The 57,671-nt window shown below is 26.8% G+C and carries 55 protein-coding genes and 3 tRNA genes (1 of these 58 running past the window's edge); 36 read left to right on the top strand and 22 right to left on the bottom strand.

The annotated features are described in order from the left end of the window. From I1A51_RS00290 to I1A51_RS00245, 10 genes are all read left to right on the top strand, one after another. A protein-coding gene (locus tag I1A51_RS00290) for a DUF6712 family protein (RefSeq protein ID WP_196890377.1) crosses the window boundary here: on the top strand, positions 1-38 show its 3' end. It extends 916 nt beyond the left edge of the window; only the last 38 of its 954 coding nucleotides appear in the window; its start codon lies beyond the left edge, outside the window; its stop codon occupies positions 36-38. A 9-nt stretch (positions 39-47) separates the two neighbouring features. Beyond that, positions 48-344, top strand: coding sequence for a hypothetical protein (locus I1A51_RS00285; RefSeq protein WP_196890376.1), 297 nt, complete (start codon positions 48-50; stop codon positions 342-344). Beyond that, a complete protein-coding gene (locus I1A51_RS00280; RefSeq protein ID WP_196890375.1) occupies positions 341-1,234 on the top strand; it encodes a hypothetical protein in 894 nt (297 codons plus the stop codon). The genes I1A51_RS00285 and I1A51_RS00280 overlap by 4 nt, the downstream gene beginning before the upstream one ends. Further along, positions 1,218-1,661, top strand: a complete 444-nt coding sequence (locus I1A51_RS00275) for a hypothetical protein (protein ID WP_196890374.1) — start codon at positions 1,218-1,220, stop codon at positions 1,659-1,661. The genes I1A51_RS00280 and I1A51_RS00275 overlap by 17 nt, the downstream gene beginning before the upstream one ends. Positions 1,662-1,672: 11 nt before the next feature. After that, positions 1,673-2,140, top strand: a complete 468-nt coding sequence (locus I1A51_RS00270) for an N-acetylmuramoyl-L-alanine amidase (RefSeq protein WP_196890373.1) — start codon at positions 1,673-1,675, stop codon at positions 2,138-2,140. Next, positions 2,130-2,573, top strand: coding sequence for a hypothetical protein (locus tag I1A51_RS00265; protein WP_196890372.1), 444 nt, complete (start codon positions 2,130-2,132; stop codon positions 2,571-2,573). Before I1A51_RS00270 ends, I1A51_RS00265 begins: the two co-directional genes overlap by 11 nt. Positions 2,574-2,668: 95 nt before the next feature. Next, positions 2,669-3,307, top strand: coding sequence for a hypothetical protein (locus tag I1A51_RS00260; protein WP_196890371.1), 639 nt, complete (start codon positions 2,669-2,671; stop codon positions 3,305-3,307). Beyond that, a complete protein-coding gene (locus I1A51_RS00255; protein WP_196890370.1) occupies positions 3,304-5,433 on the top strand; it encodes a hypothetical protein in 2,130 nt (709 codons plus the stop codon). The genes I1A51_RS00260 and I1A51_RS00255 overlap by 4 nt, the downstream gene beginning before the upstream one ends. A gap of 2 nt (positions 5,434-5,435) precedes the next feature. Next, positions 5,436-6,497, top strand: coding sequence for a hypothetical protein (locus tag I1A51_RS00250; protein WP_196890369.1), 1,062 nt, complete (start codon positions 5,436-5,438; stop codon positions 6,495-6,497). 107 nt (positions 6,498-6,604) lie between these two features. Next, positions 6,605-7,195, top strand: a complete 591-nt coding sequence (locus tag I1A51_RS00245) for a hypothetical protein (RefSeq protein ID WP_196890368.1) — start codon at positions 6,605-6,607, stop codon at positions 7,193-7,195. 88 nt (positions 7,196-7,283) lie between these two features. On the opposite strand, the gene I1A51_RS00240 is transcribed toward I1A51_RS00245, so the two are convergent. Both I1A51_RS00240 and I1A51_RS00235 read right to left on the bottom strand, forming a co-directional pair. After that, complete coding sequence (locus tag I1A51_RS00240) at positions 7,284-7,859, bottom strand: hypothetical protein (protein WP_196890367.1); 576 nt, start codon at positions 7,857-7,859, stop codon at positions 7,284-7,286. Positions 7,860-8,027: 168 nt separating this feature from the next. Then, complete coding sequence (locus tag I1A51_RS00235; RefSeq protein ID WP_196890366.1) at positions 8,028-8,336, bottom strand: helix-turn-helix domain-containing protein; 309 nt, start codon at positions 8,334-8,336, stop codon at positions 8,028-8,030. A 154-nt stretch (positions 8,337-8,490) separates the two neighbouring features. On the opposite strand from I1A51_RS00235, the gene I1A51_RS00230 reads away from it, so the two are divergent. From I1A51_RS00230 to I1A51_RS00180, 11 genes are all read left to right on the top strand, one after another. After that, on the top strand, positions 8,491-8,697 hold the full coding sequence (locus I1A51_RS00230; protein WP_196890365.1) for a hypothetical protein: 207 nt from the start codon (positions 8,491-8,493) through the stop codon (positions 8,695-8,697). Between the two features lie 2 nt (positions 8,698-8,699). Next, positions 8,700-10,070, top strand: coding sequence for a hypothetical protein (locus I1A51_RS00225; protein WP_196890364.1), 1,371 nt, complete (start codon positions 8,700-8,702; stop codon positions 10,068-10,070). Positions 10,071-10,171: 101 nt separating this feature from the next. Continuing rightward, a complete protein-coding gene (locus I1A51_RS00220; protein ID WP_196890363.1) occupies positions 10,172-11,017 on the top strand; it encodes a hypothetical protein in 846 nt (281 codons plus the stop codon). 226 nt (positions 11,018-11,243) lie between these two features. Next, on the top strand, positions 11,244-11,570 hold the full coding sequence (locus tag I1A51_RS00215) for a hypothetical protein (RefSeq protein ID WP_196890362.1): 327 nt from the start codon (positions 11,244-11,246) through the stop codon (positions 11,568-11,570). A gap of 64 nt (positions 11,571-11,634) precedes the next feature. Next, positions 11,635-12,396, top strand: a complete 762-nt coding sequence (locus I1A51_RS00210; protein ID WP_196890361.1) for a hypothetical protein — start codon at positions 11,635-11,637, stop codon at positions 12,394-12,396. Positions 12,397-12,398: 2 nt separating this feature from the next. Next, positions 12,399-12,905: a hypothetical protein gene (locus tag I1A51_RS00205; protein ID WP_196890360.1), complete on the top strand. Its 507-nt coding sequence runs from the start codon at positions 12,399-12,401 to the stop codon at positions 12,903-12,905. 200 nt (positions 12,906-13,105) lie between these two features. Continuing rightward, positions 13,106-14,008 (top strand): hypothetical protein, encoded by a 903-nt coding sequence (locus I1A51_RS00200; RefSeq protein ID WP_196890359.1) that lies wholly within the window; start codon positions 13,106-13,108, stop codon positions 14,006-14,008. Positions 14,009-14,060: 52 nt separating this feature from the next. Beyond that, complete coding sequence (locus I1A51_RS00195) at positions 14,061-14,423, top strand: hypothetical protein (RefSeq protein ID WP_196890358.1); 363 nt, start codon at positions 14,061-14,063, stop codon at positions 14,421-14,423. A gap of 3 nt (positions 14,424-14,426) precedes the next feature. Beyond that, positions 14,427-17,771 carry a phage tail tape measure protein gene (locus I1A51_RS00190; protein WP_196890357.1) on the top strand — a complete coding sequence of 1,115 codons (3,345 nt, stop codon included), beginning with the start codon at positions 14,427-14,429 and terminating at the stop codon, positions 17,769-17,771. 2 nt (positions 17,772-17,773) lie between these two features. After that, a complete protein-coding gene (locus tag I1A51_RS00185) occupies positions 17,774-19,369 on the top strand; it encodes a hypothetical protein (protein ID WP_196890356.1) in 1,596 nt (531 codons plus the stop codon). A 5-nt stretch (positions 19,370-19,374) separates the two neighbouring features. After that, positions 19,375-21,135: a hypothetical protein gene (locus I1A51_RS00180; RefSeq protein WP_196890355.1), complete on the top strand. Its 1,761-nt coding sequence runs from the start codon at positions 19,375-19,377 to the stop codon at positions 21,133-21,135. Between the two features lie 147 nt (positions 21,136-21,282). Here the strand turns inward: I1A51_RS00180 and I1A51_RS00175 are convergent, their stop codons facing one another. From I1A51_RS00175 to I1A51_RS00155, 5 genes are all read right to left on the bottom strand, one after another. Next, positions 21,283-22,437, bottom strand: coding sequence for a site-specific integrase (locus I1A51_RS00175; RefSeq protein ID WP_196890354.1), 1,155 nt, complete (start codon positions 22,435-22,437; stop codon positions 21,283-21,285). Positions 22,438-22,636: 199 nt separating this feature from the next. Further along, positions 22,637-22,710, bottom strand: a tRNA-Arg gene (locus tag I1A51_RS00170). 9 nt (positions 22,711-22,719) lie between these two features. After that, a tRNA-Pro gene (locus I1A51_RS00165) sits at positions 22,720-22,794 on the bottom strand. An 8-nt stretch (positions 22,795-22,802) separates the two neighbouring features. Further along, positions 22,803-22,884 (bottom strand) — tRNA-Ser (locus tag I1A51_RS00160). A gap of 121 nt (positions 22,885-23,005) precedes the next feature. Beyond that, positions 23,006-25,069 (bottom strand): HD family phosphohydrolase, encoded by a 2,064-nt coding sequence (locus I1A51_RS00155; RefSeq protein WP_196890353.1) that lies wholly within the window; start codon positions 25,067-25,069, stop codon positions 23,006-23,008. Positions 25,070-25,182: 113 nt separating this feature from the next. Here I1A51_RS00155 and I1A51_RS00150 point away from each other — a divergent pair, with 113 nt between their 5' ends. After that, a complete protein-coding gene (locus I1A51_RS00150; protein WP_196890352.1) occupies positions 25,183-25,761 on the top strand; it encodes an RBBP9/YdeN family alpha/beta hydrolase in 579 nt (192 codons plus the stop codon). A 340-nt stretch (positions 25,762-26,101) separates the two neighbouring features. Here the strand turns inward: I1A51_RS00150 and I1A51_RS00145 are convergent, their stop codons facing one another. Beyond that, positions 26,102-26,776: a VOC family protein gene (locus I1A51_RS00145; protein ID WP_196890351.1), complete on the bottom strand. Its 675-nt coding sequence runs from the start codon at positions 26,774-26,776 to the stop codon at positions 26,102-26,104. Positions 26,777-26,782: 6 nt separating this feature from the next. Further along, complete coding sequence (locus tag I1A51_RS00140) at positions 26,783-29,692, bottom strand: FAD-binding and (Fe-S)-binding domain-containing protein (RefSeq protein WP_231373926.1); 2,910 nt, start codon at positions 29,690-29,692, stop codon at positions 26,783-26,785. Positions 29,693-29,891: 199 nt separating this feature from the next. Here I1A51_RS00140 and I1A51_RS00135 point away from each other — a divergent pair, with 199 nt between their 5' ends. From I1A51_RS00135 to I1A51_RS00120, 4 genes are all read left to right on the top strand, one after another. Beyond that, complete coding sequence (locus I1A51_RS00135) at positions 29,892-30,554, top strand: DUF4974 domain-containing protein (RefSeq protein WP_196890350.1); 663 nt, start codon at positions 29,892-29,894, stop codon at positions 30,552-30,554. 41 nt (positions 30,555-30,595) lie between these two features. Further along, positions 30,596-31,144 carry a mechanosensitive ion channel domain-containing protein gene (locus I1A51_RS00130; protein WP_196890349.1) on the top strand — a complete coding sequence of 183 codons (549 nt, stop codon included), beginning with the start codon at positions 30,596-30,598 and terminating at the stop codon, positions 31,142-31,144. 31 nt (positions 31,145-31,175) lie between these two features. Then, positions 31,176-31,865: a hypothetical protein gene (locus I1A51_RS00125; RefSeq protein ID WP_196890348.1), complete on the top strand. Its 690-nt coding sequence runs from the start codon at positions 31,176-31,178 to the stop codon at positions 31,863-31,865. A 377-nt stretch (positions 31,866-32,242) separates the two neighbouring features. Beyond that, positions 32,243-32,764: a hypothetical protein gene (locus I1A51_RS00120; protein WP_196890347.1), complete on the top strand. Its 522-nt coding sequence runs from the start codon at positions 32,243-32,245 to the stop codon at positions 32,762-32,764. A 40-nt stretch (positions 32,765-32,804) separates the two neighbouring features. Here the strand turns inward: I1A51_RS00120 and tsaD are convergent, their stop codons facing one another. Then, positions 32,805-33,833 (bottom strand): tRNA (adenosine(37)-N6)-threonylcarbamoyltransferase complex transferase subunit TsaD, encoded by a 1,029-nt coding sequence (gene tsaD / locus I1A51_RS00115; RefSeq protein WP_196890346.1) that lies wholly within the window; start codon positions 33,831-33,833, stop codon positions 32,805-32,807. 219 nt (positions 33,834-34,052) lie between these two features. On the opposite strand from tsaD, the gene I1A51_RS00110 reads away from it, so the two are divergent. Beyond that, on the top strand, positions 34,053-38,363 hold the full coding sequence (locus I1A51_RS00110; protein ID WP_196890345.1) for a translocation/assembly module TamB domain-containing protein: 4,311 nt from the start codon (positions 34,053-34,055) through the stop codon (positions 38,361-38,363). Positions 38,364-38,455: 92 nt separating this feature from the next. Further along, positions 38,456-38,830, top strand: a complete 375-nt coding sequence (locus I1A51_RS00105) for a methylglyoxal synthase (protein ID WP_196890344.1) — start codon at positions 38,456-38,458, stop codon at positions 38,828-38,830. Positions 38,831-38,887: 57 nt separating this feature from the next. Here the strand turns inward: I1A51_RS00105 and I1A51_RS00100 are convergent, their stop codons facing one another. Further along, entirely contained in the window at positions 38,888-39,274 is a 387-nt protein-coding gene (locus tag I1A51_RS00100; protein WP_196890343.1) for a RidA family protein, read from the bottom strand. A gap of 15 nt (positions 39,275-39,289) precedes the next feature. Continuing rightward, entirely contained in the window at positions 39,290-41,905 is a 2,616-nt protein-coding gene (locus I1A51_RS00095) for a putative LPS assembly protein LptD (RefSeq protein ID WP_196890342.1), read from the bottom strand. Between the two features lie 141 nt (positions 41,906-42,046). Between I1A51_RS00095 and I1A51_RS00090 the strand changes: the two genes are divergently transcribed. The 7 genes from I1A51_RS00090 to I1A51_RS00060 all read left to right on the top strand — a co-directional run bounded on the left by I1A51_RS00090 (position 42,047) and on the right by I1A51_RS00060 (position 48,530). Next, the gene (locus I1A51_RS00090; protein ID WP_231373925.1) at positions 42,047-43,222 is read left to right on the top strand and encodes an N-acetylmuramoyl-L-alanine amidase family protein; all 1,176 of its coding nucleotides are present in this window, start codon (positions 42,047-42,049) and stop codon (positions 43,220-43,222) included. Between the two features lie 50 nt (positions 43,223-43,272). Next, a complete protein-coding gene (locus I1A51_RS00085; protein ID WP_196890341.1) occupies positions 43,273-44,223 on the top strand; it encodes an MlaD family protein in 951 nt (316 codons plus the stop codon). 91 nt (positions 44,224-44,314) lie between these two features. Then, positions 44,315-45,622 (top strand): (Fe-S)-binding protein, encoded by a 1,308-nt coding sequence (locus I1A51_RS00080; RefSeq protein ID WP_196890340.1) that lies wholly within the window; start codon positions 44,315-44,317, stop codon positions 45,620-45,622. Between the two features lie 21 nt (positions 45,623-45,643). Next, positions 45,644-46,048 (top strand): LNS2 domain-containing protein, encoded by a 405-nt coding sequence (locus I1A51_RS00075; protein WP_196890339.1) that lies wholly within the window; start codon positions 45,644-45,646, stop codon positions 46,046-46,048. 39 nt (positions 46,049-46,087) lie between these two features. Further along, positions 46,088-46,867, top strand: a complete 780-nt coding sequence (locus I1A51_RS00070) for a (Fe-S)-binding protein (RefSeq protein ID WP_196890338.1) — start codon at positions 46,088-46,090, stop codon at positions 46,865-46,867. A gap of 121 nt (positions 46,868-46,988) precedes the next feature. After that, a complete protein-coding gene (locus I1A51_RS00065; RefSeq protein WP_196890337.1) occupies positions 46,989-47,624 on the top strand; it encodes an SPOR domain-containing protein in 636 nt (211 codons plus the stop codon). A 3-nt stretch (positions 47,625-47,627) separates the two neighbouring features. Beyond that, the gene (locus I1A51_RS00060; protein WP_196890336.1) at positions 47,628-48,530 is read left to right on the top strand and encodes a 1,4-dihydroxy-2-naphthoate polyprenyltransferase; all 903 of its coding nucleotides are present in this window, start codon (positions 47,628-47,630) and stop codon (positions 48,528-48,530) included. A gap of 39 nt (positions 48,531-48,569) precedes the next feature. Here the strand turns inward: I1A51_RS00060 and I1A51_RS00055 are convergent, their stop codons facing one another. The 10 genes from I1A51_RS00055 to I1A51_RS00010 all read right to left on the bottom strand — a co-directional run bounded on the left by I1A51_RS00055 (position 48,570) and on the right by I1A51_RS00010 (position 56,864). Next, entirely contained in the window at positions 48,570-49,790 is a 1,221-nt protein-coding gene (locus tag I1A51_RS00055; protein ID WP_196890335.1) for a tRNA modification GTPase, read from the bottom strand. 203 nt (positions 49,791-49,993) lie between these two features. Continuing rightward, positions 49,994-50,194: a 3'-5' exonuclease family protein gene (locus tag I1A51_RS00050; RefSeq protein WP_196890334.1), complete on the bottom strand. Its 201-nt coding sequence runs from the start codon at positions 50,192-50,194 to the stop codon at positions 49,994-49,996. A gap of 87 nt (positions 50,195-50,281) precedes the next feature. Then, a complete protein-coding gene (locus tag I1A51_RS00045) occupies positions 50,282-50,533 on the bottom strand; it encodes a 3'-5' exonuclease (RefSeq protein WP_196890333.1) in 252 nt (83 codons plus the stop codon). Positions 50,534-50,558: 25 nt separating this feature from the next. Beyond that, on the bottom strand, positions 50,559-51,719 hold the full coding sequence (locus tag I1A51_RS00040) for an ABC transporter substrate-binding protein (RefSeq protein WP_196890332.1): 1,161 nt from the start codon (positions 51,717-51,719) through the stop codon (positions 50,559-50,561). Then, complete coding sequence (gene cobC / locus I1A51_RS00035; RefSeq protein ID WP_196890331.1) at positions 51,712-52,278, bottom strand: alpha-ribazole phosphatase; 567 nt, start codon at positions 52,276-52,278, stop codon at positions 51,712-51,714. Before cobC ends, I1A51_RS00040 begins: the two co-directional genes overlap by 8 nt. After that, positions 52,268-53,026: an adenosylcobinamide-GDP ribazoletransferase gene (locus tag I1A51_RS00030; protein ID WP_196890330.1), complete on the bottom strand. Its 759-nt coding sequence runs from the start codon at positions 53,024-53,026 to the stop codon at positions 52,268-52,270. The genes cobC and I1A51_RS00030 overlap by 11 nt, the downstream gene beginning before the upstream one ends. A 43-nt stretch (positions 53,027-53,069) precedes the next feature. Continuing rightward, positions 53,070-53,981, bottom strand: a complete 912-nt coding sequence (locus tag I1A51_RS00025) for a CPBP family intramembrane glutamic endopeptidase (RefSeq protein ID WP_196890329.1) — start codon at positions 53,979-53,981, stop codon at positions 53,070-53,072. A gap of 24 nt (positions 53,982-54,005) precedes the next feature. Next, positions 54,006-55,052, bottom strand: a complete 1,047-nt coding sequence (locus I1A51_RS00020; RefSeq protein WP_196890328.1) for an o-succinylbenzoate synthase — start codon at positions 55,050-55,052, stop codon at positions 54,006-54,008. An 859-nt stretch (positions 55,053-55,911) separates the two neighbouring features. After that, positions 55,912-56,100 (bottom strand): hypothetical protein, encoded by a 189-nt coding sequence (locus I1A51_RS00015; RefSeq protein WP_196890327.1) that lies wholly within the window; start codon positions 56,098-56,100, stop codon positions 55,912-55,914. 74 nt (positions 56,101-56,174) lie between these two features. Beyond that, positions 56,175-56,864, bottom strand: a complete 690-nt coding sequence (locus I1A51_RS00010) for a nitroreductase family protein (RefSeq protein ID WP_196890326.1) — start codon at positions 56,862-56,864, stop codon at positions 56,175-56,177. 320 nt (positions 56,865-57,184) lie between these two features. Between I1A51_RS00010 and I1A51_RS00005 the strand changes: the two genes are divergently transcribed. Then, on the top strand, positions 57,185-57,671 hold a 487-nt coding region (locus I1A51_RS00005), incomplete at its 3' end, for a hypothetical protein (RefSeq protein WP_196890325.1).

The following is a 57,671-nucleotide window of genomic DNA, read 5'->3' as shown; positions in this document are numbered from 1 at the left end:
TGGATTTAATGGATAACGGAAAATCAATCAATTTATAAATAGTAATTATGAAAATTATAAACTACTTCAAACAACTTTATAAAAAGTGGAAAGCAAAAAGAATTGAAAGAAGAAATGAAGAGTTTTTTGCTAAAATTATTCATGAACAAGAAGAAAAAGGAATTCAGAAAATCATTAAAAAAAAAGAAATAATTGATTTTGCTAATAAACAGCAAAGAGGAAAAAAGAAAAGTAATTTTCAATTAATGGAACTTTTAAAAAGAAAGTTTGATTTTAAGAAAATGAAAGAAGATCATGGAATTGTAATTGAAGAAAAAGACACTCAAACATTGCAGCTTAAATGATACCAATAGCACTTCCAGAGAAAAATATTCAATTAGAATTTCCAGAAGAAATTTCAGAATTGACAAATGATCAGTTTCAGTTTTTGTGTAAATGCATTTGTCAATTTATATCTGGAGAACTTTCTTTTTTTGATTTAAAAATTCATGTTTTATATAAGTTTTTAAACATAAAAAGAAGTACAAAAAAACTTTCTGAAGAAGAATATTTAAATAGAAATTCGAATGTGCTGCACCTTTCCGATTTGGTCGAAAATTTCTTTAATACTACTCATGCTGAAGGAAAAGAACGAAAGCAAATAAAGCTTGATTGTACCGAAAATAAAATTCCATTTCTTAAAGTTGGTTTTCAAAAATATATAGGTCCAAAGGATTTGTTTTTAAATATCACTTTTGGAGAATTTATTGAAGCGCAAACACATTTTCAGAATTATATTAAAACTAATTCTGAAGAAGATCTAAACTTATTAGCTGCTACTCTTTATCGAGAATCAAAACCAAAAACTAGAAAGAATAAAATTGAAAATTATCAAGGTGATAAAAGAATAAAATTTCATGTTGCTTCGGTTGAAACCAGGGCAAAGAAATTTAAGAAAGTTCCAATTCATTTGAAGTTCGGAATTTTCATCTATTTCGCTTCTTGTTTAGAATTCATTGCAACTGAAGTAATTGAAGTTTCTGGAAATCCGATTAACCTTTCTCCACTTTTTCAAAAATCAGAATCAAATAATGAATCAATAGGTTTAGTTTCTGTCCTTTTCTCTTTGTCGGAATCTGGCGTATTTGGTGATAAAGAAAAAACCGAAGAAGAATTGTATTGGACAATTCTTTTAAAGTTATACGATAATCATTTGAATATTAAAAACATCGAGCGAAATGCTAAAACTAAGTGAGATTAAAGAATACGTTGGAGAATTTGCTGCGCTAATATCTAATTCTACAAAAGTAATTCATGTGGTGGATGATAAAGATTTTGCAAATCATACTAAAGATATCTCTGATGAAGATCATGAATTTATCCTGGTAAATGTTATTCCAGATTTTCATGCTATTTCAAATGATATTGATTCTATGCGTTTAATGCCAAGAATACAGTTTTATATTGTTCAGAAAACAAGTTCTAAAGCTGGAAATGAAAAAGAAATGGAAATTCTGGAGCAAACACAAAATGCTGTTGAAAAAATAGTAAATCAAATGATGGCAGATATTGAAAAAGGAAATACTTGTTCTTTCAAAGTTGCTCTTTCTACAATAAATACAGAACCAGTGAAAAATTATCATCAAACTACTGGTTGGGTTTTAAGCTTCGAATTAATCTAAACATTCATAAAATGAAAAAACTTCAATACTTAATAATTCATTGTACCGCTACGCCAGAAAATAGAAAAGTTTCTAGTAATGATATTCGAAATTGGCATTTGAAAGGGAGAGGATGGAAAAGAGTTGGTTATTCTGATATGATCCATTTAGATGGGAAAATTGAAAATCTTCATCCTTGGGATTCTGATGGAATAAAAGAAGGTTGGGAAATTACAAATGGAGCAAAAGGATATAATTCAATTTCTCATCATGTAGTTTATGTTGGTGGTTGTGATTCTAAAATGAAACCAAAAGATACTCGAACACCTGAACAGAAATTATCTCTACAACAATATGTGGAAGATATTATTGCACTTTTCCCTGATATAAAAGTTATTGGACATAATCAGGTAGCAAATAAAGCTTGTCCAAGTTTTAATGTTCCAAAGTGGTTGGAATCAATTTGTATTAATGAAAAAAACATCGGATATGAAATCTAAATTTATCTTCTTTTCCATTTTGCTTCTTTTGTGTAGTTGTGTTACAACCAAAAAAGCAACTACAGAAATTCAAAATAAACGAAAATTAAAAGAGGTTTTACAAGTAAAACAAACCGAAATTTCAAAAGCAATATTTGATACTATTTCATTTGAAATTCCAGTTGAATTAGCTGCAACCATACAAGATTTTTCTTCTGAAAAAAAGTCTGGAGAAAACCAGGTTAAAATTCTTAAAAAAGGAAATAAAGTTATCTTTCAAACCAAAGTTGCAGAAACCAAAGTTGAAAAAGATTCTATTTATAAACACAAAGAAATAAACCAGGAAACTTTTAAGGAGAAAGAAATAAAGAAAACCTTTCCCTATTGGGTTTTATGGTTGTTCATTTTATTTGTTTGTTTAATTGTAAGTTTATTTGTTAAAAATAAATTTTAAATTAAATATTTTATGTTAATAAATTATATTTTTACAAAACTCTTTCAATTTGAAAGAGTTTTACATTTAAACTAAATTTAATTTAAAAAATAAAAATGGAAAAGGTATATAAAGACCGAATTCGTATTTTTCTAATTATTTATTTTTTTGGAGAACCTATAAATAATAATCCCAAATTCACTCGTTTATTAAAAAGTGAAGTGAAAATTCAAAAAATACATTTTTTAATTAGAAATCCAGATTACCTAGCTTACGAACTACTTAAGATTTCTGAAAAAAAACCAAATGAAAGAGATAATATAAAATTGATTGTTGATAATATATTCAAAAATAAAGAGCCTAAATTAAAAAAGGATGAAATGGAAAAATATTTTTTTGGAGCATATGAATCAATTGATGAAATTATTTCATTTCTAACTAGTTTAGATTTAATAAAATTTGAATCTAAAAGAAGTTCTTCAATGAAGAAAATAGAAAAAGAATATTACATAACTAAAAAAGGTGAGAGCTTCTTTCAAAATAAAAAAAATGAAAAAAATACACATGCTAATTGGTATTTTGAACGTTGTGATTTGATTAAGAGGTATTTTGGAATTTACTCTGGAAGTGAGCTAAAAGATTTACAATATAGCATAGAAGAATATAAAGAAACTAAGTATAATGATTTTATAAGAGAGATAACTTCAAATGTTAAACTTAAATATAAAAAATTATATAAAAAAGAACTAATATGAATTTCAATTATAATAATTTTAAAGATAAATTCTATAAAAAATATTCTAATCATTTACCAATTGATGAAATTGACAAATTATTAGGTGAAAAAGAAGATTATGAATATGATAGTTCTACCTCATCGGGCAAAAGATTAAAAATAGATACAATTCATCTTTATGGATTAAAAATTAATACTCTTAAAGAACAAAATATTGATAATACAGAAATAAATTTTACCCATGAATATAATAATGGAATAAATATTTTTATTGCAGATAATTTAAGAGGTAAATCTTCTGTTTTAAAATTTATAAAATTTGCATTAACAGGAAGTAATAGTTCATTAAAAGCAGATGTGAAAAAATGGGTTAATCAAGTTTTTTTAAATTTTAGAATTAATGAAAAGAAATACACTATTTTTTTAGATCTTTCAAAAAAATCTCTAAGAGCAAAACTTTTTTTTGGTACCGCAAAAAATCTAAAAGAATTTGAGGATTATAACCAAAAAGAAATATTCATAATTGACTCAACAAGTGTTTCTGATTATACTAATAAAATAGAAAACTTTTTTTTTAAAGAATTTTCCTATTATAGTTTAAATTGGACACAGAAAAATTCAAATAAAGATCAAACGGGCTTAAAAGAATCAAGAGCAAGTTGGAAAACATACTTTAAATCGATATTTCTAGAGTCTAAAGATAGTAGTGAATTAGTTTATGGTAACCAACCAAATAAAATGTTTCAAAACCTTTTGGGGTTAGATTTTACTTATCCAATAAATCAATTATCACTTAAAAGAGATTTTATGAAATCTAATCGAGCTGAATTAAACAACGCTATATTTAAAAATAAGATGAATGTAGAGAGGAAAAAAGAGGAGATTAGAAAGAATTTAGATATTTTAAATAATAGACTACAAGAAATTGATAATTTATTAGAATCTGATATAAATTTAAATGATTTATTAGTAAAGAAAAAAATATTACTTAAAGAATATGAAGAGGTAAGTTCATTAAAAAATCAAAAAATTAATTTGAATAATAAATTAAGATCAATTAGAAATACTAAAGATTCTTTAATTATTGATAAAGATGAATACCAAACTAAACTTAATAAGACTAAAAAAAGTATAGCAGACTTAAAGGAATATAATGAATATAATGTGTTTTTTGCAAATTTGGATATAGTAAAGTGCCCTAAATGTGAAAAAGAAATTACAGAAGAAAAGAAAAAAGAAGCTTTAGAAAAAGAATGTTGTTCATTATGCAATGAGAGTATTGATAAAACTCCAATAAATATTTTAGAAAGAAAAGAAAGTTATGAATCAAAAATAAAACGCTTAGAAGAAAATTTAATTAGTGATCAAAAAAGAATAGATGAAGCACTTAATGAAATTGACAAAAATGATTTAAATTATAACAATGTTTATAATGAAATAATTTTAATAGAAGGGAAAATTAGAAAAATATTACCTATTGATAAAATAGTTTTAAAAATTAATGAAATAATTCAATCAGAAAAAAAATTAATTCAATTAGAAAATGGTACAATTAGAAAAGAAAAAGATTCTCTTTTAGAAAAAAAAGGAGAACTTAATAACAAGCTAAATAATTTAGCAAATAATGATGTTAATATAGAAGAAGAAAATTATGATATCAAAATTTCTTTATTGGAAGATGCAATTATAAAGTTAACAGATTTAAGATATGAGAAATCTTCTAAAATTTTAACAGAACTTTCAGGTTTAATGCTACAAGAATTAAAAATGTTTGGATTAAATTCTATTTCTGAAATTAAAATAGATAAAAAATTAAATATTAATTTTATACAGTCAGACGAAATAATTCAATTTAGTAATATTGCTGAAGGTGAACAATTAAGAGTTAAATTAGCTTTTTACTTATCATTAATACAATTGGATATTCAATACAATTTTGGTAAGCATGTTAAATTTTTAGTTATTGATAGTCCAAGTAAAGAAGAAGGTGATTCTAGTTATTTAACAGGACTTATTAATAAATTAAAAGATATTAATGATAAGCATGGTGATGAACTTCAAATTTTAATTGGAACTGCTGAAAGAAGTTTTGAAGGTGTTGTTAAAAATGAAAAAATATTCCCTGAGAATGAATTTGTATTTTAATTATGAATAATATTATTCTTAAAAATGAATTTAAAAAATTTAATTCCTTTCAAAAACATAATTTTTTTGAAAGGAAGATTTTTATTGCAGAAATCAACAATTTAGATGAAAATAAAATACATAAATTTCTTAAACAAATAATATTTGATGAAAGTGAAGAAAAATATATTAGAGAATTAGCATTAGAGAGTTATATTGAATTAGTTTTTAATCAAATAATTAGTAAAAGAAGAGCTTTAAGCTTATTAATAGATGACTGGTATGATATAGAAGCTGAAATTGATAAAGAAAAAAACACTTTTTTAAATTTAAAAAGATTAAGAAAATTATTTTTATTTTATTCTTCAGAAAAGAAAGATATTGAAGAGATTTTTTTAAAAAATTCAAATTCAGATAACTTAGAAATCTCAACATTATCAAATGAAAAATTAGGTTTAATTAAAATTCAAAAAGCAATTTTAGCTAAAGAAAAAAATGAAGCTATATCATATTTTGAGGAAAGTTGCTCATGTTTTCGAAAATCTATGATGGAAATAGAAAATCAAGTTAATCATGAATTTTATTTAGATTTTTCATTATTAAACCTAAATTTTTTAAAAAATAATTTTGAAGACTCTAATCAAAAACTTATAAATAATTTATCTAAAAAATTATTTACTAAACAACTTTATAATTTAAATATAACTGAAGATCAAGATACAAATATCCAATTCTATTTCTTTAAAATGGTAGATTCTGTTCAGGATATATTAAATGAGAAACCAAATCACTGGTTAGATTTTGAACAGAAATTTAATGAAATGTATATAAATTTCTGTAATATTCAATACAATGAAATTGAACATAAAATTTATAATATCGATACTTTTAATAATTTTGAAAGTTATAATAAGAAATTTATGTTGAATGATTATTTTAATTGTAATTTTCAGTATGAAAAGAAAAAGATTGAAATACTTTTAAATTGTGAAAAAGAAAAAAATATAGATAAAAATCAGATTGAATTTTTAGAATATGTAAATAATCTTTTGGGTGATAATTCTCAAAAAAAAAACTTCAGATAGAATTTATACTAGATGGTTTAGTAAAAGTTAATCCAAATATTAATTTAGAATTTCTTCAGAATGACATAAAAGATATTGATTTATCCAATCCAATAGATGTCTTTAATTTGATAATTAATTACTTAAATAAAAGCGATTTACTTACAGTTATTGTTTTAGCTTGTTTTAGACTACAATCTAATTTTGTATATATAGGAGAAAAAACTCATGAAAATGATATTTCAAAATCTGAAGATTCAAGAAACACTTATATTGCAGATGGAATTAGTTCCACACAAAAATTTATAGCCAAAGACCAAACAAGAATGGGAACATCACATGGTGGAAAAAATAGTGGTGAAATAGATATTTACATTTATGATAGATTTGATAAACCTTTATCAATAATAGAAGCTCTAAATTTAACATCTTTGAATAAAAACTATATTAAACTTCATATAGATAAACTTTTTGTTTATGATACAGTTGGACTCAATGAAAATTATATATTGATTTATTATTCAGGAAAACAATTTGAAACATTTTCTGTAAAATATTACACATATATTAATAATTTTGATTTTAAATACAAAAAGTCAAAACTTGAAAAAATAGAAAAATTCAATTTTGCTGATATTTTAATTTACAAAACATTTCATAATAGAAACCAGAAAGAAGTGTATTTATATCATATTTTAGTTAATATGAATAATCAATAGAAAAAAATCCCACCAAATTTTGCGCAACTGGTGGGATAACTTTTTAAAGTAAAAAGTTTCTTAGATTTTATATGAAAAAAAATAATTATTAATTTAATTTCACAACTTCAAAATTAAATTGGTAATTATTAAAATTATTAATCGCTTCTAAACTTAATACTGAAAATACATCATCTTCTTCTTTGAAAAATCGACCTGCATCAAGTAAAGTATTTGCTATAATATAATTCGGATTTTCCAATTTTAAATATTCTTTTCTTATTTTTATTTTATCACCTTCAATTAATACAATATTTGGATGATTTAAACTATATTTTTTTAAAAATTGGATATAATTTTTTATTTGTTCAAAACAATCATTAAATAATTTTAAGTATATAAATATCGAAAATTCATTATGAATTAATAAATATTCTTTATCTGTATCATCTACTAATTTTGCATCTAAATATATATTTGCACAATCTTTTATTTTTTTAGATTCGATTTTCAATACATCTCTAAAAGTTATATTTTTAAAAGATGATAAATATTCTTCTTTGTCCTTATCATCTAAAAAGATATTGTTCTCTTTAATTTTTGAATAAAAGCTTATTTCATTTAATGGTTGATTTATTAATGATTGATAAACAAAAAGCCTTTTTGTGAATTTTTCTTGAGTCATTATATTTTTTTATATTTTATATATGCAAGATAATTATTTTAAGATGCAAAACTTTCATACAAACAAAAAACCTCCAACTAGCCTGGAGGTTTTTTTCAGTAAAAATTCTATGTCTATAATTTAAATACTGTTCGAGTTTTATTGTGTTACGTTCATGCTAAAAAAGAATCAAAACTTTTTCATTAATTCTTTTAAATCCTCTTCACTCTTAATTACATATTCAACACCATCATATGAAATAACACCAAAAGGTCTTTTTTCTTCTTCTATTTCTTGTTCAAATAAATCAACTAGATTAATATTCAATGCATCTGCAATATTCTCTAGCGTTTCTAATTTAGGACTATTCTTTTTATTTACAATATTACTAATGGTTGCTCTAGTAATACTATTACCCTTTAATTCCATCAATTCCATTAATTTTTCAAATGAAACTTTCTTTTCTTTTAAAACTTCTCTTAACCTTAATTTTGTCATTTTTCAAGTTCAATGGAAAATATTTTTTCCATTAATTGTGTTTTAATGGAAAATATTTTATAAGTTTGACGTATAATTTATTTTACTATATAGCAAAAATAGGAAAAAAGATTATTCATCAATGAAATTATTCAATAAATAAAATATATCAGTTATGAGTCCAAAAGCACAAGAATTAGCAAAATTGACAGCAGAGTTAAAAGAACTGTATAAAGAATTAGAAGAAGCTGAAAGAGAAAGAGACATCATGAATGGAGAACACCTTACCTACACCAAGCCAAAAAAGAAAAAGAAGAAAAAAAAGAAGAAATCTAAAAAAGAAGTTAATACAATATATGTAGCGAAAATGAAAATAGTATAGTCATGGGAAAATTTATATTATCCAATGAAGATGTTTTTGATGAAAAGCGAAATCAGTTTGAGCAGTCAAAAGAATACGAACGTATTTATGAAAGTTTACGCCCAAAAACCTATGAAGAACGAAACTTTTTCAAAAAGCAAATGGCAAAATATGCTTCTTGGGGAAGTCAAATAATTTCGATTATTACAGAGTTTTCAGCAATCTATTTTTTCATGTATGGTTTTTTGTATAAACTTCCCTATTCTGAAATTATAAGCACAGTTTTTACACTTATTTTTTCAATCTGCAAAGAGTTGTATCAACAAAAATATGCTCCAGAAATCATGAAAGATATTATTAAATATGGATTTAAATACAAAAGAATTGTATTAGATAGTATTTGGATTTTGGTTCTTACAACAATCAGTGTTTTTGCAAGTTTTTCAGGAAGTTTTAATATTGTTGAAGTTGTCGGAAATCCTCCAGTAACACAAGATCCAAAACTGATAAATATTTCAGAACTAGAAAACCGATATCAATCGCAAATTCAAACTGCCGATTTGGATGCAAAAGAATATTTCAAAAAAAGAAGTTATAAAGGAAAGTTAAATGATAAATATGCAGAAACGTATAACAATCTTTTGAATCAGAAAATTGCTTTACAATCGGAAATGTTGGATAAAATAAATTTAGCCGAAAAGAAAAACGAACAATTGATTTCTTCAGCTACCAAAAAGCATGAAGAAGCAATGCAGAACTATAACAAAGAAGCTTATAGAAAAGGAACAAATTTAGGTTTGGTTTCTATCGGAGCGCAATTTTTCTTTTTCCTTTGCATTCATTATCGAGTGCGTTTTGATATCGAAACAGGAAAACAATATTCAGAATTTTATACTCCTACTCCAGTAGAAAATCAAAAACAAATTATCGAAACACAGAATTTTCAGAAGATAGAAAGTTCGCTTGAAACACCATATTCGACCAATAATAAAATTGGTTTTGAAGCGTCCAACAAACGGAACAAAGATTTTAAAAATAGTGTTCTTTCAGACCAATCAAAACCAAAAGAAAACCATTTTCCAAAACCACAACAAACCGTGTCCAGACAGGCGATAGACCAAAAACCAAAACCAAAAGAAAACCAAAAAATAGAAACCAAAATTATCAGAGAAACCAAAACCGATTTAAAAGATCTTCATACCGTAGAACACAAATTGCCAACTGGAGAAATCAAACATGTAAATGAATCTTATATTGATAATATGATTCGTAAATATGAAAAGAAAATTGATGAAGCTGTAAATAGCAATTCAAAAGAATCAGTTATTGAAAATCGAAAAAATTGGCTGGTATATTGGAAAGGGAAGAAGGAAGAACTTCTTTCTAAATCGTGATTTAAAAATTTGCGACCAAGCATTTTATTTCTCCCTCACTTCTTTATTGGAGTGGGGGATTTTTGGTAGATTTGGTTTACAAAAATTTTAAAACACACACTATGAAAAAAATACTACTTTTTTTATTCCTTATTTCTTTAAATGTAAATGCTTTTCAGAAGGATGGTGGAGAGGATAAATCTGTCGTCGAATATAAAATAGAACAACTAAACAAAGATTTAGAAGCAGAAAAATCTAAAAACGAAAAGTTGGAAAATGAGATTAAATCTTTAACAGAGAAGTTTCATTCTATTGAGAATAAGGTTGATGTTCATATGTCTAAAGAATCTTTTTTTAGTGACATTCTATCAGGACTATCTAATATTTATTCAATAATTATTGGAATTATATTAGCGATTGCTGGTTTATTAAGTTGGCGACATTTTATAATAGAAAAAAAGAAACTTGAAAAATTATTAAAAGAAGAAAAAGAAAATTTTGAAAAACTTAGAGAGGAAATTAAAGATGATTTTGCTAGTGAAAAGAAAGAAATTAATTCTGAAATAGAAAAAATACATGAAGAGAAAAGGGAAATGATTATATCTGATTTTGAACAAAAGTCTTATATATCTGTAATAGCCATTGATATGTGTGTAAAAAATGATGATTATATAGGGAGATTTAATTTTGAATTACAATTTTTATATAATTATTTTGAATATGAGAAATTAAAAGAAGATGATTTTAATAAAGATTATTATTTAAAAGGATTAAATGACTCATTAAATTTTTTAAATGAAAACTTTAAAGAAACTTTTTCTGAGAATGATAGAGAATCAATAAATAATTATAAAGAAAATATTTATAAATGTTTAAATGTATTTGATTATGATAATGATATTCAAATTGTAGTATCCAAAATAAAATTAAAAATAGAAAGTTTATTAGAAGAAGAAGTTGATTCTTAGAAAAATATAAAAATTCTCCCTCACTTCTTTATTGGAGTGGGGGATTTTTTTGTTTTAGAGTAATGATATAGTTGAATTTTTTAAATAAAAATAAATATGGTTTGCAAAATGTTTGCAAAATGTTTGCAAGAATCAAAATTATATTTTAGATTTGTTATGTAAGCAAAACGGAAGAAGAGTGAAGCCAAAAAGAAACTCAATTTTTAATTTAAAAAATTTAATAAAGATGAAATCAAGCATTAAACAATTAATTAATCAAATAGCAAAAGACAATGCTTCTTATATCAAATCTCATAATGAGGAAGGTAATATTGCTGAATATTTAAAAGAAGATATTTATGGTACAGACAACTCAATACATCAATATTTGACAGATAAAGAAAATGAAGAATTTGAAAAAACTGTATTTGATTTTGAAGATGAAGAAGATTTTGCTAATCATCAAGCTGGGAAATTAACAAAATTAGTTGATGAAGTAGTTGAGTTTATTGAATCGAATTTCAACATTTCAATAGATGAATTTTTAGGAGAAGAAGTTGATCCTGCTTATTAAGAAAAAACTTCAATCAACACCACTAAAAATTGGTGGTGTTTTTTAACTTCTAAAATTAAATGCAATGATTACTTTAAAAGATATTCAAAACAGAAAAGAAATATTACTAAACTATTATAAAAACAATCCAAATGAATACATATATGGAGGTGTTTTTCATCCTTCAGATAATGATTTGGATTTATATTATTCATATTATGGAGCTGTTTGGCTTCAAATGGATGATGAAATTGATAACTTTTCAGAAATATGTGGAGAAGAGTATTTTAGTTTAGATTCATTTAAAAGAGCTTTAAACTATAAAGTAGCAGATTATTTTGCATCAAAAGGTTATCCTCATAAATCAGTGTTATGGGCAATTTACAATTGTGAAGATAGTACTTGGAGTTGTGAAAAAATAGATAAAAATCAAATTCCAATATTTCATGAAGATTTTTTGTTTACTTATAAGCAAGCAAAGACTAATAAAATATTTGAGAACACAAGAAAAGAGTTTTCTAAATTGATTTATCCTACTGTTAAATCAATTTGTAAGAACATTTCGTTCAAACCAGAACAAACTTTAACACTACTAGAATTTGGTTTCCTAAATTTAAGAAGCATAGATAATGAATATAATTCCTTTGAAGATTTTATGGATTCTATTGATTTTGATGAAAGTGAAGAGGAAGAAGAAGAAAAAAGTTTAGGTTTTAAACTTTTAAAAAGGATAAGTACAGAATCTTTCAATAATGTAAAACAAATTGATTTTGGATTAATTAATATTCAAGACTATGCAGACAAGTTTGAAAGATATTATAATAAAAAAATTATTTTTAAAATATAAAAATGGCACAAGAGAACATTAGCGTTAGAAAAGATGATGATATAATTAAAGTCTTAACAGAAGATTTCGGAAATAAATCGAAAGCTGCTGGAGAACTAATCGATTTCTATTATTTTCAGGTAAAAGAAATTTTACCAGAAGGAGAAAATCCAGTAGAATTTTTAAAAGAAATGAAAGCTTCATTTGAAGAGCTTCAAATTTTGAGAAAAAGAGCCGAAATTGGATTAAAAGGAAAATTCAGTAAAGAAGAATTAGAAGTGATTTCAGATTGTTTAAATATTGGGCATTGTAATCCTAGAAATTCTTCAAATGTAAATTTTATTATGAATGAAATTTTTGATGAAGATATTTTACATCAGAAAGTATCTAAAAAAGGAATTGATCGAGATAATTTACTTCAGAAAATATTAGAATTATCTCCATTAGAATGTTCCACATTAATTGATAAAATTAATCAATCTTGGAATTCTCAGGATTCAGATGAAAATAAATTCAGTGATATTTTATAAGATAATATCTAAAAATAAAAACTCCATCCGAGTGTAAGCAGTGGATGGAGTTTGATTTTAATTTAAAATCTTTAAAAAAGATGGTGTAAAGCTATGAATTATTCTCTTACTTTTTTTAAATATTTTATTTCATCACTCTTTCTTTATTAGAATATGGATTTTTTTTAGATTTGGTTTGTGAAAATTAAAATATAGATTCTATGAAAGAAGCTGGAAAAGAGGTTTTAAATTTACTTATAGCACCATTTAAAGAAAAAATAACAAATCCATTATTTAATTCATTTGTTATTTCATTTATTTTATTGAATTGGAAAGCATTCTATTATTTGTTTTTTTCAACTGATACAATAGATAAAAAAATTATAAACTTTGAAAAAATAATGAATGTTTGGTGGATAAATATATTGATTCCCATTTTAATGGTGTTTTTTTATAATTTTCTTTTTCCAAAATTCATGAATTGGTTTGAAAAGAAAACTAAAAAAACAAAAGAAGAAAGAGTTGATAATAAGTATGACCATAAAATTAAGGTGGAATCAAAAGAAGCTGACTTAGCAAAGGAAACATATAGAAAAGAAGCAGCAAAAGCAGGAACTGATGATATTAAAAGATTAAGTGAAGAAAAATCACAATTGGAAAAGAAAATTAATGAATTAGATGAAAAATATAAATCTCTTTATGATAAAAATCAAGAAACTTTGAAATTGTATGAGAATGAATTTAAAGAGAATTCTGGAAAGAAGCAAAAATTAGAAACTTATACTAAAATTCTAAATAGTTCTAATAATGCTGTTTCAAACTTAAATTTTAATGTAACTGAATTAATAGAAAAATTAGATAATAAAATTGATTTAAATCAAATTTTTAGTCAGGATTTAAAACAAATTAAATATGATAAAAGGCAGTTAAATTTATTGGAAGGTATAAGAAATGGAAACTATAGCTTTAGTGAAGGAGATATTGATGATATAATGCATTTATATAGTTTAGGGTTAATATTTATTTCAGTTAGTATTAATACTGAAAATAGTATTTCATTTACATTACAATTTAATATAACTCAAAAAGGAAGTATTTTTTATTCGCATTTATTCGAAAATTAAAATGAATAACGCTGTCCTTTTCTCCAAACTACTACTATACTAATTTGCTCCTATGAGCAAGTTAAAAGACAGAAATAAAAGTATTCTTGAAAGAAGGTTTATCCAAAAAACCTTATCAGATCAGAAATCCGAAATTGTGCAACGTCAAAATAGAGCTGCGTCAATTTCGGATTTTCCACAAAAAAGAGAAATTCTATCCAGTAGAAACATTTCTACAAATTCCTACAAATTAACTTACAGACATCTTTTAGTTGAGCGTTTTGTCGATATGAAAAGATTGCAAGGAAGAAAAGCAATCAATGTTCCTATTCACAATAGACCACTTTTGCTTGCTTACAATGATATTTTCAAAAACCTAAAATATGGTTTTACCGATGAAATAAAAGCAAATCTTTCACAAACTTTTCAAATCTAAATTATGGCAAAACGTATAAAGGATGAAGAATTGCGTTTTGAAGTTGTTGTAAACGCAAACGCTGGACAAAAAAAACTTGGAGAACTTTCTAAAGCAAATAGAGATCTTGCAGAGAAAAACAAAATACTTCGATTGGAGAAAAAGAAACTAAGTGATGCTGGAAAAAAGGAATCAGAAGTTTATAAAAAATTATCTCAAGAACTTCGAATTAATAATAAAGCAATAAAGTCTAATAAAGTTGAAATTGTTAAGCTAGAGAATGAATTAGGTCTTGCAGCTTTGACAACTGGACAATTAGCTGCAAAGCACAGAAGACTTAAAAAAGATTTAGCGGGTGCAATTCCAAATTCGGCAGAATGGAAGAAGTACGAAAAGCAATTAGCTGCTGTAAACGGACAATTAGATTTAACCAGGAATAAATCAAAAAGAGCAGGAAAAACAATTGAATCTTTAAATTCTAAACTAGATGATTTTAAAGAAACAATAAAAGGAGCTTTTGCAATTGGAACTATAGTAGCATTTTCAACAGAAGTTTTTAATCAGGTTAAAGAACTTGATAAGCTAAAGAAAACGCTAAAACAAATTAGCAATTTAGAAGGTGCTGCACTTGATAAAGCTGCAATAAAAATAAAATCAATGTCTGCTGTTTACCAAGAAGAAACAAAAGAAATGTTGATTGCTGCTCAAAACTTTTCAAAAGGAACAGGAATAGAAATGACAGAAGCTTTAGAGCTTATGCAAGAAGGTTTTGAATCTGGAGCAAATGCAAATGAAGAGTTCCTGGATAAATTAAAAGAATATCCAACACTTTTAGATGAATCTGGTTTAAAAGCAGATCAGATGATTACTTTAATGACGCAAGAAATTAAAGAAGGAATCTATTCTGATAAAGGAATTGATTCAATCAAAGAAGCAAGTATTCGTTTGCGTGGAATGCCAAAAGCAACTGCTGAAGCTTTAAATGCTATTGGAATTTCCTCTAAAACAGTTCAGAAATCTTTGCAAGATGGAAGTAAAACTACTTTTGAAATCATGCAACAAGTTTCTAAAAAATTAAGTACGCTTCCACCACAATCAAAAGTTGTAGCCGATGCGGTTGCAAATATTTTTGGATCTGCTGGAGAAGATTCAGCAATTAAGTATATTTCAAATCTTCACAAATTTAATCTTGCAGCAAAAGAAACTACAAAAGTTGTTGATAAAGCAACAAGAGCAAAACGATTGGAAGTTGAAGCAAATGAAAAATTAAATGCTGTTTTCAACCAACTTACTGGAAATACATCAAAATTGATGATTGCTTATAATACAATGAAACGTGATTTGGCAGATTTAGTTTTGAATGAAAAAAGTTTAAGCGATGAATTGAGAATACAACAAATTGAATTAAATAAGTTATTTGGAAAGCTTACTTCTACGAATTTAAAAGAAAATGAAAAGCTTAGTATCATAAAAGAACTAAATCAAAAATATCCAGATTTAGTTAAAAATATTGATTTAGAAAATGCATCCAGTGAAGAATTAGAAAAAGTCCTGGATAAAATAAATGATCAATATATTAAAAGAATTGTATTACAAAAGAAATCAGAAGAATCTCAAAAAAATGCAGAAGAACAAGCAAAAGTATTAGGAGCTTTAGCTAATGAACAAGAAAGATTGTTTTCATTATTACAAGCTGCTAAAGTTGATTATAAGCTAGAAGCAAAAGTTGATTTTGGAAATTTGGAAGAATCTGCAAAGAATATTTTTAAAGAAATAGATAAGAAAAATATTGGCGGATTTAAATGGACAAAAAAAGAAATTCAAGGTGCTTTACAAAATCTAAAATCTTTTAAAGATGTATCTAAACAATCTAAAGAAGAAGGGAAGAAGATAAATGAAGAATATAAAAGATTAAAAAAGAATCTTGGAATCATTACTGAAGAAGAAAGAGAAAATAAAAAGAAGAGAGTAAAACTTGAAAAGCGTGCAAATGAATTAAACCTTCAAGATTTTAAAAAGCTATCTGATGAAAAATTAAAATTATTAATCGATCGTACAGAAAAAGAAATTGCTTATAAAAAAGCAAAAGAAATGGAAGCTGCTGCAAAAAGAAAAGCAGATTTGGAGAAAGCAAAAAAAGAAAAATTAAAATCACTAGAAGAACTTCGAAAAGCTATAATTAAATGGGAAAAAAAGGTTGCTGATGAAAGAAAACAAGTTAAAGATGCTATTCCAGGACTAGAAAATAATATTGAATATAAAGAATCTAAAAACAAAGAAGAAGAGGAAGCTTATAAAGAAGAAAAAAGAGCTGAGGAAATAAAATCTTTGGAAGATTGGCTTATTTATAAAAATAGAAGATTAAAAGAAATACAAGAGGAAATTGATTCTCAAAACAAATTAGCTGATGAAGAAAAAGAATTAACGGAATTAGAAACTAAATATGCTAAACTAGAGGAAAAAGCTCATAACGATGCTGAATTACTTGCAAGATTAGAAGATTTAAAAGAAAAAGAAAAACAGGCTGTAATTGATAAATGGCAGTTGTATCGAGAAAAAAAAGGAGATAAAGACAAAGCAGTTTTATTAAAAAAAGAAGTTGATTTTAAAAAGAAACTAACAGCTGGAGAAGAAGCTTTAAAAAATGCTAGAATTTCTTCATTGAAACAAGGAATTTCAGCTTTAAAAACTTTTGTAAAAGAAGGAACTGGAGAATATAAAGCTTTATTTCTAGCACAACAATTAGTTGCTGCTGCTGAAGTAATATTTAATCAGAAAAAAGAACAAGCAGGTTATTATGCTGCATATGCACTTGTTCCTGGGGGTCCTAAAATAGCATCTTCTTTAAGCTTACTTTCTAAGATTAGAATGTTTGCTTCTTTAGCAACTATTGCTGGACAAACTGTTAAAGGTTTTGAAAATGGAAAATATAATTTCACTCGAAAAGATGGAAAAGTTTTCAACGCTGGAGTTCAGCAAAAAACACAAACAGGATTAGTAACTGAACCAACATTTGTTGCAGATCAACAATATTTAGTTGGTGAAAATGGTCCAGAAATCGTTATTGATACGCCAACTTTAAAACAGTTAGATCCAAATGTTATTAATGAAATTTATGCAACTGCATCAAGAGTAAGAGGGTTTGAATCTGGGAAATATGATTCTCAAATTATACAAAATATCTCTCCAGAAAGAGATACTCAAAATTTAGAAATGATGGAGAAAGTATTTGAACTATTTGAAAAAGTTTCAACTCAATTGGAATCACCAATTCGGGCAACGGCAATTTTTGACAATCAAACAGCAGAAGATATTTCTACACTTCAAAAGGAAAATAATCAAATCCGAGAAAATGCCAAAATCAGATAATTATGACTTATACATTTAATTATAATTTAGCGAATCCAACTGTTTTACCAGAACCGCAAATTCACAATACTACTCCGGTTTTAGATTGGGTTTCTTCATATTTATCTGGTTCACAAATTGCAGTGAATTTGACTCATACAAATGAGGGATTTTGTAAAATCTCCTTTCCTGTAAATTCTTTGTATGGAATTACTGAAGGAATTTATGTAATGAAATATTTAATTGAGCCAAACACAGCTCAAGAAGATTCAGAATTCAATCAAACAATTGATATTGTATTAAATGTTTATAACCAAATTGGAGATTATTTTGAGCTTCCAGAACAATTAGTTTTCAACGAAATTAAAAGATCAGGAAATTCAAATCCAAAAGTTTTAAGTATTCCATTACAAACAAATATTGAATTAATTTCAAACCATGGTTGGATTAATGTTGAAGAAACTTCACAAAATGTTTTTTCAATTTCAATTGAATTTGAAACATTAGAAGCTGGAGAACATATTGGGCATATTGTTTTTTTAGTCAATGGAGAGGAACAAACAATTCAAGTAATTGCAACAATTTCGGATTTTTTATCCTGGGGAATAAACAATTTTAATCCAGATTCCTTAAATCCAACTAGGCAAGAAGTTTTATTATTATTCAACACAGATCACAATAATACATTTGCAGAAATTGATTTAAAATGTATTACTCCAGAAAAAGAATTTAATATTCCTTTAAAACTTCCAATGTTTCAAGGTCAAGGAAAAATTGATATTGCAGAAAGAATTCATAAGCTAATTTCTAATAATGAAATAGCTTATTATAATCCAAATGTTTTTAAAAAATATGCAGATGTTTCTAAAGTAGAAATTTCAGTAAAAGAAAAATATTTATTTACTGAAGAAATTATAAATGAAGGTGGATTGATCCAGGAATTAAATTTTCATAAATCAGAGATAGGAGTTTCTCAAACGCATAAAAATATTAGATCCTTAAATACTTTAGTTGGATCTATTCAAAAAGTCCAGAAAAATTCTCAAATAGATATTACAGTAGCATCAAAAATAACTGAACAAGATTTTGTTGAAGTATATAAAAATAATGAGTTGATAGATGAAATTGAATTGATACAATCAGAAGATTATATAATTCAAAAAATGCAATATGAAACTTCCAATTTTCAGGTAAATGATAGAATTAATTTTTATACTAAAAATGATAATAGACTTTTGAGAAGAATTCTAATATCGGAAGATTTAGAATTTGTTGATCTATTTTTTTTAAACAAAAATAACATCGTTGAAAATTTCCAATTTACTGGAACTTGGCAACATTCAAAATCTTTTAAAAAGACAATTTTTAAACAGAAAGTTGCTAGAAATTTTGAAAGATCAATTCAAAATAGTTTTACTGAAGAAGGAAAAATAAAATTAAATACTGGACTTATTTTAGAACAAGAATTAGAAATTGTAGAATCTATCATTGAAAGCGAAAAATGTTGGATTGTTGGAGAGGAATATTACTATCAAGTTTTATGTATTACAAAGAAAATAAAGCATGATGATACATTAAATCAAATCTATTCTTACAATTTAGAATTTATAAAACTTTAAATGTTATGATATTTAAAAACGAATCAATTTACATTGATCTTGCAAAATATAAACCAACATTTAAAGAAGAAAATAGTTGGTTTAGCGATAGTTTTTATACAACATATTCATTTCCATTTCCGATTGATTTTTCAGATGATTTAATCCAGGAATTAGGATTTATTGATGATTCAAATGTTTCAAATAAAAATTCAATTTATCCAGGACAATTATATGTTGCTAATTCAATTTACAAAGCATCTTTAATTTTAAAGAAAGCACAGAAAAATATTTCTGCTGTAATTGAATTTGACAAAGAAGAATTTAAACCGTTTTCCAGAAGAATTAAAACAGTTGATTATGGAATTATTTCTGTAGGAGATATTCATATTGAAGCAAATAATACTAAGGAAAAGAATTATCCAGAAGTAAATTATAATTTTCCAATGATCCGAAAACAAATGGAAGGAGTTTCATTTAAGCATTTTGGAGGATTTATAAACGAATGTTATTCAAATGGAAATTGGTCAACAAATACAGAAAGTAATGGAGAAATTTTTAATAGGAATATCATGCAGCCTTTTCCATATTTGCTGTATGTTCTGAAAAAAAGTTTTGAAGCTGAAGGTTATATTTTAGATGGAGAAATACTACAAGATCTAAATCTGAAAACTGCTTTAATTGATTGTAAACCGTTTTTTACGACATCGGATGGAATAACAAATTTTCAAGTGAATATTGATCACTTATCAGATTTTGAGAATACAGATACAGATTATAAAATATTTAAAAAATCTGTGCCAATTACAATCAAAGGAATTTACAGATTAAAAGGAAAGTTTTCTGCAAATTTTGGAGCAACAATTTGTCGAATTTCGTTACTGTATGGTTTTGATTTACAATATGAAATTGAAGTAAAAACAATTTATGCAACTGATAATATCACAGAATATTTTTTTGATGAATTGATTGATTCATCTGTTTTAAATGAAGAAACTGTTTTAGAAATTAAAACATATGCACTTGTTCCAGGAAAAACTGTTCAAGCAACTTTATACATAGATGAAGAAATTGAAAACGATGAAATAAAATTAATCAAGAAATTAAAATGGATTGATTTTGCAACAATGCTTCCAGATCTAACAATTGGAGAAATATTTTATTCCTTAAAAAATCACCTGAACTATGATTATAAAGTGATAGGGAATAGGGTAGTGATGAATAAAATAATAAATGAAGTGAAGAATTCAGAAATTATAGATTTGTCAAAATTCGAAAAATTAAATCCAGAAATAACTTTTAATCAAAATCAGAGTTATGCGCTCAAAAGTTTAGATCCTCAAACTGGAGAAATTTATATCGATTCTTCAGAAACTAAAATTGGAATTGATTTATATGCAGAAAATACAATTTCTTCAAATTTAAAAATTCTTCCATTTCTGGTCTGGAGGAATTTAAAAACAGCTTATTCGAACGATGATGATTATTCTAATTTAAGATTACTTTTCTATAAAGGATTTGAAGGAAAGACAATTCCATTATGCTATAAAAATGAAGATGTTATTTACCCTAATAATTATATAGAGAATTGGAAAGAATGGATTTCAATTCGAATAAATTCAGATACCTATAAAATCAAGTTTAATTATAATCCAAATGAAATAGATCTAAACATAAAAAGTAGAATTTATATGTATGGAAATATTCATTTAATAATGAAGAAAACATATAAAGTTATTTCTTCAGATAATTATGAAGTAACATTAGAAACTTGTAAAATATCGTAAAAAAATCGTGCTAAAACTTTAATTCGTGCTATTTCAAGTTTTTTAGTGCTGAAACTGTGCTATTAAAATTATCAGTGTTTACAAGGCTTTAGAGCCTGTTTTTTACATTCTAGCACGATAGCACGATTTTTTTTCAATTTGAACCTGTTACTCTAAAGTTAGGATACTATCAAGCAAATTTATTTCAGTATCAACTATACTTTCCACAATATGAACATAAACCATAGTTTCACGAATATTTGAATGTGCTAACAGCTTTTTTAGGTTCACAACATTTCCTCCATTAATAAGGAAGTTTGTTGCAAATGTATGCCTAGAAACATGAAAGGTTAGCTTTTTTGTAATTCCACAAATCTTAGCGATTTCCTTTAATTCACGATTTATATACTGTGGTGCGAAATTATCAGCAAAAGGAGGTCCTTCTAAACTGATAAATTGTTGCGCTGATTTTGATAATTTAATTCTTTGAAATTTTCCCGTTTTTGCTGAAGTAAATAAAATACTTTCTTCAATAATTTGATTTTGATTAAGAGAAAGATTATCACTTAAACGAATTCCTGTAAAGCAACTAAACAAAAATCGATTTAAAACCAATTTATGAGTACCAGTAATAAATTCACTTTCATAGTAACTGAAAATTGTTTTTAATTCATCAGAACTTAAAAAAGTTCTATTTTCAGAAAGCTGCCTTCTCATTTTTATATCATTTGCTTTAACTGCTGCTCTTAATCCTTTCTTTTCTGCTAGAGTTAAATACTTCTTTACATTTTTAATTAATGTTGAAATCGTATTGTCATTATTTTTTTCAACAGTTTTACAATGGCATCTTAAATCGTTGATGAAATTCAAATCAATTTCAGAAAAAGCAATTCTTCCTTTATATCTTTTGAGTTTGTTTAAAGAAGATTTTTGTTGTTTGTAGGTAGATAACTTTACAGCCTTTTTTTGAATTTCAACTTCCTTTTCATAGAAAGCAATAAAATCTTTGTTGGGGTGGGGGTTCGAAAATTCTTCAATGAGTTTTTCGATGTTTAGTTCCTTGTTTTCTAATCGATATTTCAATTCGATGGAATTGATATCTGCCATGAGTTTATCGATAACAAGATTAGTGTCTTTAGTAATTTGATTTTTACCTTTTACACGTTGCATGTTTGGATCAAATTTATCTCTATCAACAGAGACACCCAGTTTTAAATATTTGACCTTTCTGTTTTGTATTAACCTTAAATAAAGTACGGATGTCCCATTATCTTTTTGATAAGGATTTAACACAATCTTTTTGGAATAATTATTTTGAATCATTTTTCATAGGTGTATAAAAACAAAAATGTTTTACAATGTTTTACAATCAAAAAAATTGTAAAACAATTGTAAAACATTCCTGTATAATTAAACAATATTATTAAAAAAGAGAAAATTCCAATTTTGATGTAACCCCTTGAAAACAGTAAAGGGATACCAATATTTATTGATATCCCTTGTCTTTGAATTATAGTTACTGTGATCGCGATAGGATTCGAACCTATGACCGTCTGCTTAGAAGGCAGATGCTCTATCCAGCTGAGCTACGCGACCATTTTTTCGTCGGGGTGGCAGGATTCGAACCTGCGACCTCCTCGTCCCAAACGAGGCGCGATGACCGGGCTACGCTACACCCCGAAAAAATGCGGAGAGACCGGGACTCGAACCCGGGCAACCATAAGGTTGACAGCTTAGCAGGCTGCTGCATTACCACTCTGCCACCTCTCCAATAAATCATTTTTAAGAACTTTTGTAACTGCTGTTACTTCGTTTTTGCGGTTGCAAATGTAGGATAAGAATCTTTACTGTGCAAGCTTTTTTTGAAAAAATATCACTTTTTTTTCATTTTTTATTTAGGATATTCAACCCTTAAATGATAAATGTTTTTTAACTTCTTCTTTAACAGTTTTTTAACTAAATCAATCTCCTGAAAGGTAATATCTGCATTTTTAAACTGACCTGACGACATTTGTTTAGAAATAATGTTATCGATCAAATTTTCTAAATTTTGTGCAGTTGGATTTTGCAAACTTTTTGAAGCTGCTTCTACCGAATCACACATCATCAAAATTGCTGTTTCTCTCGAAAAAGGAATTGGACCTGGATAACGGAATTCTTCCATATCGACATTTTCTGGATCTAAATCGGCTTCTTTTTTATAAAAATAATATACAAGTGTTGTTCCATGATGCGTTCGAATGAAATCAATAATACGATCTGGAATATGATATTTTTTTGCAATTTCAATTCCATCCAAAACATGATTGATAATAATTTTCGCACTTTCTTTCGGAGGAAGTTCATTGTGTGGATTAAATCCTGTAGTTTGATTTTCGGTAAAAAACACTGGATTATTCATTTTTCCAATATCATGATATAATGCTCCAACACGAACTAACATCGAATTTGCTCCAATTTCATTTGCGGCAGCTTCTGCTAAATTCGCTACTTGTAAAGAATGATGAAAAGTTCCTGGTGCTTTTTCTGCAAGCTCTCTAAGCAATTTTGAATTCGTATTTGATAATTCTAGTAAAGAAACATCAGAAATTAGCTTAAACGTCTTTTCATAAATTAAAATTAAGAACATTGCCAAGAACGATAAAACACCATTCATCGCAAACATGATAAAATATTTCAAATCTAATTGCTGCGCATTTCCATCTTGAATAATAGAAAAAGCAAAATAAGCAATCATATAAATCAATGTAATTTGCCCAACAGAAATAAATAGATTTGCTCTTTTATATAATTCAGAAACAGTTAAAATTGTAACGATTCCTGCGATGATTTGCAGAAAGATAAATTCAAAACTATTTGGAACGATAAATCCGAGTAAAAGAACCGTTAAAACATGTGTGAAAAGCCCTAAACGAGCATCAAAAAAGGCTTTTAAAATAATTGGAAGAATACAAAGAGGAATTACATAAATATAATTTACTTCATATTTTACAGTCATTGTAACCAAAAGAACCATTAAAATGATGTTGAAAAAGATAAAAAGTACTTTATTGTTACTTTCATAAATATCTTCTCGATATTTTCGTAAAAATAGAAGTAACATCAAAAGAACAAGCGCAACAAGAATGGAATATCCTAAAACAATCCAATTGTAATTTGATTTGCTCCAAACTTGTGATTGTAATTCTTTTTTTAATGAATTTAAAACTGCTAATTTTTTTCCTTCTACAATATCTCCTTTTTGAATAATTCGTTCTCCTTCAGTGACTAATCCTGTTGTGTAAGACATTTTTTGCAAAGCTTCTTCCAAAGATTTTTTAGTGAATTTTTCATCAAAAAATACATTTGGTCGTAAAGATTCAGAGAAAATAGTAATCAATTGTTCTCGAACAGAATTCTTATTTATAAAAGCGATTTTTTTATTGATAAAAGGAAATAATTTAGAAGCATTAAACAGTTTTTTTGGACTAATATCTTTTACTTCATTTCCTTTTCGAATTGCAATTAATCGATCAAAATTTTTAATATAATTCTGACTCTCAGAATCGATAAATCCGAATTGATAGATTTCATTTAAAATGGCTTCAGAAACTTCTTTGATTTCATTTTTTTGCTTTGTAGAAATATTTCCATCATCTTCAATTGTGACATTGAATTTGGATAAAAAGTCTTGTTTTGCAGTGTTTACAATAGTTGTATCGTAAATAAAATATTGCTTTGCATTGTTTTCAACTTCTGTTTTTTCTTTTTTAATTTCCTCATCATTTTTTTGAATTGCGAAATTAAAAGGAGCGTAAAATGAATCGTATTGCCAAGGTTTTCCTTTTTGAAATTCGTATTTAAATTGTCCTCCTTTTGGAAAAAGATAGACAATCAAAGAAACCGAAACAATGTACAAGCAAACTTTATAAATCAGCGAATGATTTTCAAAAATTTTATTAATGAAATTCTTCATGAAACCGTATTTTAATCAAAAATACTAATAATTTTTTGAGTTCTTTTGCTGTTTTATTGCAGTTTTATAATTATTTCCTTTAAAATCAATTTTGTATCTTCAAAAATAAAACGATGCGAAAAATTAAAATTATTGTTGTACATGGTTATACGGCAACTGCAAATTCTAATTTTTTTCCAGCTTTAAAAGCAGAATTAGAAAATGAAAATGTAGAAGTTCAAGTTTTAAATCTTCCAAATTCGATGCATCCAGTTTTTGAAGATTGGATAAATTATTTAGCAAAAGAAATTCCTCATTATGATGAAAATACCATTTTTGTTGGTCATAGTTTAGGATGTGTTTCGATTTTAAATTTTTTACAGAAAAAGGAAATTAAAATTCGTGGTCTGTATTTGGTTTCAGGATTTGTAGAAGAAGTTCCAATTCCTGAATTAGAGCCTTTTGTAAAGCCAAAAATTGATTATGCGAAAATCATGAAAATTGCTTTTATTCGAGTAGTTTATTCTGCAAAAGATGATTATATAATTCCGTATAAATTGACCGAAAAAATGGCAGAAAAACTTAGAGCAAGATTTATTTTATTGGAAGAAGGAAAACATTTTAAAGATAGAGATGGATTTACAAAATTTCCATTATTAGAAAGAATGATTCGTGCAAATTGTGAGGATACTATGGAAATGTTGTTGGAATAAGGTTTTAATAAATAGAATTATTCATTTTTTTCTTGATAAAAAAACGAACCAAAAAAATCAAGACTTGTATTTTTTTAATCTAAAATCTACCAAACTTGAAAAAGACTCAAAAAACTCGCTATCGCTCAAACAATTTCTCGTCTATTTTTTTCAAATTTCTTGATTTTTACGATTTAAAAAATAGGTCAACTAAATTTTGAACAATTTTTTAATTAAAACACTAAAGTATAATAATCTGTAAATAGACTATATGTTCAATTCTTTTTAAACAACTTTTTATTTTAAAAAAAAGCCGAAATCAAATTTGTATAAATTTCTGATTTCGACTTTTATAATTTATTTAAAGAATTGGATTAATTGTCAATTTTTCTTGTTCATATTCAACAAAAAATTCTTGATTTTCAACTTCAATAATTACAGAAAAATCTGCTGGAAGAGCTTTATCTTCTGTAGGAAACCAAGTTTTTTCAAATTTATTCACACAAATAAAAAGTCCAGTTTCCGATCCCATTGCACAAAAAATATTAAAATCACCATCGTAAATTTCAATAGGAAAATTGTTGGAAAATTCTTCATATTTATGTTTAATATCTTCGGAAGAAATACCAATTTCTGAAATTTCTTGAATGGATTTATGATTAAATTCTTTCATGGAAATTTCCTCTAAATTTCTTCTAGAAATAAATTCTACAATATTTTTATCTTCATCATAAAAATAAATAGCTCTTGCATTCCAATTATCAAAAGTCTGAATTTCATCTTTTTCATGTTTTAAAATAGAAACTTTCTTTTTGAGCCATTTTAAAGCTTCATTTTCCAAATATGCAGGAATATTCAACGCAAAATGATATGGATGTGTTTTTTTTCCACCAATAAAAATCAGTTTTGATTTTCCAACTTGAAAAATAGCTTTGTTTTCTGTTTGATCCAATAATTGAAAACCTAGTGTATCTTTATAAAAAGCAATTTGTTTTTCTAGGTTTTTCGTAAACAATGTTAATGAAATTATCTTCATAGTGTTTTACTTTAAAGCATGATACAAAATTGTTACAGGATGCTCAGCAACTTTTGAAATTCCGTCTTTAATTTGATGACGACAACTCGTTCCTGAAGCAGAAATTAATACATTTTCTTCTATATTTCTAAGTTTTCCAAAAAGAGAATTTTCTCCAATTTTCATACTGATATCAAAATGTTCTTTTTCAAAACCAAAAGAACCAGCCATTCCGCAACATCCACTATTTAAGATAGTTGGTTTATAGTTTTTAGGCAAATTTAAAATCTGAAAAGTAAAAGATGTGTTCGATAAAGCTTTTTGATGACAATGTCCGTGAATTTTTATTTCGACATTTTCTTCTGTAAAAGAATCTGAAGAAATCATTCCTTTTTTTATTTCAGAAGCCAAAAATTCTTCAATTGTAAATGTGTTTTTAGCTAAAATTTCCGCTTTTTCTTTTTCTGTAGCTAATTTTGGAAATTCATCTCGGAAACCTAAAATTGCGGAAGGTTCAATTCCGACCAAAGGAGTTTCTTCAGAAATTAATTCTGAAAAATCATGAATATTTTTATCAATTTTCTTTTTTGCTTGTTCTAAAAAACCTTTAGAAAGTAAACTTCTTGCACTATCATTTTCGCCAATTAAAATTGGATGATATCCTAATTTCCACAGAAGTTTTAAAGTATTTTTTCCAATAATTACATCATAAACATTCGTAAATTCATCACAAAAAAGATAAAGCTTTTTATTACTATTTTCATTTGTATGTTTTTGTTTTTTATACCAAGAATACAATGTTTTTTTATGAAATTTAGGCATACTTCTTTTTGGAGCAATTCCCATCATTTCTTTTGTTAATCGTTGATTCAACATAAAATTTGAAACGCCAGAAAATTTTCTTCCTAATTTGTTATAAGCAGAATTATTTGCAAAAAGTTTTGTTCTTAAAGGAATTTCATGATTTTGATAATATTGATATAAAAATTCACTTTTCATCGTTGCAACATCTACATTACTTGGACATTCAGAAGCGCAAGCTTTACAACCCAAACATAAATCGAGAATTTCTTTTAATTCTTCACTATTAAAAGGGTTTTTTTCAGTAGAATTTGTCAAAACTTCACGTAACGTATTTGCTCTTGCACGAGTTGTATCTTTTTCATCTTTTGTAGCTCGATAACTTGGACACATGACACCTCCGATAACATCTGTTTTTCTACAAGCTCCAACACCATTACATTTTTCCGCAGAACGTAAAATTCCTTCTTCAGAAGAATAATCGTAAAAAGTTTTAATTTCAGGTTCTTTTCTTTCAGGAACATAGCGTAAATCAGCTGTCATTTCATCTGAATCTATAATTTTTCCTGGATTAAAAATATTATTTGGATCAAAAAGATATTTGATTTGTTTTAAAGTGGTATAATTTTCTTCTCCTAAAACCAAAGGAATGAAAGACGAACGAACAATTCCGTCACCATGTTCGCCACTTAGAGAACCATTGTATTTTTTGACAAGTTTCGCAACATTTTCAGAGATTGTATGGAAAAGTTTTACATCTTTGATTTTCTTTAAATTTAAAATTGGACGCAAATGAATTTCTCCAGCTCCAGCATGTGCATAATACACAGCTTCTTGATTATAGCTTTTCATCATTTCATCAAATTCATGAATATAAGAAGGTAAATCTTCCACGGAAACTGCTGTATCTTCGATACAAGCAACAGCTTTTCTATCGCCGATTAGACTTCCTAAAAGACCAAGTCCAGCAGCACGTAATTCAATTACTTTTGCAATGTCATTTCCTTTTAAAACTGGAAGTGCATAAGAAAGATTTTCTTTTTGTAAATCTTGGATTAAATCAGCTACTTTTTTTTCTACATTTTCTACGGAATTATCACGAAGTTCTAGCATTAAAATCGCTTCAGGATCACCTTCTAGGAAAAAACGATTTTCAATATGTTCATGACTTGTTTTTGTACAATCTAAAATTCTTTTATCCATTAATTCACACAAATACAAATCGTGTTTCATTGCAATTACAACAGCTTTCATACAATCATCTAAAGTATGGAAATGCGCAGCGATTAATCGATTTTCAGCAGGAGGTAAATCATCTAATTGAATTGTAATTTCAGTTGTAAAAGCTAAAGTTCCTTCGCTTCCACAAAGAATAGAAGCGATGTTGGTAAGTTTTTCAGAGTCTGTAAAAGCACAAGTATTTTTTAAAATATCAATTGCGTAACCTGTGTTTCTTCTATGAATAGATTTTTTAGGAAAATTTTTATCAATTTCTTCTTGAACTTTAGGGTCTGAAAGCGTTTTATAAATATAATTGTAGATTTTATTTTCTAAAGTAAAACCATGTGTTTTTTGTAAAAAACGATCTTTAGAAAGTTCCTCAAAAATAGCTTCTGAACCATCACTTAAAATACAAGCTAATTTTTTGACTTTATCTCTAGTAACTCCGTATTTAATCGAAGTTGTTCCAGAAGAATTATTTCCGACCATTCCACCAATCATACAACGATTAGAAGTAGAAGTAATTGGGCTAAAAAACAAATTAAAAGGTTTTAGAAAAACATTTAATTCATCACGAACAATTCCAGGTTCAACAGTAATGGTTTTATTTTTTTCATCAAATTCTAAGATTTTATTGAAATGCTTACTGACATCAACGATAATTCCTTTTCCAATTGCCTGTCCAGCTAAAGAAGTACCGGCAGTTCTTGGTGTGATACTAATTTGATGTTCATCAGCGAATTGAATTATTTTTTTAATGTCATTTTTTGTTTTAGGATAAAAAACACCTAAAGGCATTTTTCGATACACAGAAGCATCTGTAGCATATATTTCTTTGTGTAAATGATCAAGGTGAAATTCACCTTCTAAATGTGGAATTAATTCTTGTATATCTTGTTCAAATGTTTCTTTCAAAATAAAATTCTTTAGAAATGAAATAGAAATTTAAGTTAGTCAATTTTTCAGTTGAAATGCAAAAAAATAAAAAGTTTAAATAAAAAATAGGTTTTAAATTTAATTAGAAATTAATATATTCATTTTCAGAAAAATACTAATTGCTAGAAGAAGAGTGGATGACACTTCATTGCACTTCTTTACTTAAAAATAAAATGATATGAAAAAAAATTTATTCATGTGCGCATTGTGCATGAGTTTTTGTTGCTATGCACAGAAAAAAGTGGAAATTCGATTTACAAAAGAAAATGAAAAATTACATTATGTAGAAGAAGTAGAAGAAAAAGAGTTTAAAGAATTTTATTCAGGATATACAATTGAAGCATTTTTATTGAATTTTTTTGACACAAATTCTCAATGGATTTCAAATAAATTAAAACGAAATCGGAAAAAAATAGAAGTGAAATTATTGTATAAAAATAAAAAAGAAAGAGAAGAATTAAAGCAAAAAATAATCACAGAATTATCTGATTTATTGCGATTAAAATTAGATTTAAAAGAAGAAGAAAAAGAGATGTTTGTGGCGAAATTTGAGAATAATTTAAAATTAAAACACTGTATACGAAAAGAAGGAAATGTATTGACAGAAACATTTGGAGGAATTAATTGGAAAGCAGATTGTGTGTCGATTTCATATATGTTGCAACAAGTTGAAAAATGGTATGGAATTGAAATATTATGTGAAATTTCTGATGAAAGTTCTTATGATTTTGCGTTAAAATTTGTGGAAGATTTAGAAGAATTAATTAAAAAAATAGACGAGAAATATGGAATACAGATAAGAATTAAAAAGCAAAAAATAGAACGGATTGTTTTGTTATAGGTTGATATTTAATAACTTTCAAAAGAATTAAAATTTTAGAGATGATTGATAATTATTGGATTTTATATAAAGAGATTTTATTTACGGTTGTTCTGATTGCTATTGCGATTACATTTCGTTTGTATTTAAGAAGATTTTTGACTGCATTTATGGATAAAAATTCCATTGATCCGAATAGGAAAAAAATAATTTTGAACATACTTTATATTTTTCTGTATAGTATTGTTGCGATTATTTTATTTGTGATTTGGGGAGTGAATTTGAAAGAATTTACTTTATTTATTTCTTCGATTCTTGCGGTTTTAGGTGTTGCTTTTGTTGCGCAATGGTCTGTGCTTTCAAACTTAACATCAAGTGTGATTTTATTTTTTTATCATCCAGTTCGAATTGGTGATCGAGTTCGAATTTTAGATAAAGATTTTCAATTGATTGGAGAAGTTGTTGATTTGACAGGATTTTTCTTTTTTATAAAAACCGATGAAGGAGAAAATATTACGTTTTCAAATACGATTATTTTACAAAAAGGAATAGAGATTATTACAAAAACAAAAGAAGAAAGTGATTTAGAAAAAGAAATAGAAGAAGAATAGTTTAATTTAAAAAAAATGAAAGAAAAATAGTATGGAAGAGTTTTGGGCTGATTATTTATATAAAGAACAAGTATTTTCTTATGATATAGAAATTCCTATTAATTATTTAAATTATAAAACACAAATTTTAAATTTTGATGTTTCTTTTCTCAGATTAGGTTTTAAATATGGAATTTATATTTATTCGCATAATATTGAAGACCTTGAAGAAGATTTACAGCAATATAAAAATGAACGTTTAGAGAGATTTTTTAATCCTGATATCGAATATCATTTTTTAAATTTGATAGATTTAGTTCAATGGGATAAATTTAACCAACAAAGACTTGATAATGCTGATTTGCTTGAATATAGTCAATTATTTTATGAAGAGAAATTAATTAAAATAAATGCTTCTGGTTATAACATGAAACCTTCTATTTTTAGAACAATGTCATGTATACATGATGAATTTAAAGATTTAAAAAACGATTGGAATACAACATGTTTCATAAATATATATTCATATAGTCCTATTTGGTTATCCGAAGTAGATTTATCAGAAATAATCTTTAAGAAATCGGAAAGAATTGTTCCAAATCCTTTAGGAAATGAATTTACTTTAAAATTTAATTCGTTTTTAAGAGATTTAAAAAAAGTTGTAGAATCTTTAGGAGGAACAATTATATTTGATGAACAATGTTATCAAGTATATGCAGATGAAGAAGGAATAAAACTTTAAAAGAAAACATTTAATGGTTTATATTTGAAGAATGATTATTTACAATCTTTAGAAAATTATTTGAAAAAGAAATCAAGTATTTGTAACGATTAATTCTTTGACGATATATTGTTTATTGTAAAAATATATAAGGTTTTTGATAATCTTATGTGATTAATTTTATTAGAAAAGAAACATAAGGTGAATTTGAAATAAAATGAATTAATATTTAGATAGGGAATTCTGATATTAGGATTCATAAACAAAGAATTATTTAAACTTATCTCCTTATCCTTACGTTATAAATAATATAATCATAAAAAAATAACCTCTGAAAAAGCTATATAACTATGAGATTTTTATCGAAAACAATTTTTATATTTCTTATACTAACTTTTATGTCCTGTAAAGTTTACCATTTAAAAATAGAAGATAATCAGTGGCAACCATATCAAAAAGGAGATGTACTTGTTTTCCAAAATTCAAAAAGAATTTTAGATACTATTATTGTAAGTAGTAGTAAGATAAAAAGTGAAAAAACAATTGAACCATATAATTTTTTAAATAGAAGAAAAGAATATAATATATCTCATGGTTTTAAAGATGAAAAATATATTGGATTGGTAAGAATTAGTAAAGATAAAAATGAATCTTACCTTAATCTTTCAGGATATACTATATACACTGATTTTGGAATTCATATTCCAATTAAGGATTTAATTAAATTTTTAAAAATTGATAAAACAAGGAACGAAATATATTTAATAGATAAATTCAAAGATTATTATCATATGACTCCTAATTTTCCAATTCATTCTATTTTATATTCGAAGAAATTGGGTTATCTAAAAATTAATTTTAAAGATGGAGAATTTTATGAACTTGTTGAATTTATTAGAAATGGAAAAAACTTATATTAAACCACCTACAACGAAAATAATTTCGTTATAGGTGCTTTTTTTATTCCGAAACTTTAAATCGAGCTTTTGCCCCGACAGTTTCATCAACAAAATCTTTTTGTAAATATTTTAAATAACCAGCAATGGCAATCATTCCTGCGTTATCTGTTGTAAATTCAAATTTAGGAATATAGGTTGACCATCCCCAATCTGATTCAGCTTGTTTCAGACGTTTTCTAATTTCTGAATTCGCAGAAACTCCTCCAGCAATGGCAACATGATTAATTCCAGTTTGTGCTACTGCATTTTTAATTTTATCCATCAAAATATTGATAATTGTATATTGAATGGAAGCACAAATATCATAAAGATTTTCTTCTATAAAATTCGGATTCTCTTTTACATTTTTTTGAATAAAATAAAGAATTCCAGTTTTTAATCCACTAAAACTAAATTCTAAATCACCAACTTTTGGTTTTGTGAATTTAAATGCTTTCGGATTTCCTTTTTGCGCATATTTATCAATTAGAGGTCCACCAGGATAAGGCAATCCTAAAATTTTCGCAGATTTATCAAAAGCTTCTCCAACCGCATCATCAATCGTTTCACCTAGTACTTCCATATTGAAATAATCCGTAACTTTAACTATTTGAGTGTGACCTCCACTTATAGTTAAGCAAAGAAAAGGAAAAGGTGGTTTTTTTTGAACATCATCCTCTATAAAATGTGCTAAAATATGAGCTTGCATGTGATTTACAGCAATTAAGGGAACATTCAGAGAAAGTGCTAAAGATTTTGCAAAAGATGTTCCTACAAGAAGTGAACCCATAAGTCCAGGTCCTCTTGTAAAAGCTATGGCTTTTACATCTTTTTTGTCGATATTTGCCTTATGAAGTGCTTGCTGCACAACAGGAACAATATTTTGTTGATGTGCTCTAGATGCAAGTTCAGGAACAACACCACCATATGCAGCGTGAATTTCCTGATTTGCGATAACATTTGAAAGTATTTTTCCGTTATGAATCACAGACGCACTAGTATCATCACAAGATGATTCAATACCGAGTATGTAAATAGAATTGTTAATCATTTAATATAATTTCAGCCTTTCGCTAATTATATTGCAAATTTAAAGCTTATCAAACGATTAAAAAAAATACTGTTACGTTTTTTAAAAGGACTTTTCCTTTTTTTACTGCTGCTGAGTATTTTACTTGCAATACCTGCAGTTCAAACTTTCTTAGGAAGAAAAGCTTCAAATTTCTTAGATTCAAAATATGGCGTTAGCATAAACATTGAAAAAATTGATTTGTCGTTACTTGGAAGTGTGAAATTCAAAAACGTTCAAATCGATGATCATCATAAAGACACATTAATTCATGTTACAGAGTTGAAAACAACAATCATGAGTTATCGAAATATTCTTAATAGTAGGTTGGATTTTGAAGATGTAAATTTAAGAGGAGCTTATTTTTATATGACAACTTATAAAGGAGAAGAACAATCGAATTTAAATGTTTTTGTAGATAAGTTTAAAAGTGATAAGCCAAAAGATTCTACTTCTGTTTTCGAACTTTCTTTCACAAATATTTTCTTAAATAACGGAAATGTAAGAATCCAAAATTTAAACTCAGAAAGTAATCCGTTAACTTTTGAAAAGATTACAGGAACAATTGAGCAATTTAAAGTGGAAGGTTCAAATGTATATGGAAATCTTAGAAATGTAAGTTTGTTTGAAAATAATCGATTAGATGTTAAAAATTTAACAACAGATTTTACTTATACTAAAGAAAATATGTTGTTTAAAAATACAACTATTGCAACGCAAACTTCAGATATTCATGCAAATTTGATTTTTTCTTACGATTCAGAAGCAATGCGAGATTTTGTGAATAAAGTGAAAATCAGTGGAGAAGTGATGAATTCGAATCTTTCTCTTTTTGATTTAAATAAGCTTTATGGAGAGTTAGGGAAAGAAGATATTATTCATTTTAATACAAAATTAAACGGAACGCTAAACGATTTATTCACCACAAAATTGGTAATGTCTTCAGATAATGGGACGATGATTGATGGAGATTTTCACTTTAAAGGATTGTTTTCAAAAGAACAAGATTTTAAGATTGTGACAAACATGCGAAAAGTTGCTTCTAATTATGAAAATCTGAAAAATTTATTACCACAAATTTTAGGTGAAAAATTGCCAACAGTTTTTCAAAGTTTAGGATTTTTTGAAGTAACTGGAGAAGCTGATATTACAAAAGAATATATCGGATTAGATATTGTTCTTCAAACAGATATTGGAGAAATTGATTCGAAATTAATGATTTCGAATATTCGAAATATTGATGATGCTTCTTATAAAGGAAAAATTATTGTAAAAGATTTTGAATTAGGAAAAGTTGTCAATGATCCAAAAATTGGTCTAATTTCTTTAAATGCAGATGTAGATGGTAAAGGATTTACAATTGAAGATTTAGATACTTCGATTAAAGGAAAAATTACAAAACATCAATATTTAGGCTATACATATCGAAATATAAATATTAATGGAGAATTCAAAAAGCGTGTTTTCGTTGGTGAATTAGATGTAAATGATAAAAACTTTAAGATGAAATTCAACGGTTTGGCGGATTTATCTTTAAAAGTGTATAAATATGATTTTACAGCAAAAGTAGAGCATGCAGATTTTTATGAATTGCATTTATTTACAAAAGATACAATTTCAGAAATACGTGGAGATATTGCAATTAATGTAGAAGGAAATTCTTTTGAAAATTTAGTTGGAAGCGTAAAGTTTACCAATTCTTTTTACAAAAGTAGTTTTGATGAATATACATTTAAAGATTTTGAGGTTTCTTCTACTTTACAAGATAGTACAAGAACAATTACTATCGATTCTCCAGATATTATTGATGGAAAAATGGAAGGTCATTATTATTTCCGTGACTTGCCTGATTTGGTTTTAAATACTTTAGGAAGTAAATATTCGAATTTTAAACCTTATAAAGTAACAAAAGGACAATATTTAGATTTTACTTTTAATATTCATAGTCAAATTATCGAAGTATTTTTCCCGAAAATTAAAATTGCGCCAAAAACGACTTTAAAAGGACAATTAGATGAAGGAAAAAACTTGATAAAACTATCTTTAGATTCTCCAAGTTTGAATATTTATGATAATATCATTAAATCCATCAACTTTCAATTAGATAGTAATAACCCACTTTTCAATACACAATTATCGGTAAAAGATGTAGATTCTAAATATTATGATATTTCAAATTTACATTTAGTAAATAAAATTCTGAATGATACTTTGTTTTTTAGAACGGAATTTAGAGGTGGAAAAAACGATACAGAACGCTATAGTTTGGCTTTTTATCATACAATTGATAAAGATAATAAATCGGTAATTGGTTTTCAAAAATCAAACTTTAAATTCAAAGATAAAAGATGGTATATTAATCCGAATGCCGATAATATGAATAAAGTGATTTTTGATTTAGGAATGAAAAGTTTTGATTTTGAGAAAATTCAAATTAAATCAGGAGATCAAGCTTTGGAATTTTATGGACAAATTCAAGATTCACTTTCACAAGATTTAAATTTTAAATTTGAAAATGTTCATTTAGAAAATATCACACCAAGTTCGAAATTTTTAAAATTAGCTGGTGTCATCAATGGAGATTTAGAATATAAGAAAACCAGAAATGAATTAATGCCTCAAGCTTCTTTGTCAATTGATAATTTTGAAATTAATGATACAATTCAAGGAGATGTTAGAATTGATATTGAAGGACAAAATTCGATAAAAACCTATGAAGTTAGAGCTTCTATTGATGCGGGTTCTTATAAAAGTTTTAATGCAAGAGGATATATTGATTTTGAAACAGAAGTTCCAGAAATTGATATGAATTTACAGCTAAATAAGTTTAATTTAATTGCTTTAAAGCCTTTTGGAAATAAAATTATTTCTAATATTCGAGGATATGCATACACGAATTTAGAAATTAAAGGGCCTTTAGAAAATCCAGATATAAATGGAGGATTATTTTTAGATAAAGCTGGTGCAAAAATGGAATATCTCGGTGTCGATTATGATTTTGCAGGAACTTCTGTAATTGAATTTTACAATCAAACAATTGATGTACAAGATGTTACTTTAAAAGATACAAAAGAAGGAACAACAGGTCAGTTATACGGAACTGTTATGCATCAAAAGTTTAAAGATTGGGATTTAAATTTACATATTGACACAAAAAATATGTTGGTTTTAGATACAAAACCAAAAGAAGATAGTCGCTACTATGGAACTGGATATTTGGAAGGAAATGCACAAATTGTTGGACCTGTGGATGATTTGGAAATTAATGTAAATGGAAAAACAAAAGCAGGAACAAATTTCGTAATTCCAGTTAGTGATGTCAAAACAGTAAGTGCTTCTAATTTATTAGTTTTTAAAACAAATAGTAAAGATGAACAATCAATTGATAAGCAAAATGAAATTCTGATTGAAAGTTTAAAAGGAACAGCTTTAAATTTCAATTTAGAAATTACAAAAGATGCACAAGTTGAAATGATTTTAGATCAATCTTCTGGAAGTACTTTAAAAGGAAGTGGAACAGGAAATCTACAAATTGAAATTAATACAAACGGAAAATTCAATATGTATGGTGATTTTACTGTGGAACAAGGAGTTTATAATTTGATTTATGGTGGAATTATCAATAAACCATTTGAAGTGCAAAAAGGAGGGACAATTTCTTGGAATGGAAATCCACTTGATGCAGAAATTAATATTGAAGCGATTTATCGAGTTCTTGCAAATCCGCAACCTTTATTAGAAAATATCAATACAAGTAGAAAAGTTCCAATTGATTTGATTACAAGATTTTCAGGAGAATTATTCGATTCAACAAAAGAATTTGATATTCAAATTCCAAATTCTAGTTCGGTGGTTTCATCCGAGTTGGCATTTAAATTAAATGATAATGATCCTAATAATAAATTAAGACAGTTTATCTCTTTATTGATTTCTGGAAGTTTCTTCGATGAGGATAATTTTGGAGTAAATGGAACATTGACAGCAACAGGATATGATATTTTATCTAATATTTTGACAAACATTTTAAATAATGGAGATGAAAAAGTAAAAATTGGAATTGATTATACAGCTGGAGATAATACAGGAGATATTGATCAAATTATTGAAGATCAGTTAGGAATTTCTTTAGAAACACATATTAATGATAAAATTATTATCAACGGAAAAGTTGGTGTTCCAGTAGAATCTAGAAGAGAAACAACTGTAATTGGGGAATTAAAAGTGGAATTTTTATTAAATGAAGATGGAACTTTTAGAGCAACTGTGTTTAATCGTCAAAATGAAATTCAATATGAAGAAGAAGAAGGTTATACACAAGGAGCAGGTTTAACTTATACAGTAGATTTTGATACAGGAAGAGAATTATTGGAAAAATTAAAAATCATTAAACCAAAGGATTCTATAAAAGCAAATAAAAAGAAGAAAAAGAAGAAAAAGAAAAGTGAAATGGACGGAATTGTAGAGCCTGATATTAGAAGAAATAAAGTATTAAACTTTGAAAATGAAGAGTAAATTTAATAAGCTTAAGTTTACAAATATTTAATAAAGGAAATCTAACAATAGTCGATTAAATAGTAATTTTGGAATAAAAAATAGAAAGATTGATGGAGATAGCAATAATCGCACACGATGGAAAAAAAGCAGAAATGATTCAATTTTTAATGAATCATAAAGCGTTGATAAATACAAATCAAATTCAATTAATTGCAACAGGAACAACCGGTCAAAAAGCAATTCAAGCTGGGTTTAATAATGTAACAAGATATTTATCTGGACCAAATGGAGGAGATGCACAAATTGCTGCAAGAGTTGCTGAAGGAAAAACGAAATTAGTTTTTTTCTTTAGAGATCCTTTAGCAAAACATCCGCATGAGCCAGATATTTCAATGTTAATGCGTCTTTGTGATGTACATGACGTTCCGTTAGCAACAAATCCAGCGACAGCAAACTTATTGATGAAAGCTGTTTTTGGAGCATAAAAAAAAGGACTTGAATTTAAATTTTCAAGTCCTTTTTTAGTTTTTATATTTAAAAGATTAGCTTTTAATAGCAATCATAGAAATTTCCACATTTACACTTTTTGGTAAGCAAGCAACTTCTACAGTTTCTCTGGCTGGAGCTGCACTTTCATCAAAATAAGTTGCATAAACTTCATTAATTCGTTGAAAGTTATTCATGTCAGAAATGAAAATAGAAGTTTTTACTACATTTTCAAAAGTTAATCCAGCAGCTTCTAAAACAGCTTTCATATTTTCCATTACTTGTTTTGTTTCTATTTCAATAGAACCCATCACAAGTTCTCCTGTTTCAGGATTGATAGCAATTTGTCCAGAAGTATAAAGAGTGTTTCCAGCTAAAACAGCTTGATTATAAGGTCCAATTGGCGCTGGAGCTTTGTCTGTATGAATAATTTTTTTTAACATAATATAATTTTATTTTTAGAATAAGATTCTTTCAGGTGGTTGATTTTGATCGTATTTAAGATCACTTAATACAGAAGATTTAACTCCAATGAAGAAATAATAGGTTCTTCTTGTTCCAAATGGTACCCAGTTGAAATTAAACTTCCAACTATCTAAATCTCTAGAAAAACGAAGTTGTGTATAAGTAAAACCTTGTTCTTCAAAATCATATCCAGAAGAAAATCCAACTCCCCATTTTGGAGTTAGTTCAATATCTCCATTAAATTGTAAAGAACTTAAAAGATTACTTTCTCTAGCAGGTTTTGAATAAGTTAAAGCATAATTCACACTTAATCGCCAAGGAATTTTAGCATTGTATAAATCGACTTTTTTCTCTTCATCTTCTTCCTCTTCTTCATCTTGAATTTGATTCGAAGTATTTAAGTTTCCTCCGTAAAGTCCATCAGGATCATCAAAGTTTTCTTGAGAATTTTTAGGTGATTTTTGTTCTGGATTAAACATTTCACTAGAAAGTGAAAAACTTGTATTTAAACCAGCATTTGTCAAACGAAATAAGCTTCCTCCGTTATCAATATTAAATGTATTGATTCTTCTTCCATCTGCATTAATTGCATAAGGGTCCAAAGAAGCGTTCATGTTTAGAGATACTTTATTATTGAAAAAATTAGTTCCCATATTCACACTTACAGGACTCCAATTTAAAGAATCTGCTGCAATATTATAGCTTGTAGAAAAACTTAAATTATTAATTAAAGTAATTCTTTTGGGTTCTTCTTCAGGATCATCGGAGGCAATTTTTGCTTCCACATTATTGTTAACAGAAATTCCTATAGAACTAGATAATCCTGAGCTTGGTGATCCAAAAATTCCATTTTGAAAAGGAGAATATTCCTCTTCTTGAAAAGGATTATTATTTGTTTGAACTGTTTCATTATAAAAAGAAAAATCAGGACGATAATTGTAAGAAATACTTGGTGTAATAGTATGTCTAATCGCTTTTAATTTTCCTTTTTTAAAGTTAAAAGTTCCGTAGATTTTTGTTGATAAAGAAGTTCCAAAAGAATATTCTCTAAAAGAAGTAAATCCGTTGATCGTATCTGTTTGAACTTCATTTAAGTTTGGATCATAGCTTTTTTCAATTTGATCGAAATACCAAACTTCTTTATAAGATGCTCTTGGCGAAAGTGTAAAATAATTTAAAACTTTCATGTTTGTGTTTGCAGAAACATCGTGTTGAATTCCGAAACGAGCATCATCCCACATTTCTTTTTTAAAGAAAAATTCATCTGTTGTGTTAATTCTATTTTCTCCTCTAAAAGAATATGTAAGACCTAATTTATGTAAAGCATTTGTTTTTGAACCAGATTTTGGCTCAAAAGGATAAATACGATCCATGTTTACTTGTAATGCAGGTAAAGTCATGGAAATCGATTCTGTATTTGTATTTTGATTTTGTGTTAAAGAAACCGTCATATTAAATGGTGTTCCAACAAAATTCTTATAATAAGAAATCGACGAACTTAAAGTATTCGTTAAGAAATTATTATTGTTTAATTCATTTAAAGATTGACGATAATATTGACTACTACCTAAGTTTACAGAAGCAGAAAAACGACTGTTCGGACTTGCTTTTTGATCTTGAGAATGCGACCAACGAATGTTATAATTTGTTGCTTTCGCATAATCTGAAAGTCCACGTAAACTTGTGATTAAATTTTCATAATCGAAACTAAAGTTTCCTCTAAACTTATAACGAACTACATAATTAGATTGTGCTCTAAATCCCCAACTTCCATTGGTATAAATATCTCCTAAAAGTGTTAAATCGAAATAATCATTAATTGCAAAATAATAACCTCCATTTTGAAAGAAATAACCTTGTTGGTTGGAATCTCCCCAAGTTGGAATAATCAAACCAGAACTTCTATCTTGAGTCAAAGGAATATATGCAAATGGAATCGCTAGAGGCGTTGGTACATCTGCGATTACAAGATTTGCTGTTCCTGCGATAATTTTTTTATTAGGAATTACTTTTGCTTTATTTATATAGATATAATAATCTGGATTTTTCTTTTTTGAAGTAGTAACTTTTAAACCTCTTGCATAATATGTAGAATCATTTACTCTTTTCGCTTCTGTTCCATAAGTTAAAAGTCCTTGTTGTTCAGAATTCATCCCCCAAATTAAAGCACGACGAGTATCAAAATTAAAAATGATAGAATCTTGGACTGATTCTTGCCCTGCTTGCATAAATTTAGGTCTTTGCGTATAACCAAGGCTGTCGATATAGATTCCTTTTGCTGTGATTTCGTTTGTATTATTATTAATAATAATTTGTCCAGCTTCAATTGTCATATCTTGATACTGGATTTTTGCTTTATTATATAATAGTGTTTTATTTGTTCTACGATTAGAAACGATTTTTTCTTCAGCATAGCGATCTACGATATCTGATAAAAATTCTTTTTTTTCAGGTTGTAGTGTATCGACTAAAATTTCAACATTTTCGTTTTCTTTCAAACTATCATCTTCTTGCTGAAAAGTGGTAGGAATAAACGTTTTATTTTTTAAAAATGCTGTATTGTATGTAGATGAATTTTTAGGCCCAATTACATTAGCATTTGATTTCATTAGTCCAACTCCAATGAATATCAATATTAAAAGTGATTTATATAAGTTTGTTTGCAATGCTTTATGTACTATTTTTGTAATAATAAATTTAAGAAAACTCTATGTAAATTTTAACAGCCCAAAAATAATTAAAATATATTGATGAAATCACAACTAATTATTAAAAATTATAAGATTGCTAAACGTTTATTTTTCTGTTTGTTAGTATGCAATATACTACTAAATGGTCAAATGTTACATGCACAAAAAAAGCAATATGTAATTGTTTTAGATGCAGGGCATGGAGGAAAAGACCCCGGAAAAGTAGCATTTAGAAAGTATAAAGAAAAAGATGTCGCGTTAAAAATAACAAAAAAAGTAGGTGAGATTTTAACAAAGAATAAGAGAATTAAAGTTATCTATACAAGAAAAACAGATGTTTTTGTGGATTTATGGGAGCGAGGAAGTATAGCTAACAAGGCTGAAGCAGATTTATTTGTATCGATTCATTTAAATGCGCACACTTCTGCTGCACATGGAACAGAAACATATGTTTTAGGAGTAAATGCGAATCAAAAAAATTTAGAAGTTGCGAAAAAAGAAAATTCCGTAATTTTATTAGAGGAAAACTATAAAGAGAATTATAGAGGATTTGATTTAAATTCTCCAGAATCATTTTTAGGTTTGACTTTAATCCAAGAAGAAAATTTGGATAAAAGCTTGACAATTGCAAGTTTAGTTCAGAATAATTTTACACAAAAGTTAAAAAGAAAAAACAGAGGTGTAAAACAACTTGGGTTAATTGTTTTGCATCAAACATATATGCCGAGTATTTTGATTGAAGCAGGATTTCTTACAAATAAAAAGGAATGTGATTATTTAATTTCGGAAAAAGGACAAAATGATATTTCACAATCTATTGCAAATGCAATTATACAATATGTTGAAATGTTGGAAGTAAATTCGATTGATGAAATTACAGAAATTAAAGAAGAAAAACCTGTTAAAAAAATAGAAAAAAAAGAAGTTAAAAAGGCAAAACCAAAGGCGAAAATTAGTAAAACGAGTCTTGAAGGAGTTATTTTTAAAGTGCAAATTGCTTCAAGTAAAAATAAAATTAAGACATATTCTAGAAATTTTAAAGGATTAAAAGACATTCAAAGAGTAAAAGTAGGAAGAATTTATCGTTATTATTATGGTGAAACTTCCGACTATAAAAAGGCAAGAGAAAATTTGAAACGTGCTAAGAATAAAGGGTATAGCACTTCTTATATTATTGCTTTTAAAAACGGAGATAAGATAACTTTGGAAGAATTATTTGAAAATAAAAATAAATAAGGAAATCCGAAAAATATTAGTAATATTGCTTTAATTAAAATAATGCTATTTTGAAATTAACTAGGGAATTAAAAACAGGAATTGTATTTATGATAGTTTTAGCTCTATTTATATGGGGATATAACTATTTAAAAGGACATAATTTATTTGATGGAAGACTGAGAACATTCTATGCAAAATATGAAAATGTTCAAGGTTTAAACACTGCAAGTATTGTAACGATGAACGGTTTACAAATAGGAAAAGTCAGCAAAATAAATTTTGATCCAGAAGACAAAGGAAAAATTATTGTTGCATTTTCTTTAGAAAACGCAATTACATTTTCAAAAAGTAGTGAAGCAGTTATTGCAAGTGCAGGTTTAGCTGGTGGACAACTTATTGAAATTAAGCCAAAATTTGATGGAACTACAGCAGAATCTGGAGATTATTTACCAGGAAGAGTAGAACCAGATATTTTAGCAACAGTTGCAGAAAAATTAGAACCTTTACAAGAGAAATTATCTGTTGTTTTATCAAGTACAGATTCTTTGATTGTTGGATTAAATGATGTCTTAAATGCACAATCAAGAGTTCTTTTAAAAGATGCAATTAAAGATTTGCAAGGAACAGTTTCCAACTTCAAGAAAATGTCTTATTCTCTAAATGATATTACTAAAAAAGGAGGAGATTTAGATCATTCAATGAAAAATATTGCTTCTTTAACTTCTAATTTTGAAAAGGTTTCAGATACCATTTTAAATGCTGAACTTGGTGTTACATTTAAAAAGATGAAATCTACAATGACGAATATTGATAATTTAGTTGCAGGAATAGAAAACGGAGAAGGAACTTTAGGACAATTTATGAAAAATGATTCTTTATATGTGAATTTAAAAAATGCTTCTAAACAAATGGAAGAATTAATTCAAGATATAAAGTTACATCCTAAGAGATATGTGAATATTTCTGTATTTGGAAGAAAGGAAAGACCTTATGTTCGTCCTGCAAATCCAAATGAATAAAAAATAAATGAAGTGAAATAAAAGTAAAACAAAAGGAATTAAAATATTGTGATTCTAAATCACACCCCAAACAAAAACAAACCAAAAACAAATGCAATACATACCAAATATTCTTTTTGCTATTCTTTTAGTGGTAGGAATAGGATACTTTACAAGAAATGTAAAGAAGTTAGTTCGAAATATTAAATTAGGAAAACCATTAGATAGATCTGATAATTCAAATCTTCGTTGGAAGAATATGGCAAATATTGCCTTAGGACAATCAAAAATGGTAAGAAGACCAATTGCTGGTTTATTACATATTATTGTTTATGTTGGATTTATCATCATTAACATTGAAGTACTAGAAATCATTATAGATGGATTATTTGGTACGCATAGAATTCTTTCATTTTTAGGAGGATTTTATTCATTTCTAATCGGAAGTTTCGAGATTTTAGCTTTTATGGTTATTGTAGCAGTAACTATTTTTTGGTTACGTAGAAATGTAGTGAAATTAAAGCGTTTCTGGAATAAAGAAATGAAAGGTTGGCCAAAAGAAGATGGAAACTTGATTCTTTATATTGAAGCTATTTTAATGATTTTATTCCTTACAATGAATGCATCGGATGTGCATTTTCAAGAAATGAATGCAGGAAATCCAATTAGTAGATTTATAGCTGATATTTTACCAACAAATCCAGATACACTTCACATTATTGAAAGAATAACTTGGTGGTTACACATTGCAGGAATTTTATTCTTCTTAAATTATTTATATTTCTCTAAACATTTACACATTTTATTAGCTTTCCCAAATACGTATTATGCGAATTTAGAACCAAAAGGAAAGTTTAGAAATAATGAAACTGTAAAGAAAGAAGTAGAGATGATGATGGATCCAAATGCTGATCCATTTGCAGCTCCTGCTGAACATACAGAAGAAGAAGGAGAACCAGAGAAATTTGGTGCAAGTGATGCAACAGATTTAAATTGGGTACAATTAATGAATGCTTACACATGTACAGAATGTGGGCGTTGTACTTCTGTTTGTCCTGCAAATCAAACTGGAAAAGAATTATCTCCACGTGCTATCATGATGAAAACTCGTGATAGAATGGAGGAAATTGGAAAAAACATTGATAAAAATGGAAGTTTCCAAGAAGATGGAAAACAACTTCTAAACGATTATATTACTCCGGAAGAATTATGGGCATGTACAAGTTGTAATGCTTGTGTAGAAGAATGTCCAGTGAATATCGATCCACTTTCTATTATTATGGATATGCGTCAATATCTAGTAATGGAACAATCTGCTGCACCGCAAGAATTAAACTTAATGATGACAAACATTGAGAATAATGGAGCGCCTTGGCAGTATAACCAGATGGATCGTTTAAATTGGAAAGACGAATCATAAACAATTTTAAATCTTAAAAATATGGCAGCAAAGAATGTTATACCATCGGATTTACCCCCAAATATTAAAAATTACCTTATTGATATTGACGGAACCGTTTGCGACGATATACCAAACGAAGAATCTGAAAAAATGCGACATGCTGCCGTATTTGAAGATGCTTTAGAAACAATAAATAGATGGTATGATGAAGGTCATATCATTACTTTTTTTACTTCAAGAACTGAAGATCATCGAGAAGATACCGTTTATTGGCTAGAGCATCATGGTTTTAAATATCATAATCTATTAATGGGAAAACCAAGAGGAGGAAATTACCATTGGATAGATAATCATTCTGTACAAGCAACTCGATATCGAGGAAAGTTTACAGATTTAATTAAAAAGAATCATATAATTGAAGTTTTTAAAGATGAAGAACATTAAATTTCTTTTTCTTTAATACAGACCAAAAATACACAGACAATGAATGTACCAACTATGGCCGAAATGATGGCTCAAGGAAAACAACCTGAAGTTTTATTTTGGGTTGGATGTGCTGGAAGTTTTGATGATAGAGCTAAAAAAATTACAAAAGCTTTTGTAAAAATATTAAATAAAGCAAATGTAGAATTTGCAGTTTTAGGAACAGAAGAAAGTTGTACAGGAGATCCAGCTAAGAGAGCTGGAAACGAATTTGTTTTTCAAATGCAGGCAATGACGAATATTGAAATCATGAATGCATATGAAGTGAAAAAAATTGTGACTGCTTGTCCGCATTGTTTTAATACAATTAAAAATGAATATCCAGGATTAGGAGGAAATTATGAAGTAATGCACCACACACAATTCTTGAAATCTCTTTTAGATGAAGGAAGAATGACTGTTGAAGGTGGAAGTTACAAAGGAAAAAGAATTACTTTCCATGATCCATGTTATTTAGGAAGAGCAAATGAAGTGTATGAAGCTCCAAGAGATTTAATTCAAAAATTAGAAGTTGAATTAGTAGAAATGAAACGTTGTAGAATCAACGGATTATGTTGTGGAGCTGGTGGTGCACAAATGTTTAAAGAGCCAGAAAAAGGAGATAAAGACATTAATGTAGAGAGAACAGAAGATGCAATTGAAGTAAAACCTGAAATTATCGCAACTGGATGTCCATTCTGTAATACAATGATGACAGATGGAGTAAAAGTAAAAGAGAAAGAAGCAGAAATTGAAGTTTTAGACATTGCAGAGTTAATCGCAAATGCAGAAGAATTATAATAAGAAATTTATCGTTTTTTATTCCTAAATTAGCGTTGAAAAATGTTTTAAATTGCTTGCATACTAGAACTAAAAAAAGTAGATTTAGCAATTGAAGCTTTTCAACCCTTAATTAATAATTATGCCATACTTAGAACAGAACGAATTAGTTAGACTCAAAGATGAGGCAGCTAAAGTTAGATTACTGAATGAAAATATTGAAGAAAAAGAGGAAGAATTAGAAAAGTTTAAAAAGCAAAGAACAGCATTGATTGCAATTGCAATTATTGGAATTTTATCTTCTGTTGTTGTTTTCTTTTCATTTTCTCCGAATAATAATGAAATTGTTGATACTTATTTATTAGATAGAAATCTAGATACTGTAAACGTTGATACTTTACAGAAATATAAAAGTATCCGTTTTCAATACGAAAATTTATTAGCAAATCAACCAGAAGAGCCTGTTGAAACAACTTCAACTACACCAGAGTTTTCTTCAGCAAATTTAGAAGTGGTTTACAGTGTGCAACTTGGAGCTTATGAAGATTTCAATATTGAATTAATTTCTGAAAACTTCAGTAATGTAGCAGAGAAAAATATTAGCGGAATTAATAAATATTCTGTTGGTAATTTTCCAACGTATGAAGAAGTTTATACTTTAAAGCAAGATTTAATCAAATTAGGATTTAAAGACTGTTTTGTTATTGCACAATCTTTTGGAAAAGACATTGATGTAAGAGAAGCTTTAGCTTTAAGTGGAGAAGAAGAAAAATATTAAAAAATGGCATCAATTAAAGACTGGGTAAGCGCTGCAAGATTGCGAACTTTACCACTGTCTGTGTCAGGAATTATATTAGGTAGCTTTATAGCAGCTTCTAATGGTTATACAAATGCAGGAATTGTGATTCTTGCATTATTTACAACTATTGGGTTTCAAGTTCTTTCTAATTTCGCAAATGACTATGGTGACGGTGTAAAGGGAACAGATAATAAAGATCGAATCGGACCAGAAAGAGCACTTCAATCTGGAGCGATTTCTCCAAAACAAATGTTGAAAGGAATTATCATTAGTATTGTAATTTCTGCAATTCTTGGTTTAAGTCTGATTTACATCGCTTTTGGAAAAGAAAATTTCCTATTAACATTAATCTTTATTGTATTAATTGTTGCAAGTATTATTGCCGCAATGAAATATACAATGGGAAAAAATGCTTACGGTTATAGTGGGCTTGGTGATATTTTTGTTTTTATATTTTTTGGTTTATTAAGCGTCTGTGGAACTTATTTTCTTTTTACCAAAAATCTAAATTGGACAATTTTCTTACCTGCTATTTCTGTTGGATTATTAAGTACTGGGGTATTGAATTTGAATAATATGAGGGATATAAACTCTGATAAAAAATCAAATAAAAATACATTGGTTGTAAAATTAGGTTCTGAAAAAGCAATTTCATATCATAAATTTTTAATACTTGGAGCATTGATAACCGCTATTTTATATTCAATTTTAGAATATAAATCGCCATTTCAATTTATTTTTATCCTTGCATTTATTCCGATTATTAAGCATTTATTAAAAGCAATAAAAACGAAAAAACCGAAAGATTTCGATCCAGAATTGAAAAAATTAGCTTTAAGCACTTTTCTATTTTCAATTTTGTTTGGCTTAGGTTTAATCATATAAAAAACTGAAAAAAGCATCCAAATTTGGATGCTTTTTTTATTATAATAATGTGTAACCTAAAATTATTGAAATAGTTTGGTCTTTACCTTCCCAACTAATATATTCTCTTAGAAAGTTTTTATTTCCATAAATACGAACTTCTCCACTAAATTTATCATATAGCTTTAACCCAAATCCACCTCCAAAAGTTGTTGCACTTTTAGGTTCTAAATTAGGCCTAACGCTTGTTCTTTCTTTAAAATTAATAGAAGAATTAAAATGAATATCATGTGATAAAAAAGCATTGATGAATAATTTAGAGTTTTTATTCAAAAACATGTAATGTCTTAAACCTAAATTCAATTCTAAAGCAGTCATTTTGAATTCAATATTGTCATATTCAATATCCACTGTGTCACTTCCTGTTTTTAAAATTGGATTTAAAAAAGTAGACCATTTAGAATTGTTAAAAGGCAAAATAATTTCCGCTTCTAGACCAAATTGAAATCTATTTAAATTTGAAAAATCAATATCTATATATTGATTCCTATAAATATAATAAGCTCCTTTAATACCTGTATTTGAGATTTTAAAAGAAGGTTGAATATTTAAGTGAAATTTTGTTTTTGTTTTATTCTCTATTTTAGAGAATTCTTCTTCTTTCTCTTTACCACAAAAATTGTAGTCTACAAATAATTTTGAAAGACTATTTGTAGTATAAACAGCATTTTCAAGTTTTGAAATTTTAATGTCATCACAAATCAAATATTTTTTTAATTGCTGTTTATAATAATTATTCTTTCTAAGAATTGAAGGATTTTTTGGTGTTCTGAATCTTTTGTAAACCAATTGTGTTATAGGTAAATCTTCTTTTTCAATGAAAAATCTAACTAAACCTGTTTCTGTATATACATACAAATTAGCTTTTCCTTCAACAATTAATTTTAAGAATAAAGTTTCTTTATGAAATCTAGGGTTTCTTTTATGATCTAAATAAGATAAATTATCAGATGATTTATCAATTTCTACTTCAAATCTTCTACATGTTGAAAGATCTTTTCCTCCAAATTCTTTTACATTTTCAATTGATTGCGTATTAATTTTTCCTTTTTTAGTAAACTTATATTCAAAGTTTATAGGAGAGTTTTTCCAATCAACATCTTTAATTAAGCATTCTTTTTTTTCTCCATTGTTATTTATAAAATATCCTTTTTTAAAAGTTATTTGTCCGTACATGTTAATAGTACAAATAAACAATGCCAATAATAATTTTAATTTCATATTTAATTTATTAAAAATAGTTGGCGAATTTAGTAATAGTAACTAATTCTGAAAAATAAAATAAAATATGTAATTTTATAAGTTAAATAAATAATATAGTTTAAGTTAAATATGTAATTTTATTATAATTTAAATGTTATAGAATTATTTATTTTGGTTATCTACTTAAATATAAATATGAAAAAAAATATTCTAGAATTAATTTAAATCTCCCAAGAATCGAAATATTTCAAGAAAATTTTATTAATATTCCTTGCATCATCAATTCCTCTATGATGTGTACCATCTAAAGAAAATCCTTCTTTTAATAAAGCTCCTTTCATTCCCATGTTTCTTTTCGCTCCACTTACTGAAGTATATTGATGTTTTAAACTAATGTGATTTGAAACCCAATGATAATTCAAACCTTTCGTTTTTGATTCATATTCTAATTGATTTCTATCAAAAAATCCCCAAGAACATAATACATATTCTTCTGAATTTGTTCCAATTCAATTTTTAAAATTTTCAATTGCTTCTTGAAAATATGGCGCATTTTCTACATCTTTTTGTGTAATAGAAGTCAGTTTTGTGCAAAAATCACTTAAAATAGGTTCTTTACTAGGCTTAACAAATTGTTCAAACTCTGAAACAATTTCTTTGTTTTCATTGACCATAACAGCGCCAATTTCAATTACTTCATTTTTTCTTCCGTTTGCTTTTTCCCAACATGTAGCTTCTAAATCGAAGATAATGTATTTCATATTATTTTTATTTTTTGGTTAATTTTTATTCATTTTTTAATGGTTCAAAAAAAGTAAATTTATAATCTTGTAAAGTTTCAGGATGTGCAATTTTTACAATATCTTTTAAAATTAAATCTGGACGTAACATTCCATACTCATAATAAAGTAAACCTCCTGTTTCACCTTTTTTTGTACCAAAAGAATAGACTTTTTTATTTTTAAATGCATCAAATTCTGTATAATGTTTATTTGAATTTTGCATTTCTGTATATGTTGTAAAATTACTTGCTCCAATCCATAATTCAGCATGTTTTGCTTTATCTAAGACAGTTTCAAAGTTTAAAGATAAACTTCCAGTTCCCGTTGAATTTTTCCATAAATAATCTGTATTTGCATCTTTAAAAAACTGTGCAACATAACTCTGTCCTGCTGGTAAATTCCAAATATCTTTATACATATGTCCAGAAAGAATTGTTGGAATAGTTTTAGATTTTTTAGCAATGTTTTTAGCAAAAATATATTCCTTTTTAATATTTTCAAATGTTTTATTAGCTAAATCACTTTCCCCATAAAGAGCTCCAAAAAACTTAATCCATTCTGCTTTTCCTAAAGGAGTTTCTTCTAACCAATCTCCATTTAAAAGAATCGGAATTCCTGCTCTTCGAATTGTTTTATAAGATTTAGGTTCATTATCTACCATAAAACCAACTAAAATATCAGGAGAAAGTTCAAGAACTTTTTCACTATTCAATTCTGCTTGATTTCCAATTTCAGCAATAGAACCAGCATCAATTAAGGATCTTGTTCTTTTAGAAGAAACATAAAAAGTGTGAGGAAAACCAACTAATGAACGTTCTTTGTTTATAGCTTCTAACATTGGAATATGTGTTGTTGAAGTCACAATTATTTTCTCAATTGGAATTTGAATTTTTTGGAAATCCTTCCAATTTTCAGGAATTTCAACTCCTTTTTTTGCTAAGATAAAAGATTCTTGTTTAGAAGATTTAGGAGAAGTAATGGTTAATTTTTGAACATTTCCAACAGTTTCAATTTGAAATCCTTTTGCATGTTCAATATTTGAAGTTACAACATTATTTTCTTGAGATTGTATTGTTTTATCTTCCTTTTTTTTACTCTCACAAGCAATAGAAATAGAAGAAATTAAAATAGATAAAAAGAAATATTTTAAAACTTGTTTAATCATTTTTTTTGGGGTTAAAATTGGTTGAAAATTTCCCATTTTCATAAAATATAGAAATGACGCTTCCAAAGGGAATATCAAATGTAAAAGAATCTTTTAATTTTAAATCTGTAATATGTGCTAAAATACTTCGAATGACACCTGAATGTGTTACAAAAATTGCATTTTCATTTTTTGAAATGATTGTATTTAAAAAAGAAATAACTCGTGTGTATAATTCGATATAAGATTCACCATTAGGAACTTTTACATGTACAAAATCTTGCATCCAAGCTTCACTACTTTCTCGTGGAATAGAGTTCCAAGGTTTCATTTCCCAATCTCCAAAATTCATTTCTAATAAACTTTTAGAAATTGTAAATTCTGGGTTTATTTTTTCAGCTAAATATGTACATCTTTTTAAAGGACTAGAATAAACTTTAAAACCAGAAGAAGAACCTAATTTTTCTAATACAATTTTCGCTTCTTCATTGAATGTCTTTTTTAAAGGAATATCACTTTGTCCATAACAAATTCCTTTCCCAATATCTGGTGTTGTATGTCGAATTAGTTTAATTTCCATAAATTATTACAAGTGTAAGATAAAATATAATTTCATTGATTTGTTGCGCAGCTCCGGCACAATCTCCTGTTTGTCCACCAATCCACTTTTTATAATATTTACCTAATAAAAAAGTAGAAATAAACATTGGAATTAATACAAAAAAGACTTTATAATTTTGAAATAAAAGCAAGCTTCCAATTCCGAAAATTGCATTAATAAACAAAGAAGAAAAAGGCATTTTATCCGCAGAAGGTTTCACTTTACTTTTATCAATATCTTGTACATATGGTAGAAAATAAATTATTCCTGTAGCAAAAAATCTACTAATTGTATGTCCAGAAATGATTGTGAAAATTATAATTGTTTCAGGTAAATTAGAAAGCGTTAAAAATTTTAAAGCTAAAATTCCAACTAAACCAACTGTTCCATAAGTTCCAAGCCGAGAATCTTTCATGATTGTTAAAATCTTCTCTTTTGTCCAGCCTCCACCAAAACCATCACAAACATCAGCAAATCCATCTTCATGAAAAGCACCAGTTACCCAAATAGATCCAATCATACTGATTAAAATCGTAATAGAAATTGGAAATAAAAAGCTAAAACCATAGAATATAATTGCTGAGATTCCACCAACAATTAGCCCGACTAAAGAAAAATAACGAGTGCTTTTATTTAAAATTTCGCTAGAATGATTAATCCATTTTGGACAAGGAATTCTTGTGAAAAACATTAAAGCTGTGAAAAAAATATCTATTTCTTTTTTCATGAATTAATTTTATAATTAAGAGATTTTAAAACAAGATTTTTGTTTAACCTATTAATTTTTTTTGCCAATTTTTCCAACCATATTTTTTAGAAAATATAAATAGAAGTAGAGGGTATAAAATAAAAACAGGAAGGAAAGTATCAATTCCAAGAGAAGGCTCGGCATTGTCAACAAAAAGAGCGTCTGTTTGAAAAACAGTCCAATTTGCTGTGACATAAACAGAAGCAAGAATATTATTTATAGCATGCATTCCTAGAGCCAATTCTGTTCCATTATCCATTAAAGTAACAATTCCAAAAAACAATCCAGTTCCAATATAATATACCATTATCAAGTTCCCAACTTTATCAACTTCTGGATTTGCAATATGAAGTAAACCAAAGATTACTGAGGTTATAATTAAAGCGAAAAAAGGACTTTTGGATAATATTCCTAACCCTTGCATTAAATAACCTCTAAAAAGTAATTCTTCAAGAGAGGTTTGTAAAGGAATTAATAAAATGGAAATGATTAATAAAATGAAAAAAGGACCAGCTTGAAAGTTCCAGGTATAATTTTCAGGAGCTAAAAAAATACCAATTGAAATAGTAATAATTGTAATGATTCCCCAAATTCCGGCACCAAAAAAGAAACGTTTCCAATCCATTTTTTTTCTAGCAGTTATAATACTAGTCATTGTTTTTTGATGGATAAATTTTATGCAAAACCATAATAGTAATAAACCAACAATAAAGGTTATGAGCATTAAAATTAAATAAACGTTTTTATTAATATCTAAACTTGCGAAATTATCGACTGCTGCATTTGAAAAATTTTGAAAATCACCAGCTTCGATAAATGCAACAATTACTAAAGGAATTGAACCAAGTTGAGTTCCTAGCATAACAATTAATATTGTTGCAACATATCGCCACCATTCATTTTTTCCTAATTTTCCAGTTTGTATAAAATTCATTTTTTTCTAATGTTTCTGTTGTTTTTAATTAAAGAATAAATCTTCTAAATGCCAATTTTTAGTAGTATTGTAATGTAAAGAACCGTTTTTTACTTCTAAAGGAGAAGCAATATTATTTGTAAAAAGTCCTCCAGTTCCAAGACCTTGCGGCATTTTATTTTGTAAAGAATATGTGTATTGTGCAATTGCATTTAAGCCAATATTACTTTCTAAAGCAGAAGTAATCCACCAACCAATATTGTATTTTTCCGCATATTCAATCCATTCATTTGAACCTTGAATTCCACCAACTAAACTTGGTTTTAAAATAATATATTGCGGTTGAATTTCTTTTAAAATAATTTCTTTTTCTTCTTTAAAAAACACACCGATTAAGTCTTCATCTAAAGCAATTGGAAGTGGAGTTTCTTTACAGAGTTTAGCCATTTCAATCCATTGTTCTTGTTTGATTGGTTGTTCGATAGAATGAATTTCCAATTTTGATAAACGATCTAGTTTTTTCAATGCCTCCTCTGGAGAAAAAGCACCGTTTGCATCTACCCGAAGTTCAATATCATATACTGAAAAATTAGAACGAATACTTTGTAATAAATCGATTTCTGTATTAAAATCAATAGCGCCAATTTTCATTTTTATAGTAGTAAAACCAGCTTTTATTTTTTCTTCGATTTGTTTATTCATGAAGTTTTTATCACCCATCCAAATCAAACCGTTGATATTTATAGCTTCTTTCCCAGTTGTAAAATTTGAAGGAAAAAGAGAGAACATATTGTTGTTATCAAAGGATAAAAATGCTTGTTCAATTCCAAATTGAATAGAAGGAAATTCATATAATTCTTCTAATAATTTTTCTTTTCCCAATTGAATATTCTCACAAACCCATTGTAATTTTCTTTCATAATCTGGTCGATCATCGGCACTCAAACCTCTAAAAACAGCACATTCTCCGATTCCTCTTTTTTCATTATCAATTAAATAAAGAAAATAGGTTTCTTTTGTTCGTAAAACTCCACGAGATGTTCCGCTAGCTTGTTTAAAGTTTAAAATGTATTTTTTATAAATTGCTTTCAAAATCTGTTTATTTTTTAGCTAAAATAGCTTTTTATCTGATAAAGTATTTGAGAATTTGTTACAAAAATAAATAGCTTTTTAAAGTATGTTATTCCTTTTAAATTCAGATGAATTATTTAATGTTTTTTGAAGAATCTATGAAGAAAATGGAAAAAAAATCTGAAGGATTTAAAATATTTAATTTTTTTATTAAAAATTAAATGCTTTCTAACAGTTTTGTATTTAATTATTTTGTAAATTAAAATGAAGATTATAATAAAATAATTTTTTTCAAAAAAATTAAGAAATTACCAATCGAGACTAAACTTAACCAAACTAAAAACTCTAGTAAATTTTACTAGAGTTTTTTTGTAGAATATATCACTAAAATATATCTAAGGTTTAAAATGGTTTGAGTTTAAATAAGATATTTATAGATATTGTAATATTTGATTTTTGTTACTTTTTTAAAACTCTTTTTTAGAAAAAGTATTGTATCAAAAATCAATTCTTTTTTTAAAAAATAATTTATAGAAAGAAAAAAGTTGCTTTAAATAAGAGTATTAAAGCAACTTTAAGGCGAAAGAAAATATCAATTACTTAGAGTAATTTGTATACATATCACGTTAATTTATTTAGCTTTCACGAGTTTGATTTTGCTAGACTATATTTTGTTTAACATTCACGAATCATTATAAATCAAAAAGGCAGAATCAATATTTTTATTTATTTTTTAAAAAATGTTTAATAGTGTTTTTTATAAAACACTTGAAAAATAAAATTCCCTACCTTTTTAAATAAAAAAGTTGCTTTTATCCTAAATTAGATAAAAACAACTTTAAATTTTGATACTTAATTTTTATTCAACAATGAAATTTAATCACTTTGAATATTTTGCAGAATTTTTAAAAGAAATAGTTTTTTCTTCTTTTAAATTTAGTTGAAATTTCCATTCTATTTGTCTAGAATCTATTGTTTCTGTTCCAGAATTTTCTTCTTCCAATTTTATAGAAATATCTGAAATTTTCGAAATAAGAATTTGATTGTAAATTGCAACTTGAATTAGCATTATTTTTGTTTTTTATTTCCTTATCAACTTACTTACGAATTTTATTGAATAAAAGTTTCTCTTGAGAATAATTTTTAATAATAAACGGCAATTTCTTCTAAAGGTTTTCTTTCAATATTTGGAACATAAACTTCTTCTGCTTCATAACCAATTGGAAGTAATAAAAAAGGTTTTTCATTACTTGGTCTGTCTAAAATTTTAGTTAAAAAATTCATTGGACTAGGAGTATGTGTTAAAGTTACTAATCCAGCATTATGTATTGCAGAAATTAAAAAACCACATGCCAAACCAACGGATTCGTTAACATAATAATTTTGTAGCTTTTCATTATTTTCGCCAAACTCAAAAGTTCTTTTACAAACAATAATTAGATAAGGAGCAGTTTCTAAAAAAGGTTTGTTTGGATCTGTTCCAAGGGGAGCCAAATCTTTTCGCCATTGATCGCTCATTCTGCTAGAATAGGTTTTTCTTTCTTCTTCTTCTGCTGCTTCACGAATTTGCTTTTTAATTTCTGGATTTGAAACAACACAAAAAGTCCAAGGTTGTTTATGTGCACCAGAAGGTGCAGTAGAAGCAGTTTTGAGAATATTATTAATAACTTCTATGGGAATTGGTTTGTCTGAAAAATGACGAACCGAACGTCTTTCATCCATCCATTCAAAAAAAGATTTACTTCTTTCTTTCATTTCTTCTTCGTCATATTGTTTGTGTTTATAACGAATATGTTCATATCCTTCTAGAAGAATTTTATCTTTAGTTATCATAAAATGTTTTTTTGGTTTGTTGCTCTAAAATTAAGATTTATTTTTTAGAGTCTTTTTTTTAATAATTTTCTTACATATTTATGAATGAAAAATAAAAAATAACGGTCTAAACGTTATGTTATTTTTAATAGATATTTAAAATGATTGTAGTTCAATAAATTACAAAATGAATTGTATTCATGATATTTTAAAACAAATTCTAGTATTTTTATAAAACACTCAAAATAAGGGTTTTATGTTTTAAAAGAGAATATTAAATGTTAAAAAAATAACAAAATGCAGTTAAAGTTTGTATATTTGCATAAAAATATTATATTAATATGAAAAAAATTGTTTTAGCAGCATTTTCTTTTTTTGCTTTTACATTTAGTATGAATGGCCAACAATCTTCAGATGAAAGGGAGATTGAAGTAACTTTAAATGTAGAAGTTAATAATGATCAAGACCAGACAGGAGCTGTTGGTATTGGAAATATTGATACTGATAAATGGGCTCAATTGAGATATCGTACTTATAGTCCAAATACTAGAGTGAATGGTTTAGGGTTTTACTATTACAACAGTAATGCATTTACGATTATCAATGAAGAAGGAGATAATACATCTGCAATTGTTTTAGGTGATGCAGGAGTAGGAAATACGAACCATCATCATACTTTATTTGGAGTTTCTTCAAGTGTAGGAACTGTTTGGACACCTCGCTTTGAGATTGACACAAACGGAAAGGTTGGAATCGGAATGAATGGTCAAGATTTAAATGATTTATTAGAAGTTAATGGACAGATCAGAGCAAAAGAAGTTTTGGTAG

The organism is Aureivirga marina (assembly GCF_015767265.1).
Lineage (GTDB): Bacteria > Bacteroidota > Bacteroidia > Flavobacteriales > Flavobacteriaceae > Aureivirga > Aureivirga marina.
Note: the sequence above shows the minus strand (reverse complement) of the source record. Positions and strands in the feature narration are given on the sequence as shown.

What these genes read in the sequence shown, in the direction of transcription:
- I1A51_RS00285 (WP_196890376.1), top strand. Translation starts at nt 48, where the DNA reads ATGAAAATTATAAACTACTTCAAACAACTTTATAAAAAGTGGAAAGCA.
- I1A51_RS00280 (WP_196890375.1), top strand. Translation starts at nt 341, where the DNA reads ATGATACCAATAGCACTTCCAGAGAAAAATATTCAATTAGAATTTCCA.
- I1A51_RS00275 (WP_196890374.1), top strand. Translation starts at nt 1,218, where the DNA reads ATGCTAAAACTAAGTGAGATTAAAGAATACGTTGGAGAATTTGCTGCG.
- I1A51_RS00270 (WP_196890373.1), top strand. Translation starts at nt 1,673, where the DNA reads ATGAAAAAACTTCAATACTTAATAATTCATTGTACCGCTACGCCAGAA.
- I1A51_RS00265 (WP_196890372.1), top strand. Translation starts at nt 2,130, where the DNA reads ATGAAATCTAAATTTATCTTCTTTTCCATTTTGCTTCTTTTGTGTAGT.
- I1A51_RS00260 (WP_196890371.1), top strand. Translation starts at nt 2,669, where the DNA reads ATGGAAAAGGTATATAAAGACCGAATTCGTATTTTTCTAATTATTTAT.
- I1A51_RS00255 (WP_196890370.1), top strand. Translation starts at nt 3,304, where the DNA reads ATGAATTTCAATTATAATAATTTTAAAGATAAATTCTATAAAAAATAT.
- I1A51_RS00250 (WP_196890369.1), top strand. Translation starts at nt 5,436, where the DNA reads ATGAATAATATTATTCTTAAAAATGAATTTAAAAAATTTAATTCCTTT.
- I1A51_RS00240 (WP_196890367.1), bottom strand. Translation starts at nt 7,859, where the DNA reads ATGACTCAAGAAAAATTCACAAAAAGGCTTTTTGTTTATCAATCATTA.
- I1A51_RS00235 (WP_196890366.1), bottom strand. Translation starts at nt 8,336, where the DNA reads ATGACAAAATTAAGGTTAAGAGAAGTTTTAAAAGAAAAGAAAGTTTCA.
- I1A51_RS00230 (WP_196890365.1), top strand. Translation starts at nt 8,491, where the DNA reads ATGAGTCCAAAAGCACAAGAATTAGCAAAATTGACAGCAGAGTTAAAA.
- I1A51_RS00225 (WP_196890364.1), top strand. Translation starts at nt 8,700, where the DNA reads ATGGGAAAATTTATATTATCCAATGAAGATGTTTTTGATGAAAAGCGA.
- I1A51_RS00220 (WP_196890363.1), top strand. Translation starts at nt 10,172, where the DNA reads ATGAAAAAAATACTACTTTTTTTATTCCTTATTTCTTTAAATGTAAAT.
- I1A51_RS00215 (WP_196890362.1), top strand. Translation starts at nt 11,244, where the DNA reads ATGAAATCAAGCATTAAACAATTAATTAATCAAATAGCAAAAGACAAT.
- I1A51_RS00210 (WP_196890361.1), top strand. Translation starts at nt 11,635, where the DNA reads ATGATTACTTTAAAAGATATTCAAAACAGAAAAGAAATATTACTAAAC.
- I1A51_RS00205 (WP_196890360.1), top strand. Translation starts at nt 12,399, where the DNA reads ATGGCACAAGAGAACATTAGCGTTAGAAAAGATGATGATATAATTAAA.
- I1A51_RS00200 (WP_196890359.1), top strand. Translation starts at nt 13,106, where the DNA reads ATGAAAGAAGCTGGAAAAGAGGTTTTAAATTTACTTATAGCACCATTT.
- I1A51_RS00195 (WP_196890358.1), top strand. Translation starts at nt 14,061, where the DNA reads ATGAGCAAGTTAAAAGACAGAAATAAAAGTATTCTTGAAAGAAGGTTT.
- I1A51_RS00190 (WP_196890357.1), top strand. Translation starts at nt 14,427, where the DNA reads ATGGCAAAACGTATAAAGGATGAAGAATTGCGTTTTGAAGTTGTTGTA.
- I1A51_RS00185 (WP_196890356.1), top strand. Translation starts at nt 17,774, where the DNA reads ATGACTTATACATTTAATTATAATTTAGCGAATCCAACTGTTTTACCA.
- I1A51_RS00180 (WP_196890355.1), top strand. Translation starts at nt 19,375, where the DNA reads ATGATATTTAAAAACGAATCAATTTACATTGATCTTGCAAAATATAAA.
- I1A51_RS00175 (WP_196890354.1), bottom strand. Translation starts at nt 22,437, where the DNA reads ATGATTCAAAATAATTATTCCAAAAAGATTGTGTTAAATCCTTATCAA.
- I1A51_RS00155 (WP_196890353.1), bottom strand. Translation starts at nt 25,069, where the DNA reads ATGAAGAATTTCATTAATAAAATTTTTGAAAATCATTCGCTGATTTAT.
- I1A51_RS00150 (WP_196890352.1), top strand. Translation starts at nt 25,183, where the DNA reads ATGCGAAAAATTAAAATTATTGTTGTACATGGTTATACGGCAACTGCA.
- I1A51_RS00145 (WP_196890351.1), bottom strand. Translation starts at nt 26,776, where the DNA reads ATGAAGATAATTTCATTAACATTGTTTACGAAAAACCTAGAAAAACAA.
- I1A51_RS00135 (WP_196890350.1), top strand. Translation starts at nt 29,892, where the DNA reads ATGAAAAAAAATTTATTCATGTGCGCATTGTGCATGAGTTTTTGTTGC.
- I1A51_RS00130 (WP_196890349.1), top strand. Translation starts at nt 30,596, where the DNA reads ATGATTGATAATTATTGGATTTTATATAAAGAGATTTTATTTACGGTT.
- I1A51_RS00125 (WP_196890348.1), top strand. Translation starts at nt 31,176, where the DNA reads ATGGAAGAGTTTTGGGCTGATTATTTATATAAAGAACAAGTATTTTCT.
- I1A51_RS00120 (WP_196890347.1), top strand. Translation starts at nt 32,243, where the DNA reads ATGTCCTGTAAAGTTTACCATTTAAAAATAGAAGATAATCAGTGGCAA.
- tsaD (WP_196890346.1), bottom strand. Translation starts at nt 33,833, where the DNA reads ATGATTAACAATTCTATTTACATACTCGGTATTGAATCATCTTGTGAT.
- I1A51_RS00105 (WP_196890344.1), top strand. Translation starts at nt 38,456, where the DNA reads ATGGAGATAGCAATAATCGCACACGATGGAAAAAAAGCAGAAATGATT.
- I1A51_RS00100 (WP_196890343.1), bottom strand. Translation starts at nt 39,274, where the DNA reads ATGTTAAAAAAAATTATTCATACAGACAAAGCTCCAGCGCCAATTGGA.
- I1A51_RS00095 (WP_196890342.1), bottom strand. Translation starts at nt 41,905, where the DNA reads ATGAAATCAAATGCTAATGTAATTGGGCCTAAAAATTCATCTACATAC.
- I1A51_RS00090 (WP_231373925.1), top strand. Translation starts at nt 42,047, where the DNA reads ATGAAATCACAACTAATTATTAAAAATTATAAGATTGCTAAACGTTTA.
- I1A51_RS00080 (WP_196890340.1), top strand. Translation starts at nt 44,315, where the DNA reads ATGCAATACATACCAAATATTCTTTTTGCTATTCTTTTAGTGGTAGGA.
- I1A51_RS00075 (WP_196890339.1), top strand. Translation starts at nt 45,644, where the DNA reads ATGGCAGCAAAGAATGTTATACCATCGGATTTACCCCCAAATATTAAA.
- I1A51_RS00070 (WP_196890338.1), top strand. Translation starts at nt 46,088, where the DNA reads ATGAATGTACCAACTATGGCCGAAATGATGGCTCAAGGAAAACAACCT.
- I1A51_RS00065 (WP_196890337.1), top strand. Translation starts at nt 46,989, where the DNA reads ATGCCATACTTAGAACAGAACGAATTAGTTAGACTCAAAGATGAGGCA.
- I1A51_RS00060 (WP_196890336.1), top strand. Translation starts at nt 47,628, where the DNA reads ATGGCATCAATTAAAGACTGGGTAAGCGCTGCAAGATTGCGAACTTTA.
- I1A51_RS00055 (WP_196890335.1), bottom strand. Translation starts at nt 49,790, where the DNA reads ATGAAATTAAAATTATTATTGGCATTGTTTATTTGTACTATTAACATG.
- I1A51_RS00045 (WP_196890333.1), bottom strand. Translation starts at nt 50,533, where the DNA reads ATGAAATACATTATCTTCGATTTAGAAGCTACATGTTGGGAAAAAGCA.
- I1A51_RS00040 (WP_196890332.1), bottom strand. Translation starts at nt 51,719, where the DNA reads ATGATTAAACAAGTTTTAAAATATTTCTTTTTATCTATTTTAATTTCT.
- cobC (WP_196890331.1), bottom strand. Translation starts at nt 52,278, where the DNA reads ATGGAAATTAAACTAATTCGACATACAACACCAGATATTGGGAAAGGA.
- I1A51_RS00030 (WP_196890330.1), bottom strand. Translation starts at nt 53,026, where the DNA reads ATGAAAAAAGAAATAGATATTTTTTTCACAGCTTTAATGTTTTTCACA.
- I1A51_RS00025 (WP_196890329.1), bottom strand. Translation starts at nt 53,981, where the DNA reads ATGAATTTTATACAAACTGGAAAATTAGGAAAAAATGAATGGTGGCGA.
- I1A51_RS00015 (WP_196890327.1), bottom strand. Translation starts at nt 56,100, where the DNA reads ATGCTAATTCAAGTTGCAATTTACAATCAAATTCTTATTTCGAAAATT.
- I1A51_RS00010 (WP_196890326.1), bottom strand. Translation starts at nt 56,864, where the DNA reads ATGATAACTAAAGATAAAATTCTTCTAGAAGGATATGAACATATTCGT.